Source organism: Staphylococcus equorum (genome assembly GCF_029531845.1).
GTDB classification, from domain to species: Bacteria; Bacillota; Bacilli; order Staphylococcales; family Staphylococcaceae; genus Staphylococcus; species Staphylococcus equorum_C.
On sequence record NZ_JAMBPV010000001.1, the window covers coordinates 1 to 57671 of the forward strand.

The window sequence follows — 57671 nt, forward strand, 5'->3', positions numbered from 1 at the left end:
GCATCTGTTACAGTAACTTTTGTTTCTGGCGATACATTGCCTGCTCCATCTGTTGATGTAACTACCAATTCTTCATTTCCTACTAAATCAACGTTTGTTGGAATATCGATTGCGTAGTTGCCTTGATCATCAGCTACACCCGTTACCACACTTCCATCTGGGAACTTAACCGTAATTGTTGAACCAGCTTCTCCTGTTCCTGTTACTTGTGTACCTTCACTTGTAACCTCATTCACCGTTGGTGCGTTTGGTGACGTCACATCTGTTACAGTTACTTTTGTTTCTGGCGATACATTGCCTGCACCATCTGTTGATGTAATAACCAACTCTTCATTTCCATTTAATTTCTTATCAACTGGTAAATCGATTGCGTAATTTCCTTGGCTATCTACTGTTCCCGTTACCACACTTCCATCTGGGAGTTTAACCGTAATTGTTGAACCTGCTTCGCCTGTTCCAATTACTTGTGCACCTTCACTTGTAACCTCATTCACCGTTGGTGCATCCGGAGCTGTTGTATCTTTAACAGTTAATCTTGTTTCGGGTGACACATTTCCTGAAACATCTGTTGATGTCACTACGATCTCTTCGTTCCCTACTAAATCTACATTTATTGGGATATCGATTGCGTAGTTGCCTTGGTCATCCACTGTACCAGTTACAACACTTCCATCTGGGAATTTAACCGTAATTGTTGAACCGGGCTCACTTGTACCTGTTACTTGTGAATCTTCACTCGTAACTTCATTCACCGTCGGTGCTACAGGTGCTGTCGCATCTTTAACAGTTGTTCTTGTTTCTGATGACACATTACCTGCTCTATCTGTTGATGTCACTACGAGTTCTTCATTACCTACTAAATCTACATTTGTTGGGATATCAATTTCATAGTTGCCTTGGTCATCTGCTGTACCCGTTACGACACTTCCATCTGGGAACTTAACCGTAATTTTTGAACCAGGTTCTCCTGTTACTTGTGTACCTTCACTTGTTACCTCATTCACCGTCGGTGCTACTGGCACTGTCACATCTTTAACTGTCACTTTTGTTTCTGGCGATACATTACCTGATGCATCTGTTGATGTTACTACAAGCTCTTCGTTTCCTACTAAATCTACATTTGTTGGGATGTCAATTACGTAGTTTCCTTGATTATCCGCTGTGCCTGTTACCACACTTCCATCTGGGAATTTCACTGTGATTGTTGAGCCTACTTCACCTGTTCCACTTACTTGTGCACCTTCACTTGTTACCTCATTCACTGTTGGCGCTACTGGCACTGTCACATCTTTAACAGTTACTTTTGTTTCTGGCGATACATTGCCTGATGCATCTGTTGACGTCACTACGAGCTCTTCGTTTCCATTTAATTTCTTATCTACTGGTAAATCGATCACGTAATTTCCTTGGTTATCTACTGTTCCCGTTACGACACTTCCATCTGGGAGTTTAACCGTAATTTTTGAACCGGGTTCACCTGTACCTGTTACTTGTGTACCTTCACTTGTTACCTCATTCACCGTCGGTGCTTCAGGAGCTGTCGTATCTTTAACAATTAATCCTGTTTCAGGTGACACGTTACCTGCTTCATCTGTTGATGTAACTACGATTTCTTCGTTTCCATTTAATTTCTTATCTACTGGTAAATCGATCACGTAGTTTCCTTGATTATCCGCTGTGCCTGTTATCACACTTCCATCTGGGAATTTCACTGTGATTGTTGAGCCGGCTTCACCTGTTCCACTTACTTGTGTACCTTCACTTGTTACCTCATTCACTGTTGGTGCTACCGGTGCTGTCGCATCTTTAACAGTTACTCTTGTTTCTGGCGATACATTGCCTGCTCCATCTGTTGATGTCACTACAAGTTCTTCATTCCCTAATAAATCTACATTTGTTGGGATATCAATCGCATAGTTGCCTTGGTCATCCACTGTACCCGTCACTGTACTTCCATCTGGGAATTTAACTGTAATTGTCGAACCGGCTTCGCCTATTCCTGTTACTTGAGTTTCTTCACTTGTAACCTCAGTCACCGATGGCGCTATGGGTGCTGTTGCATCTGTTACAGTTATTTTTGTTTCTGGCGACACATTGCCTGCTCCATCTGTTGATGTCACTACTAACTCTTCATTTCCTACTAAATCGATGTTTGTTGGAATATCAATTGCGTAGTTGCCTTGATCATCTACTGTTCCCGTTACTACATTTCCATCTGGGAATTTAACTGTAATCGTCGAACTGGCTTCTCCTGTTCCTGTTACTTGTGTGCCTTCACTTGTAACCTCATTCACCATCGGTGCTACAGGTGCTGTCACATCTTTAACAGTCAATCTTGTTTCTGGCGATACATTGCCTGCTCCATCTGTTGATGTCACTACAAGTTCTTCGTTACCATTTAATTTCTTATCAATTGGTAAATCGATTGCGTAATTTCCTTGCTTATCTACTGTTCCCGTTACTGTGCTTCCATCTGGGAATTTAACTGTAATCGTTGAACCGGGTTCGCCTGTGCCTGTTACTTGTGCACCTTCACTTGTCACTTCACTCACCGTTGGTGATACTGGTGCCGTCACATCTGTAACTGTCACTTTTGCTTCTGGTGATACATTACCTGCTCCATCTGTTGATGTCACTACGAACTCTTCATTTCCTACTAAATCGATGTTTGTTGGAATATCAATTGCGTAGTTGCCTTGATTATCTGCTGTACCCGTCACAACACTTCCATCTGGGAACTTAACTGTAATTGTTGAACCTGCTTCTCCTGTGCCTGTTACTTGTGCACCTTCACTTGTCACTTCACTCACCGTTGGTGATACTGGTGCCTTCACATCTGTAACTGTCACTTTTGCTTCTGGTGACACATTACCTGCTCTATCTGTTGATGTCACTACGAGTTCTTCATTACCTACTAAATCGATGTTTGTCGGAATATCAATTGCGTAGTTGCCTTGATTATCTGCTGTATCCGTTACTACACTTCCATCTGGGAACTTAACCGTAATTGTTGAACCAGCTTCGCCTGTACCTGTTACTTGAGTTTCTTCACTTGTAACCTCAGTCACCGATGGCGCTATGGGTGCTGTTGCATCTGTTACAGTTATTTTTGTTTCTAGCGACACATTACCTGCTCCATCTGTTGATGTCACTACGAGCTCTTCATTTCCTACTAAATCGATGTTTGTCGGAATATCAATTGCGTAGTTGCCTTGATCATCTGCTACACCCGTTACCACACTTCCATCCGGGAACTTAACTGTAATCGTTGAACCTGCTTCTCCTGTTCCTGTTACTTGTGTACCTTCACTTGTAACCTCATTAACTGTTGGTGCTACTGGTGCCGTCACATCTGTTACAGTTACTTTTGTTTTTGGCGATACGTTCCCTGCGCCATCTGTTGATGTCACTACCAATTCTTCATTTCCTACTAAATCCACAGTTGTCGGAATATCAATTGCGTAGTTGCCTTGATCATCTGCTACACCCGTTACCACACTTCCATCTGGGAGTTTAACTTTAATTGTTGAGCTTGGTTCTCCTGTTCCTGTTATTTGTGCACCTTCACTTGTGACTTCATTCACCGTTGGTGCTACTGGTGCTGTCGTATCTTTAACAGTTACTCTTGTTTCTGGCGATACATTGCTTGCACCATCTGTTGATGTCACTACGAGCTCTTCATTTCCTACTAAATCCACAGTTGTTGGAATATCGATTACGTAATTGCCTTGATCATCTGCTACACCCGTTACCACACTTCCGTCTGGGAGTTTAACCGTAATTGTTGAACCTGATTCGCCTGTTCCTGTTACTTGCGTGCCTTCACTCGTAACTTCATTAACCATCGGCGCTACTGGCGCTGTCACATCTGTTACAGTTACTGGGTCTGATGCATAGCTAGTTTTTCCATTCTTAGTAGCAGTGGCAGTCAAAACTGTTCCAGCTTTTAGTGGTTGATTTAACTGTAATGATTTTGTTGTCTCACCTTTTCCTAAAACAATTGTCCCAATAACATTGTTATTATTATCCTTAACCACAATAGTAGATCCTTCAACGCCGTTGACTTGAAGGCTTGTATTTTGATCGTTAACTGGTGCAATGGCAGGCTTTAATAATGCTTTCATATCAATTACATTAAATGTATTTATTTCAGCATTTCGATAATTCGGTGACTCAATAGCCACTTTATATTTTCCAGGTGGTAATTTTGACACGCTAAAACTAAACGTACCGTTTTTATTTAGAGTGCCTTGTCTTATGACCTTGCCATTTGGATTTAAAATTTTCACCTTTTGTCTTGCTGCTGATTTATCTAATGGTACATCACCTTTAATAATAGTATCCTCTGTTGTGATGTCATTTACGATGGGTTTCCCTACTAAAGGAGAAGTTTGATATCTTAAAACCTCGTCCCCATCATTTTTGCCATCTCTATCTGTATCACCATTAAATGGATCAGAATGAGAGTTGTGAATTTCATAATTATCCGTTAAACCATCTTTATCTATATCTTGTATATAGTACGTTGCAGATCCAAAGGTGTTATTAATTATTCCTCCATTTCTATCTGTAAAATACCCATAGAATGCAAAGTCTTCTTTTACTTGAGTTGTACTAGATATTAAATTACCGTTTTGATCATAGGAAGCATTTCTAGTCAATATATTATTAGGACTTTGATTATATTTAATTACTATTCTAATACCTACTGTTTCTGGTAAAGCATTATTAAATTCTATTAATTGATTTAAGTCACTATGTGTAATAGATCCTCTACCTTTCGAATCTACACGAAGCGTTGCTACTTTATTTGCTGCATAATATTTCTTGTCAAAACCATATATCCCTCGAAAATCTTGTTTATGTAACTCTATTGAACCGATATAAGGTAATAAAGCTGGGTCAATTTGGTAATGATATGTCCATTGTTTATATAGACCTGCATCCATTATTTTCCCACGATAGTTAAATATTCCATTTTTTAATATTTGCTGGTCTATAATTGCACCACCAAAGTTGCCGATTTTAGAATCATATTGTACTGTTCCACTACTTGCTTTAAAAGAATTATTAGCATTAGTGGATTGTGATGGTGGTATATTATTTATTTCCCTCTCTGCTGCTGTTAAAAAATATCCACTCGTTTCTGAAGTTTGGATTTTTTTATTTTCAGAATTATCTTTAACATAGATTAAATAATTTAACTTCTCATTTTTATTTTTCATACTGTTCAGGATATTTTTAACTGTAGTATCAAGATATATGACCCCATTAGAAGCTGTATATTGACTTAATATCTCACCACCACCAAATAAACCATTATTTGCTCTAATGAAATTAACTTGCCAAATGTTAGTTAACCTACCTTGTTTATTAGATAATCTAACAAATTGTACTGGTGATGTACGACCAGCTGGGTTAACAGTAATTCTTGTCACATGGTTAGCAATTATCGGATCAAGCTGTAAGTTTATTTTATATCTATCCCCTGAATTTGCTCCTGTCATATAACTATGGATTTCAAAAGGAATCGTTTTACTATTTAAAACTCGATTCTTTACTAATGATTCAGGATCAAAAATCAAAGTTTGAAATGTGTAATTATCTGAATACTCTAATGCTTCTACAGCACTATCTTCGGTCATTGCTTTGCTTGATGTTCTTCTATTTATAATTGAACGTTTATTTCTCACTTTAGCAACCGCATTATTTGATTCTTTTGTATTTAGTACGCTTTCAGTGTTATTTCTGTCTGGGACATTATTTTCACTCGCTGGCTTAATATTTTCGCTTTGAGTATTCACTTCATTTTTTGCTTCTAATTTAGTACTTGTATTATTTGCTACATGGCTAATATCTTCTCTGTTTTGTGCTTCGCTTTGGTTTATTGTAGTTTTCTCTGCTATGTCGTCTGTTTCTCTATTCTCGAATTTTTGAGATGAGTTATCAAAATTATGAGCAGCTTTTATTTTATTTTCCGTTTTTACAATTTCACTATTTTCTTCATTAGTTTTATTAGCTTTTGACTCTTCAATTTCTTTTTCAATTACATTCGACGTGTTGTTATTATTATCTTTATTGTCAGTGACTTTATTTTTATTAGTATTTACAGCTACTTCTCGTTCTTTATTGCTAGTGTCAATTTCAGCTGTGTTATTTACTATTGGTTTATTTTCACCAACACTTTGCTCTGAAGCACTATCACTAGTATTTAAATTATCGTTGTGAATATCATGGCTTTCTGAAAAGTCATTGACTGGATTTTGTTCGTTGCTATTTGCTTTTTCTGTATCAACTAAGTGGTTATCCTCTTCATTCACATTAATACTGAGTGCTTTGGAGTCTTTTGAAAGATCGTTTTCTGCTGCATTCGCATCGTTAGAGATTCCGAATACTAACACGCTTCCCACTAATAATGACGCTGTGCCAACTGAAAGTTTTCTAATAGCATATTTATTCATTCTATTGGGTGTTAAATCATGATTGTTTTTCATTGCTTTCCTCCATTAATCTTAGTCGTTTGATATAATATCACAATTGTATTATTTTTTTAAGAGTTTTATATGAATTTAAATTAAAAATTAAGTTAGAAAATTATTTATTAGGTTTATGAAAATATACAATTAGAAATATTTTTAGTAACAAAAAAACTATCACGCATTAGCGCAATAGTTTTAAATGCCTTATTATATTTATTTATTTTTCATTAAAATAGACCTGTTGGCTTTGTATCATAACTTACAAGTAGATTTTTAGTTTGTTGATAATGGTCTAACATCATTAAATGATTTTCTCGTCCGATGCCACTCATTTTGTACCCACCAAAAGCAGCATGCGCTGGATAAGTATGATAATTATTAACCCATACACGTCCTGCTTGAATTCCTCTACCAATACGATACGCAGTGTTCTGGTTTCTCGTCCAAATACCTGCTCCAAGACCATAGATAGTATCATTCGCCATTTCTAGAGCTTCTTCATTTGTTTTAAAAGTCGCAACAGATAATACCGGACCAAATATTTCTTCTTGGAAAATACGCATACTTTGGTCACCTTTGAATATCGTTGGTTCAATATAAAATCCATTTTCTAAATTCTCGTTTTCTTGTCTAACATTTCCACCTACAAGAATTTCAGCGCCTTCTTCTTTACCAATATCTAAGTATTTTTTGATTTTTTCTTGTTGTTCGTTTGAAGTTTGTGCACCAACCATTGTTGTTTCATCTAACGGATTTCCTAATTTTATTTTATTAACTTTTTCTATACATAAAGCTATGAATTTTTCATAGATGTCTTCATGAATAAGTGCTCTTGAAGGACATGTACATACTTCACCTTGGTTTAGTGCGAACATGACTAAGCCTTCTACAGCTTTTTCTAAAAATTCGTCATCTTCGTCCATGATATCTTTAAAAAATACATTCGGTGATTTTCCACCTAGTTCAAGTGTAACCGGTATAACATTGTCACTAGCATTCTTCATAATAATTTTTCCAGTTGTCGTTTCACCTGTAAACGCAACTTTATTTATGTTTTTATGCGTCGCTAACGCCTCACCAGTTTCATTTCCGAAACCATTTACTATATTGAGCACACCTTCTGGTAAAATATCTTCTATCACTTCAATAAAATGTAAAATCGATACTGGCGTTTGCTCTGCAGGCTTAAGTACCACTGTATTACCTGTTACAATCGCTGGAGCAATCTTCCAAGTTGCCATAAGTAAAGGGAAGTTCCAAGGGATAATTTGTCCAATTACGCCTAATGGTTCTTTATAATGATATGCAACCGTATCATTATCTATTTGTGAAATGCCGCCTTCTTCGGCGCGAATTACTCCTGCAAAATACCTAAAATGATCTACTACTAATGGTAAATCTGCTGTAAGTGTTTCTCTCACTGGCTTTCCATTATCAAACGTTTCTATCACTGCTAAATATTCTAAATTTTCTTCAATACGATCAGCTATATCTAATAATAACTGTGATCTTTCAGATAATGATTTTTTACCCCATTCTACTTGCGCTTTCTGGGCAGCTTCAACAGCTAAATCAACATCTTTTTGTGTAGACTTAGGTATCTTGGCATAACTTTCACCTGTGACTGGTGAAATATTATCAAAATAATTTCCTTCTTGTGGTTCAACCCATTTTCCACCTATAAAATTAGCATATTTCGATTTTACTTTATATTTTGCATCTTCTTGATTTGGATTTGTATATATCACTGTAAAACCTCCTTTATTGGGTCTAATACCCTCATAAAAATAAAGTAAGCGCTTTCTTGTATGATATTTTTCTTTTGTATGAGAAATAATAATAAAAAAGATTACACTTTGTATTAGTTTAACTTGTTAGTTGAAAATATATTAAAATTAGACAAAAAAATCCCTTGAAGCTTAACACTTCAAGGGATAGTTTATTACTTATTATTTATTGTTTAAATCAAGTTCAGCATTATTTGCTTGTCGTATTTCTTTTAATAATGCGTAATCTTCAATTAATGATTTACCGTAAGATGGAATGATTTCTTTCAACTTAGGTTCCCATTCAGCCATATAATCTGGGAAGTTTTTCTCGATTACTTCTAATGCAACTGAAACTGAAGTAGAAGCACCTGGAGATTCACCTAATAATGCAATTACAGAATGGTCTTTTGAATTTACAACTTCTGTACCGAATTGAATAAATCCTCTACCGTGTTCTTTCGTATCTTTGATAACTTGAACACGTTTACCAGCTTGCATAATATCCCAATCTTCGTCTTTAGCATCAGGAACAAATCGACGTAATTCTTTCATTCGATCTTCTTTTTTAGCTAATACTTCTTGAATAGAATATTTGATTAACGGGAAGTTTTTCGCCGCTGCAGCTAACATAGTGATTATATTGCTAGGGTTGATTGATTTAAATAAATCTAAATTAGAACCATTTTTCAAGAATTTAGGGCCAATCGCTGCGAATGGTCCAAATAATAATGAATTCTCATCTTGGATATAACGTCTATCTAAGTGAGGCACCGTCATTGGTGGCGTACCTTCAGGTTCTTTACCATAGGCTTTAACTTCATGCTTAGCTACAACTTCAGGATTATTACATACTAAGAATTCTCCTGTAATTGGGAAACCACCTAAATGTTTACTTTCTGGAATACCAGTTTTTTGTAGCATTGGAATTGCAGCACCACCTGCACCAATAAATAGATAATCAGTAATGTGATGTTCTACTTTATTAGTTTTAAGGTCTTTAATTTTAACTTCCCATTTACCATCTTTACGACGGTTAAAGTCTTGAACTTCATGTTTGTAGAAAAGTTCTGCATTTTCATGTTCGTTTAAGTTTTTAGCCATTTTTCTTGTAAGTTCACCGAAGTTAACATCTGTACCTTCGTCAATTTTACTAGCTGCAACTACTTCTTCTGGGTCGCGGCCTTCCATCATTAATGGCATCCACTCTTGTAGTTTTTTATGATCTTCTGTATATTCTATACCTTTAAACATTGATAAAGGCGCAAGTGCTTCATAACGTCTCTTCAAGAAATTCACATTTTTATCGCCTTGCACAAAACTAATGTGCGGTAATGGGCGTATAAATTCTTGTGGATCTTGAATTTGATTACTTTTTACTAAGTGAGACCAAAATTGTTTTGAAATCTCAAATTGTTCATTAATTTCTTTTGCTTTTTCGATATCAATTGAACCGTCTTTTTGTTCCACTGTGTAGTTCAATTCACATAATGCGGCATGTCCAGTACCGGCATTGTGGCGTTCGTTAGAACTTTCAATTGCAGGTTTTTCGAGTCTTTCAAAAAGTTTAATATTCCATTCTGGTGCAAGATCTTTTAACATCGTACCGAATGTTGTACTTAAAACACCAGCACCAATTAAAATGACATCTTTTGAGTTAGATTCACTCATTGTTTTACCACCTCTCGTAATCACTTTTTAATTAATAATATAAGATAAATCATAGTTATTTAATTTTTGAGATAACGCATACATCATTTTCACTACTGTATTTATACCCTTAAAACTATTTAATTATCATATAATCATTTTCTCGATAAATATCTCTCTCTGTATATGATAAATCAACACTAAGAAAATGTAAATTGTATATTGAGAGAATGTTGTATCTAATTGAATTGTTCACTAAACATGTAAATACATTAATACAAATTAATCTCCAATAATAATATTATCTATTAAACGTGCCTGACTAAATTTGACTGCCAGAGATATAAAAATTTTACCTGTAATTTCATGTTGTTCGACAAGTTGGGGATAGTTATAAATTGCCACTGTTTCTATCACTCCGCTCGTATGCTTTTGTATATAATCACGCGTAGTTTCAATGATTTTCAAACTGTTACGTTCGCCTTGGTTATATAATGACTGTGCTAACTGCAAACTTTTATAAAGATGAGGCGCTTCTGCTCTTTCCTCTGGTGTTAAATAAATATTACGTGAACTTTTAGCTAGGCCATCCGCTTCACGAACAATGTCTACACCTACAATATCAATTGAATGATTAAAGTCTTTGACCATTTTTTCCACTATAGCTAATTGCTGTGCATCTTTTTTTCCAAAATAAGCACGTTGTGGTTGTATAATATTGAACAATTTATTTACTACTGTTACTACGCCGTCGAAATGACCCGGACGTTGTGCACCTTCTAATACTGACGCTAGACGTCCAGCCTTCACTTCAATTGTAGGTTGTTCCGGATACATTGCTTTTTCACTTGGATAAAAAATATAGTCTACACCTACTGATGTTGCTTTTGCTGTGTCACTTTCAATGTCTCGAGGATAGGCATCTAAATCTTCATTAGGTCCAAATTGCAATGGATTTACAAAAACACTAATAACTGTCACGTCATTTTCCAAAATAGATTGTGACATCATTTTCAGATGTCCCTCATGTAAGGCACCCATGGTAGGTACAAGGCCTACTGATTTCTTTGATTTCGCCCATTGATGAGACATCTCAGTCATTTCTTCTATAGTAGTAATTAACTTACTCATTCAGACACCTCATTCATGACTTGCTTTTTGTAGGTGTATTTATTGCTTGGAAATTGTTGTGACTTAACTTCTTTATTATATTGAGATAATGCTTGAACACCTATTGAAAAATCACCATATTGCTTCACAAATTTTGCTTGATGACTTACTTCATAATTTAATAAATCATGATACACCAGTACTTGACCATCTGTGTCTTTACCAGCTCCAATTCCAATAACTGGTATATCTATATTCCCAGTGATTTTAGCAGCTAAATCGCTAGGAATAGCTTCTAGCACTAACATCACAGCACCTGCTTGTTGTACAGCATATGCATCATCTATAAGGTGTTGTGCTGCTTCTTTGGTATTTGCTTGCATTTTATACCCAGTAATACCAACACTTTGAGGTGTTAACCCTAGGTGTGAAACGACTGGGATGCCCATATTGGTACAACTTTTAATATATTGAGTTAAATGTCCACCTTCTGCCTTAATCGCATTCGCTTGAGTTTGCTGATATAATTTTACAGCTGTTTCTAAATCAGACGGCTCGTTTATTCCCACTGCTCCGAAAGGAACATCTACAATTATAAATGTATCTGGTGCACCTCGTCGTACTGCTTTTGCATGATGAATCATATCATCTATCGTCACTTGCACTGTGCTGTCATAACCTAAAACGGTCATCCCTAATGAATCACCAATTAAGATTGTATCTACCTGTGCTGATTCAGCTTGCTTCGCGCTTGGATAATCATAAGCTGTCACCATTGATATCTTATCGTTACTCTGTTTCATATCTATTAACTGATTTAATGTTTTCAATTAAAATCATCTCCGCAGTTTGTTATATTTGTATTGTTATCCATATACTAACCAATCTATTTAGAAAAGGAAATTAAAAACATGAACAAAATTGCAATAATTGGACCTGGCGCAGTAGGTAGCACGATTGCAATTTATTTGTTAGCAATGCATCCTGACTTACGCTTACTCGGTCGACAACATCAAACGCTCGCCTACTATGCCAATAATAATATTGAACACGCACATACTTTACAGGTAACGCCATTAACAGCTGATCAAAGCCAAGTTGATATTTTAATTATTGCTGTTAAAATACCTCAACTTGATACTGTACTAAGAGAAATGAAACATTTAATTCATGAACAAACCATTATTATACTTGCGCAAAACGGTCACGGTCAGTTGACCCGCTTTGAATACCCTCACGTATTTCAAGGTGTGATTTATATTAGTGGACAAAAATCTGGTTCTACTATAACGCATTACCGCGATCACAAAATCATTTTAGAAGATTGTCCAGAAACACGTGCATTCTGCGATATTGTAGCGGGGTCTTCTTTAGAAGTTGAACTCACAAATGATATTGATTATGTCATTTGGTATAAACTGCTTGTTAATTTAGCCATTAATAGTGTTACTGCATTAAGTCGTCGTCCTGCTGAAGTACTTCAAGTTTCAGGTATAAAACACCTTTGCAAGCAACTATTAGTTGAAGGTGTAGCCGTTGCACAAGCTGAAAATGTATATTTCAATGATGACATTATTGATGAGATTATGACGATTTACGATGGTTATCCCAATCAAATGGGCACAAGTATGTACTACGACATCGTTTCAGATAACGCATTAGAAATAGAGGGCATCCAAGGCTTTTTATTTAAAAAAGCGAGATTGCATCAATTGGTTACACCTGTACTCGATACCATTTATCCATTGTTATTGGCACAGCAAAAATATTAATATGTTTTTTTCCAAATTTGCTCTACTGCTATGCCTAATACTAAAATTTAGATTTCATTCGTTTCCGTATTCTTCTTTCATATTGTTATAAACTGTTTCTTTATTTTTATTCTGTTCATAAAGAGTTCATATAATTAATTTATATTACAGTTATTAACAAATTGGAGGAAAAAATAGATGAAAAAATTAATGTTCAGCTCTGCCTTTTATACTTTATTAGGATTACTTAGTGGTTTATTTTATAGAGAAATGTCAAAAGGAGAAAATTTTAGCGATTATTCACAATTAAATGTAACGCACACACATTTATTAGTCTTAGGTACAATTATGTTCTTGATATTCATGGTTATCGAAAATCAACTTAAATTGACTCGAAATAGTAAATTGTTTAATAGTTTCTTTTATATTTTCCACTTAGGTGTATTAGTAACTGTAGCGATGCAATTTGTGAATGGTATTGCTACTATCAAAGGTTTCAATGTAAGCCCTGCAATTGCGGGTATTGCTGGTTTAGGCCATATCTTCATTTCTATCGCATTCGTATTATTCTTTGTGTTATTAAATAAAAGAATTAACGCCACTGTAGAAAAAAGAAAATAGTATATCAAAAAAATCTGTTCATGTTTCTATTTTTTGAAACATGAACAGATTTTTTTGATATATTATACTTTTTAGCTTCCAAATGCCTTCGCAATATATTCTATATTAAATTTCATCCATTATTTTAAATCACTTCATACATAAAATTATTATAAATCAATTCTATATTTTAATTCATTAAAATGTTAACGAATTAATTGACACTCTTGCTCACAGATTTCAGACGTGTACAATTGCGAGCAAGCGCTTACATAAATCAGTAAAAAATCCATTTTATGTTAGGAGAGTTAATTTGATTACAGAGTTCATTGATTTCTTAGATAAAGTCATATGGAGTCCGCCGCTAGTTTTTGGCTTATTAATAACAGGACTGATATTTTCACTTATCACTCGTTTCGCACAAGTGAGACAATTTAAAGAAATGATACGTTTATTATTTAAAGGAGAAAAATCTCCTCAAGGTATTTCTAGTTTTCAAGCTATTTCATTATCATTAGCAGGAAGAGTTGGCACGGGAAATATCGTTGGCGTGTCAGCAGCAATATTTATTGGCGGCCCCGGTGCAGTCTTCTGGATGTGGGTAACAGCTTTACTAGGCGCAAGCACTGCATTTGTAGAATCTACATTAGGACAAATATATAAACAAAAAGAAAATGGAGAATATAGAGGCGGACCTGCTTATTACATTGAAAACGGTATTGGGGGCAAGTTTGGAAAAATATTTGCGCTGATATTTGCTATAGTGACTATCATTTCGATTGGTCTTTTAATGCCAGGGGTACAGTCCAATGCCATTGCGACTTCATTACATAGTGCTTTTAGTATTCCAAAATGGGCAATTACTATTTTCCTCGTAATATTACTATCACCTATCATTTTCGGTGGTATTAAACGCATTGCAAGTATGGCAACAGCAATTGTTCCTTTTATGGCTATAGCTTACATTTTATTAGCTGTTATTATTATTTTTTTAAATATTGAAAAAGTCCCTGAATTGTTCGCACTTATTTTTAAATCTGCATTAGGGTTGCAATCTACTTTTGGAGGAATTATTGGCGCAATGATTGAAATTGGTGTAAAACGAGGATTATATTCAAATGAAGCAGGTCAAGGGACAGGACCCCATGCGGCTTCAGCAGCAGAAGTATCTCACCCAGCTAAACAAGGACTTGTACAAGCTTTCTCAGCTTATATAGACACCATTTTTGTCTGTACAGCTACTGCATTAATTATTTTAATTTCAGGAACTTATAATACAACAGATGGCACGGAGAATTCACAAGGACATCCTAATTTAATAGAAGATAATGGTGTTTATGTATTGAATGCAGACGGCTCAAAAGATTTCTCTGGGACTGCTATGTATGTACAATCTGGTATCGATAAAGCATTTCAAGGCGATAGCTACCAATTTGATCCAAATTTCGCTGGTTTCGGCTCTTATTTTATAGCTATTGCATTGTTTTTCTTTGCATTTACAACCATATTGGCTTATTCGTACATTACTGAAACAAATATTGCATATCTTACTAGAAATATGAGTGCTAAAAAATCAAAATTTTATATTACATTGATCCGTTTCCTGCTTATTTTTGCCACTGCATATGGCACTATTAAAACTGCTGATGCTGCGTGGGCAATGGGAGATGTAGGTGTTGGCATGATGGCATGGCTTAATATTATAGCTATATGGATTTTATGTAAGCCAGCCTTTCGTGCTTTAAAAGATTTTGAAAATCAGAAAAAATCGAAAGGATCTGGCAGTTTGGCTGTTTATAAACCAACTCAGCAAGATGCTCCTAATGCATATTTTTGGTTTAATAGAGAAAAACATAAAGATGATCCGGATAAACAATAATAATAAATCTTTTAAACATAGTTTTGTAGTATAAATTATATAACAAAACCCATGCCCTCTAGTACGTCGAGGATATGGGTTTGAATTTATTGATAATCGATAACCATAGATATTAGAGTCATATTTGCTCCATTATTAACATAACTATGAGCGATGTCTGATTTGAATCTCAAAGCATCTCCTTCACCTAATTGTAGTGTTTCATTTTCTAAATGCATTTCTAATTGTCCATCAATTACAATAATCGATTCCTCTGAACCGGATAAATGGGGTTCTGCATCCAAAGTTGCTCCTGGATCGAGCTCTACATAAAAGAATTCAAAGGACTTACTCTTTTCAAATGGGAAGTATGGGTAAACACGATATTTCCCCTCATCTTCAGTAACAGGCACAACCTCTTCTTTTTTTAACTGTGTATAATCTGACTCTGCCTCATTCATTAAACTACTAAACGATAATTTTAAACCGTTACTAATTTTCCAAACAGTATTTATTGAAGGAATCGTATTACCTTTTTCAATTTCATTCAATGAGGATGTACTTACCCCTGTGAGCTTTGATAGTTTTTCCAGACTAATCTTATTTTTCTTTCTATATAAGTAAATATTCTTAGCTACTATTTTATGAAATTCCATTATTATACCCCTTTTATGTTGACTTTCCTTTTTAATGGATATAAAATCCTCTTTAAAGGAAATATCCTATTGAGCGGAAGTTTTATTATTATATTTCCATAATACAGGATAACGTAAGGAGAATGCAATTTGTTCATATCATTTATTTTTTATACGTTTTTTATGAGCTATACACCTGGCCCTAACAATTTATTAGCATTAGATGGTGCTTTAAAATTAGGTCTTAAAGGCACCGCGAAATTCTTAATTGGGATTGGATTAGGTTTTCTAACACTTTCCATGTTTTGCTTGTTATTTAGTGAATATATGGCTGCTTATTTTTCAAGTTTTATATTTGTAATAAAAATAGTAGGGTTTATTTACTTATTGTATCTTGCTTATTCTGTATTTAAACATGATAGTAAAGACGCTCAACAAAGCAATACGTATCGTTTGAGAGATGGTTTACTTCTTCAATATATGAATCCTAAAACAATCGTTTATGTACTTACTGCTATTGTGACTTATGTAACTACTCAAAATATAAGTTTTCTTGCTACACTGAGTTATACAATTATCATTGCACTTATCGGTGTTTCAGGCGCAGTCGCGTGGGCTGTTATGGGGCTTTGTTTTAAAAAAATCCTATTAAAATATGAAATTACCTATAAAGTTAGCATGTCTGCATGTCTTGTAGTTTTAGCATTCATGATGATTTTAGAATGATTATTATCAAATTGGACTTTATTAGTTTTTCTCAGAATTTACTTTTAAATTCTCACTATTAGGGAATAAGTATGTTGAGGTGATTCATATATGAATAATACTAATTTATCGAACAAGATTAATGAAATACTTAATACGTCACGTGTCGGCGTGCTATCTACCGCATATAATAATGTACCTAACAGTAGATATATGATTTTTTATAATGACGGCAACACGCTTTATACGAAAACGAATGTTAGCTCAATAAAAATTGACGAAATTGAGTCGAACCCACGTGCAAATATTTTAATTGGTTACGATGATACAAATAATCGTAGTTTTTTAGAAATTGATGCCACATTATCAATTAGTCAAGATCAAGAAACAATTGATTGGTTATGGCAAAGCCAAGATAAATCATTTTTCGATAACAAAAATGACCCAAAATTATGCGTAGTTAAAGCTCAGCCAAAATCTATTAAGATAATGAATGATAAAGCATTAGACGAACCAGAAACTATAAATTTTGAAGTATAAATTTTAAAAACACTTGTGTAAGCTTTTTGTTTATACAAGTGTTTTAATTTTATAATCTACTATTTAAGATATGCTGTCTTTTTTACATAGAAAATGAATACATTATATATTTAAATAGGTTATTATAGAAGCAAGCTTCATAAAATAAGTTGAACATGAATTTTTTAATTTATATAAATATAAAGAGCAATTACATATAGGAGGTAATTTATGTTTTTAGCATGGAATGAAATTAAGCGTAACAAGCTAAAATTCAGCTTGATTATCGGTGTCTTAATTATGATCAGTTATCTACTCTTCCTTTTATCCGGCTTAGCAAGCGGTCTGATGAATATGAATAGAGAAGGTATCGATAAATGGCAAGCCGATGCTATTGTGTTAAATAAAGATGCAAATGAAACTGTAGAACAGTCTTCTTTCAATAAAGATGATGTCGCAAATACATATGATAAACAAACGGCTTTAAAACAGACAGGTGTTATTGCTTCTAATGGTAAGACAGAAGAAAATGCTTTACTGTTTGGTGTCACTCCTGATTCTTTCCTTGTACCTGATATGATAGAAGGTAAACAGACTAAATCCGATAATGAAGTAGTGGGAGACGAAACTTTAAAAGATAAAGGATTTAAAATAGGAGATAAATTATCGTTATCACAATCAGATGAAAAATTGGAAATTGTAGGCTTTAGTGAAAGTGCTAAATACAACGCCTCTCCAGTACTGTTTTCTAATAATAATACAATACAAAAAATTAATCCTTCATTGGATAAAGATAAAACCAATGCGGTCGTGCTCAGAGATAAAAATTGGAATGAACAGGATTTAAATAGTGATTTAGAAGCTATAGAAATTGAAAGTTTCGTTGAAAACTTACCTGGTTATCAAGCACAAAACCTAACATTAAACTTTATGATTACATTTCTATTTATTATTTCTGCAACAGTGATTGGCATCTTTTTATATGTCATTACGTTACAAAAAACAAATTTATTCGGTGTGTTAAAAGCACAAGGTTTCACAAATGGGTATTTAGCAAAAGTTGTAGTATCACAAACATTCATCATTGCGATGATTGGTACAGTGATTGGTCTTGCGCTAACTTTACTTACTGGTGCTTTTCTACCAAGTGCAGTCCCAGTTAAATTTGATGTTACTACGTTATTAATATATGGCGTCGTCCTTATCATAGTTTCTCTATTAGGTAGCCTCTTCTCGATATTGACGATTAGAAAAGTAGATCCACTCAAGGCAATAGGATAAATAGGAGTGTATAATAAATGCTAGAATTTAAAAACGTTACTAAAAGCTTTAAAGATGGGAATCAAATAATTGAAGCTGTAAAACCTACATCTTTGAAATTTAATAAAAATGAACTGGTTGCCATTATTGGACCTTCTGGTTCTGGAAAAAGTACATTCCTAACAATGGCCGGCGCGTTACAAACGCCCACATCCGGTGAAATTATCATCAATGATAAACAAGTGTCTCAACTGTCACTGAAAGAATTAGCAAAAACGAGGATGCAAGAAATCGGTTTTATTCTTCAAGCTACAAATCTTGTGCCATTTTTAAATGTAAAACAACAATTTAAATTACTACAAAAACAGAAAAAAGATGTACTAGACGAAGCAAGTTATAACCAACTTGTTAAACAACTTGATATTGAGGTTCTTGAGAATAAACTTCCAAGTGAAATATCTGGCGGACAGAAGCAACGCGTTTCGATTGCTAAAGCACTTTATACAAAGCCATCAATTATCTTAGCTGATGAGCCAACCGCTTCATTAGACACGAATAATGCGATGGAAGTAATGAAAATTTTAAAAGAACAAACTTTGGAACAAAACAAAACTTGTATCGTTGTTACACATGATGAACGACTAACTGAGTATTGTGACAGTGTATACCATATGGAAGACGGTATTCTTACGCTGACTCAGGATAACAAAGCATAATAAAATCCCTTCATAGCAGTCACATGCAAGTGATTATTATGAAGGGGTTTTTATCTTTTGATTACTAATTAATATCATATAATTAAATTTGCAATTAATATTAAAATAAGACCTACCACAGATAATATAGACTCTAGTAGTGTCCATGTTAAAAATGTTTCTTTCATAGTTAATCCAAAGTATTCTTTGAACATCCAGAAACCTGCGTCATTAACATGAGAACAGAAAATGCTCCCTGCTCCAATTGCTAATACTACTAAGGAAATATTCACATCTGTTGTTTGCAATAATGGTAATACAATTCCTACAGAAGAAATCGCTGCTACTGTCGTTGATCCTAATGCTGTACGTAATAAAGCAGCGGCTAACCATGCAAGAATAATCGGTGACATTTCTGTGCCTTTAAATATTTCTGATATAGTGTCACCAACACCGCCATCAATTAATATTTGCTTAAACGTTCCTCCACCACCAATGATAAGTATTAACATAGCAATTGGTGTAATTGCGTTAGAAACAGTATCCATAATTTGTTTCATAGTTTGTTTACTTCTAATTCCCATTGTATATATTGCAAATAACACAGCGATAAGCATTGCAGTTACAGAAGTACCAATAAAGTAAATGAAACCTTCAAATCCTTTTGCATTACCATCATCATTACCAGTAATGAGTTGTACCACTGTCGCCAATAACATTAATATAACCGGAGCAAGTGCTGTTAGTAAACTAATACCAAAACTAGGTAATTGATCTTGATCGTATTCCTTCATTTCGCCAACTGCTGCTTGATTTCCTTCTCTTTTAAAAGCTTCTGGCGTCAGTTTATGCGCAATTATAGGGAATGTTCCACCAACAATAATCGCTAATGGAATGCCTATGATAATTCCATACATTAACACATAACCAATGTTTGCATTAACAGCTTCAGAAATCGCTACAGGACCTGGATGTGGTGGTAAAAATCCATGTGTTATAGCAATTGATGTTGCCATCGGTAACCCAACTTTTAGATTTGAGATTTCCATTCTTTTTGCTAATGTAAATACTAATGGAATTAATAATACAAATGCTACTTCTAAGAATAATGAAATACCAATAATAAATGAAGCAATAATCATAGCCCATGTCACATATTTTTCACCAAAAACGTTTATAAGTGTGTCTGCAATACGTGTTGCGCCACCACCGTCAGATAAAAGTTTACCTAAAATGGACCCTAAACCAAAGATGATGGCAATATGTCCTAGAGTATCACCCATACCTTTTTCAATAGTTGTGACAATCGTGTCTAAAGGCATACCTAACAAGATACCCGTTACCATTGAAGTAATGATTAATGCAATAAATGTATTTAATTTAAACCAAATAATTAGCATTAATAATATAAGTACCCCTATTACTACAGCAATTAATGGCCACATTTCTCCCATCATTTTATCTCCCTACCTTCTAATTCTCTTTTATACTACTGTTCATTTTGTATACATTTGTTAACGTATCTGTACTACCGATATTTCCTGGGAAAATAACATAAGGCATTTTAGAATATTTTGCTTCTTCACCAGTCAACCACACCGGAACACCTTGAGTTATCTGTCCAATTACCTGTGCTTTTTTAATTTTCAAACCTTTAGTTGCAACATCACTAGAAGTTATTCCGCCTTTTGCAATAATAAACCTTGGTTTTATACTTAATCCCCTTACAATTTCTACCAAAGCATTTGAAATATTAGTAGAAATCCCTAAATTATTTGTTAAATCTTCGGTCTTAATAACATCTCTAGAAGTATAGACCACCACATCTTTACTATTTTTAATTAATGCTTCTACTTCTTGAATTCTTTTATCTATATAAATGTTCAAATTTGTTTTAGTAACTGATTTAACATCAAATTCAATTGGTGTGATATGAGTGTTATTGAGTAAATGATGTAATTGTGATGATGTTTTCTTCACATGTGATCCAACGATAATCAAACCACCTTGGTTATTATTACTAAATTGATTTAGATTAATGATTTCACCTGGGGTCTGACACATCGATTTTACAAAGGACGCTGCTGTTCTAAATATAAACTTTTTATCATAACTAGCTAAAAATGCTGTTAAACAAGAGACAAAATAATCCATATCTTCATCGTTTAATGCATCTACGACTACTGCATCAAAATTTGATACAGCGTGAAATGTCTGTAATATACTTTCTTTATCTCTTTCTCTTATTTGAGATAGTGTAATATGGTGTACATGTTCAGCTTTAGTATCCCCAGAACTCTTCTCTTCTATAAAGTCTGCCATCAGTTGTGATTCAAAACCAAACGTAGTATCATTGGCAAATTCACTTTCAGAAACAGGTGTATATTTCCCATCTTCTTTAAGATAATGTATGCCCTTATATGTATACCTTTCACCTTCAAAAAACGCTGGTAAATAAAACACCGCATCAAATGCTTGTTCTGAAGCGTCACTCAAGACCTTAGGTTCTAAGTAAAAGTGACCTCTTAGAGTAGAATCGCCCCTACTAATTACAATATACGGAGAGTCTAAACGTCGAGAAACCAATTCTATATTCCGACTAATCTCATGATGCAATTTCGTTGTTTCTTGTTCATTCAACGCTCTCGAATTAGTTAATATATAGAACATATGATTCTCTTGCTTAAAGCCATCTTCAATTAAATCTTCCGACCAACCTGTATACACAGGTAAGTCTTTAACCGTCTGTGTACCAGTTGGGTCATCATCCAATACGATTATTTTATATTTAAAGTCATTTAATCGTTTATGAATATCATCATTGTTTTTTTGATTAATTAAATCTTCAGTTAGCATTTTCTCACCTCATCTATATATTATTAATTTTTTCAAAATATTTTATAATGCCAGAATGGTCATTTGCACCATTTCCTTGAGCTACTTCTGATTTATATATTTCTTTGACTTGGTTTGCTAAAGGTAATGTTAATCCAATTGTATCTGCGGTCGAACTTACATTCTTCATATCTTTTAGGTTTATATTAAGTGTTCCACCAGGTTGATAATCTTCTTCAATCATCTTAGGAAATTTTGCTTCCATAACATTTGAACCTGCAAGGCCACCTTTAATTGCCTCATACATACTTTCTAAGTCAATATCAAATTTTTTCGCAAGTACAACTGCTTCGGAAAGTGCTGCAATATTTGTATTTACTATAATTTGATTCGCAAGTTTAACAACACTACCTGCACCGACATCACCGACTCTTATCACAGATTTTGCAATAGGCTTTAGAACGCTCTGAACGATTTCTAAATCTGATTCATCACAACCAATCATGACTGAGAGTTCACCTGTAATTGCTAGTGGCTCCCCGCCACTTATAGGTGCATCTATATATTTAACTTGTTTTTCTTTCAAAATTTTACTTATCTCTAATGACTCGTTTGGCGTTAACGAACTTGTATCAATTACTGACTGAACACTAATATCTGACTGGTTTAAAATTGCATCTTTTCCGCTGTATAAAACTGCTTTTACAATTTCACCATTAGGTAATGAAGTAATAATGTGATCTACTTCTTGAGCCATTTTTTGTATGGATACTGCTTGTGCGCCCTCATTAATAACTTCTTGTTCTGCTTCTTTATTCAAATCATTAACGAAAACCGTCATATTCTCTTTTAAAAAATTCTTAACCATTGGTTTTCCCATTATACCGAGACCAATAAATCCTATTTTCATAAATTACACCCTTCCTGAAAACGTTTACAAAAATAAGTGTATACCAAAAGATATAAAATGTATACATTTTCTCAAAGGATTTTTTATAGTACACTTATCATAATGAGGTGAATAAATTGAACACTAATGAATTAACTATTTATCAAAAAATTAGAAATGATATTATTTCTGGTGAATTAAAAAAAGATGAAAAGATTACAGAAGCTAAACTTGCGAAGAAGTATGATGTGAGTAGAACACCTATACGCGAGGCTTTGAAACAACTAGAATTAGAATATTTCATTAAAAACTCTTATATTTTCATGCCAACAAGTGAAGAATATAGACAAATTTTTGAAATGCGTATTTTATTAGAAACATATGCATTAAGAAAAGCAGCAGTTGTATACACAAAAGCAGATTTAGAAGAACTAAATAAGTATGCTGAAATAAATATCGATAAAGAATCTGAAGATAAAATTATTGAAACGAATGACCAGTTCCATCAAAAAATTATTGCTGCAACAAATAATCAATTTATACTCGACACATATCAAAAATACAAAAGTTTTATCTATCTATTTAGCCAAACTGTCATTAATCAACGCCGCCCTGGGTTAATCGAAGAACACAAAGAAATTGTTTTGGCACTTTTTAACAGAGACATAGATTTAGCTGTTGAATTATTAGAAACACATCTAAAAAATGATTTAGAATTCAGTCTCTATTATTTAGATTTTAAAAAAACTGAATAACATCAAATAGGCATAGATACACAGTAATTCAATGTATCCATGCCTATTTTTATTTCGATCAATTATAGATTTGTAGAACTAATATAATTTAAATGGAAACTATAGATAACTTAAATAGTTCACAGTTATTGCTTTTTTTCCGCTTTCGACATATATTATAGATAACTAGTATACTTTTTATACTACATCAGTTTATTTTCTTTTAAATAGGTAATGAGTATTAAAACTAGAAATTATCATAATGCGGGGGTACACGTATGAATATTATCGGTCATCATCACATTTCAATGTATACAAAAGATGCTCAAATAAATAAAGACTTCTATACTCAAATATTAGGGTTACGCTTAGTAGAAAAATCCGTAAACCAAGATAATCCAACTATGTATCACTTATTTTTTGGGGATGAAATTGGCTCTGTTGGCACGTTATTAAGTTTTTTTGAAATTCCGAATGTAGGTAAGAATCGTCCTGGTACAAATTCTATCCATCGTTTATCATTACTTGTCCCAAATGAAGCTGCGCTATCTTATTTCAAATCACGCCTCACAGATGCCAACATTACAACAACTGATATGACGTATTTAAATCAGCCGGCACTGTTATTTAAAGATGTAGATAATCTAGAAATATTATTGCTTGTTAACGATAACTATAAAATCCCAACGACGTGGAGAAAAAATCCTTATACAGATGTTCCGGTACAACATCAAATACTAGGTATGGGACCCGTTGAACTTAGAGTACGTGAAGCTCAACCAACAATCGATTTTTTAAAAAACAAATTAAATTACGCGCCTCGTCAAGACACTGACGAAACGGTTATGACATTAGATCAAGAAGGTTTGTATACTGATTTCGTGGTTATTGAACAGCAAGGAGAGCGTGCGCGTCCTGGCCAAGGATATGTGCATCATATCGCTGTAAACACGCCAAAAGATTCAAATTTAGTGGCCGTATTAAATACCATAAACCATAACCCAGGAAATAATAGTGGCATTATAGACCGCTACTTTTTCAAGTCTCTTTATTATCGTCATAATAGTATTATGTATGAATTTGCAACCGACTCACCAGGATTTACGGTTGATACAGATATTGAAAACCTAGGTGAAGAACTCAACTTACCAGATTTCTTGGAAGACCAAAGATTAGAAATAGAATCTAAACTACATGATTTATAAAGGATGATACGATATGGCTAAATTAAAAATGAATGAAAACAGCCCATTAGAATTTGGTCTTTATTCACTTGGAGACCACTTACTTAATCCTCATAAAGGTAAAAAAGTAAGTTCTGAAAAACGTATACAAGAATTAATTGAAGCGAGTCAATTAGCCGAACAAGCAGGTATCAATATTTTCGGCGTTGGTGAAAGCCACCAAGAACATTTTACTACACAGGCACACACTGTTATTTTAGGTGCAATCGCACAAGCTACAAACTCAATTAAAATCTCTAGTTCATCCTCCATTATAAGTGCAGCTGATCCAGTTAGAGTTTTTGAAGACTTTGCAACACTAGACCTTATTTCTCACGGCCGTACAGAAATTGTAGCGGGAAGAGCATCGCGCACTGGTATATTTGATTTATTTGGTTTAGATTTAAATGACTACGACGAACTTTATGAAGAGAAATTAAATTTACTGTTAGAACTTAATAAAACAAATAAAATTACTTGGTCTGGTAAGTTCAGACCCGACTTAAACAACATGGAAATTTATCCAAGGCCCGTTGATAATGTATTACCAATTTGGAGAGCGGTAGGTGGACCTGCTGCTAGTGCAATCAAGGCTGGCCGTCAAGGTATTCCAATGATGATTACAACTTTAGGTGGTCCAGCAATGGCATTTAAAAATTCTATAGACGAATACCGTTTAACTGCCAAAGAATATGGCTTTGACAATTCCGCAGAAGCATTGCCTGTTTCTACAGCAAGTTTATTCTATACTGCTGATACAACACAAGCTGCTTTGCGAGAATTTTATCCTCATATTAACGTCGGTATGTCATTTATAAGAGGTACTGGTTATCCAAAACAACAATTTGCAAATACACCTGATTATAGAGATGCCCTAATGGTAGGAAGTCCACAGCAAATTATTGAAAAAATACTTTATCAACATGAGTTATATAATCACCAAAGATTTATGGCCCAAATTGATTTTGGTGGCGTCCCTTTCGATAAAATTATGAAAAATATCGACCTTATTGGTAATGAAATTATACCTGGAGTCAAAAAACATTTGAAAAAGTAGGTGACTTAACATGAAAACCGTAATTCTATCCGGTTCAACTGTCGGTTCTAAAACAAGTACAGCTATGACATATTTAAACGAAGCAATTTCTCATCAACAAGAAGAACATGAAATTCAATTTTTTGATCCAAAAAATTTAAATTTGTCATTTAGTGATGGTCGTAATTATTTAGATTATTCAGGAGATACTTTAGAATTCACTACTGCCTTAATGCAAGCTGATATTATTTTTATTGGTTTCCCAATATTCCAAGCTTCAATTCCTGGCACTTTAAAAAACGTATTTGACCTACTTCCTGTTAACGCCTTTAGAGATAAAGTTATCGGAATCATAGCTACGGCCGGTTCGCCTAAGCATTATTTAATTCCTGAAACACAATTAAAACCAATATTAGGTTATATGAAAGCTCACATTATTCAAACTTATGTATTTATAGAAGAACGTGATTTCTCTCAAGGTACGATTGTAAATGATGATATTTTATTTAGAATAGATGAATTAGCTACTTCAACATTACGCGTCTCCAAAGTATATTCACAAATAATAGAAGAAGAAAATGATCAATATGACTTTTAGTATATAAATTTCACGAATTAAACTTAAGTACACTAATCTTTAATTATAAAGTTGTTGTGTTTTTATAAAAAATACGGAAAAACGATACATATCATCGCCTCTCCGTATTTTTTAATCTTTCATCATTATTACTAATGTTTTATTAATTCAATTTATTGGTAACTAAACCTTCAGCAGTTTCAAAAACAGTAATGTCTTTTTTAGTGATGAGGTCTTCAGTTAATTGTAATTCAGTTATTTGATTTGTATCGTACCATTTAACATACATCGTGCGTGTCGTTAAATTGAACACAGTTTGGTAAAGGGTATAATGCAATTCTCCATTTTCATCACGCACAGCGCCTTTAGGAATACTAATACCGTCTAATAATTTAAAAGCATCCAATACATCATATTCAGGGTTGTCACTATTTATAAGATGATTTTTTAAAAATGCAGTTCGCACAAATCGCTCTGGTGCTGTATAGCCGCCTGGCAAACCATAAGTGCCACCTTCATTTCCTAAGGATTTTAGCGGTTGCCCCATAAATCTACTTTCCTGTGGTTTATGCGGCGTAACATTTGTATAGTTTCTTAAATTTTCATAGTGCCAGTTTAAATCTGGATTATTCGTTAATACGCCGATTGGATTTTCATTTATGACGATACGGCCATCTTGAAATGTAAGCTCGACAGATCTTCCTGTATCATCAGAAATGTGATAATGCAGTGGTGGGACTTCTGCAATTTCGTTTACTACATGTGCTACCACATTAACTGATTTAGCATTGTCGATTAAATCGTCAATATTTTTATTATAGCCAAGTATCCATGTAATAATTTCATTTTGGCTAATATTCATAAATCCTTCTCTTGCTGCTGAAGCATACGATGCATAGCCTCTAAAATACTGTACGGAAGCACCCACGCCGTGTTCATTTACGCCGTCTCCAAATACGAAACCAGCCATATCACTGCCTGCTCCGATAAAACCATATAAAGTCTCACCTTTATATCCAACACGTGATTCCCAATAAAAATGACCCGGTTGTACTGCTGGTTGACCATCTAAATGATAGACAAAATCCATTGTACGTCCTAAGATTGCCTGGTTACTCTTTGATAAGAATGAAAATCCTGTACACATTCATAATCTACTCCTTTACGCTATGCTTAATCTCTATCTATAGTGATTACATTCAGTTTCTTGTTACTCTCTATATTAGGAAACTTCTTACTATATTAATACTAATTCGCTTGCGTAACCGAGTTAAAATATTAAAAATTAAGTTCTTTTTTAATTCGTAATATATTCACATCGTTTACCTGTGCTCAATGAGGTTGGTACATCAATAATGCGTTGATTTAATGAACCTTTATAAGCTAAGTTCGGTTGATACAAATGATTGATAAAAGGCCCATCTACTAATACATCGATGAGCTCAAGTAATGCCCTTCTCTCAGCAGTATCTTGAACTAAATATTCATATAAAAATCCTGTCCATACCCATAACGATTTGGAATCACCAAAACGTTGTCTCAATACTTGAGCACATTTTAAAGTAATATCCACATTACAGAAAGGTTCGCCACCTAAAATGCTTAAACCTGAAATATAATCTGGTTCGCAATAATTCATAATTTCTTCTAAAATCGAGTCATTAAAACGTTCTCCGTATCTAAAATTTTGAGCAGCTTTGTTATAGCAATTTTCACAGGCAAAAGGACAGCCGGAAACATACATACTGCATCTCACCCCTTCGCCATCAACAAAACTCTGCGCTTCTATTTTGGCAATATAACCTTGCCCCTTAGTAATTTCTAAGGTTTTCATAATGTTGTATCTTTCAAGTGTTTAACGCGTGCACACATTTCTTTATGACGACCTTCAATTGTCGGGCGTTGTACAGGATTGCCTAAATAACCGCAAGTTCGTTTAACGACATCTACAGTTGTTGGGTCATCATTACCACATTCAGGACATTGATAACCTTTAGCTGTTGTTTTGAAATCTCCTTTAAAATCACATTTACGACAATGGTCGATAGGAATATTTGTCCCTAGATAACTCACCTTGTCATAGGAATAATCCCATACCGCTTCCAAAGCTTTCAAATTATGATTGAGCTTTGGATATTCGCAATAGTGAATATACCCACCGCTTGCATATACAGGATAATCTTTTTCAAAATCAATTTTCTTAAATGGTGTAATGTCTTTACGTACATCATAATGGAATGAATTTTGGTAGTAGCCTTTATCTGTAATATCAGCAACATTCCCAAATTTTTCTCGATCTAATCTGCAAAATCTATCTGTTAAAGATTCGCTCGGTGTACTATAGATGCTGAACCACACATCGTATTTTTCTGTCCAACGCAATTGATAAATTTTCATAGCTTTTAAAATAGCTAACGTAAATGCTTTACCTTTGGATTTACTTTCCCAATTCGGACCAAAGAATACTGTAGCCGCTTCATATAAACCGATATAACCCATGGATAATGTTGCACGTTGACCTTTAAATAGATCCATCACACTATCATTGTCTGCTAAGCGATGCTTAAATGCGCCATTTTTATATAAAATAGGAGCATTATCAGGTGTTGCTTCTGCTATTCGCTCTAAACGATACACTAACGCATCATGCATGATATTCATACGTTCATGGAATAATTTCCAAAATAATTCTATATCACCATCAGCTTCTAATGCAATGCGTGGTACATTGAGAGTTACTACCCCAAGATTACATCTACCATTATTTTCATATTCATCTGCTTCATTTTTCCATGCGGGTAAAAATGAACGACATCCCATCGGTGCTTTGAAATCACCTAGCAATTCCACAGTTTTATCATAATTTAAAATATCTGGGTACATACGCTTCGTAGAACATTCTAAAGCAAGTTGTTTAATATCATAATTAGGATCTGATTCACTGAAATTCACGCCTTTTTTAATGGAAAATACTAATTTAGGAAAAATTGCAGTAATGCGGTCTTTACCTAATCCTTTAATACGCGTTTGAAAAATTGCTTGCTGAATTTTACGGCTATATTTATCTAAACCGAGTCCAAAACCAAGTGTTACAAATGGCGTCTGTCCATTAGATGTATATAAAGTATTTATTTCATACTCTAAACTCTCAATAGCATCACCTATATCTTGTGTCACTTGATTATCCACATATGTATCAATATCCGCTGCATTCACAAATTTTTCTGCAACTTTGCGGTGTTTTTGCTCATTAAATTGAGCGTACTTACTTAACAATTCATCTACTCTATCAATCGTGCAACCTCCATACTGACTACTCGATACATTCGCAATAATCTGTACTAACTGCGCAGATGCTGTTTGAATCGATTTCGGTGAAGTCACTGTTGCGTTACCTATTTGAAAACCCTCTTCTAGCATACTTTTAGCATCAATTAAGCAACAATTCGTTAGCGGTTGAAAAGGATGATAATCTAGATCATGAAAATGAATATCTCCCTCTTTATGTGCTTCAGCCACATGCTTTGGAAGTAAATAGTCCAGTGCATATGATTTAGAAACTACCCCCGCTGTTAAATCTCTCATTGTTGAAAAAGTAGCACTATCTTTATTAGCATTTTCATTAACTACTGTAGGATCTTTAGTAATAAGATTTTTCAAATTCGTTTCAAGTTTATTCATATTATCCCTCTTTACTATATATTGTGTTTTATTTTAATTTATAACACTATATATAGTGTTTAAAATATGAACATCTACGTTAACGAATTTGTCATATATTTTTTAAACATTTCATGAACTTTAGTTTGTTTTTACAATAAATGCATTAACTCATTTATCACTTTAAGCATTTTAGAAATTCTTCATATAATGCTACTGCTTGGTCTTCATTTTCAATACCATACACGTTCATTCTGCCGTCTTTAAATAACGTTATTTGATAATCTCGATAAGATGTCATTTTAGCGAAATGATTACTTTTCATAACTTTCACCGGAAGTAAATCTGTATATTTAAATATTTGGGGAGTAAATCTCAGTAGAAACACATTACCACACTGTTTTTCAATAGAATTTTGTTGAGCCATGTTGAGATATTCATAATTTCCTTCGTTACAGATAGGGCAGTTACTATTTTTTAATGAATCTATATTAAGTGTTTTATATTGCATCGTAAAGCAATCCATCGTTGTTAATTTTTTAGAAAAACCTTTTCCAGACAGCCACCTTAATAACTCTGAGACTTCCATGCTTGCCACTTGATGAATCACTGGAGGAAGCACACCATTTATCGCACAACTTTCCCCTGTAGATGGCGTTGTACCAAGCATACATTTTAAGCATGGCCCCTGATAATCAATGGCATATACTGTACCCTTACTGCCTACAGCTGCTCCATAAATCCATGGCACACCTAATTTATGACAAACTTCATTAATCAAATATCTAATCACAAAATGATCCATTCCATCTAGTACAATATCAGGTTGATGTTGACAGAGTAATGCTTCAATATTTGTATTTGTAATCTCTTGATATAACGCCTGTACTTGAACTTCACTATTAATTTGTCTAAGATGCACTTTTAATGCTTCTACTTTAGGCAGCATTTGTGTGGCATCTGCTTCAACATAAGTAGCCTGTCTGTGTAAATTGGATTGTTCTACAATATCCATATCAATAATTGTAAGTTGACCGGCACCCATTCGAGTTAATATCTCAGCACATTGGCTTCCAAGTGCACCTGCACCCATAATCATGACGTGTGTGCGTTCCAATTGATCTTGTCCATATTTACCAAATGCTTCATAACGCGTTTGACGATCGTAACGTTGCGTCATAGGAAACCTATGCCTTCAGTAGGACTTGATGCTTGCGCTGTGTATTTCACTGGAATTCTTCCCGCTTCATAACTCAACCTACCTGCATCAATTCCTAATTTCATTGCTTCAGCCATTTTCACTGGATTTTGTGCGCTCGATATTGCCGTATTAAGTAGGATGCCGTCTGCTCCAAGCTCCATTGCATGACAGGCATCCTTAGGAGAGCCAATGCCCGCATCAACTATGACAGGAACATTTACTTTTTCGATAATATAACGTAAATTCAAGGGATTATTAATGCCTCTGCCCGTACCTATAGGTGATGCAAGTGGCATAATTGCATGTACTCCTAAATCTTCTAACCGTTTTGCTAATACCACATCATTAGAGATATAAGGACAAACTGTATAACCTTTATCTAACAAGATTTCACAAGCTTTATATGTTTCTAACGGGTCAGGTAATAATGTTTCATCATCTCCTATGACTTCTACTTTAATCATGTCACACACGCCTGCATGATTTGCGATTTCAGCTATACGAACTGCTTCTTCTGCTGATTTTGCACCTGCAGTATTAGGAAAAGTAATGAATTTAGCTAAGTTCACTTTCGCTAATGGATTGGGTAAATTTTTATCGTATAAATTCATTCGACGTACTGCAAAGGTCAAAACCCCTGTCTCGGACGCCTCGATTGCTTCAGTTTGTATTGCTTCACTATCAAATTTCCCTGTACCTAATAATAATCTTGATTTTAATTTAAATTCGCCTATATTAAACATATTACCCGCCTCCTACAAATTCTAGTAATTCTAAACGATCTTCATCCATGACCTTATGCTTTGCAAATTGTTCTTTCTGAATTAATTGTTCATTATGTTCTACAATAATGCGCGTTTCATCCAACTCAAGTTCTTGAATCACTTCTTGAATACTTAATGTCTTATCAAAAGTAAAGTTGTCACCGTTTATAATGCACTTCATTGGTCTTACCCCTTTCAATTATAAAATCTGCAAATTGCTCTGGCTTGCGATTGTGTTGAATCCAATCACTCATCCATTTTCCTACGTAAGGTGATAATAAAATACCATTGCGATAATGCCCTGAAATAATAAATAAGTTCTTTTCTACTTCATCCATAATGGGTTTCTCATCTGAGGTATAAGGTCTAACGCCTGACCATTGCTTGATTAACTTTCCTTCTCTTAGGTTAGGAATATGGCTTGTGGCTTGTTGTATCAACCAATTTTTCCCTAGCCGAGAGACACCCACTGAATAGTCATCAAAATAACTTGTCGCTCCGATTAAATAACGGTTTTTCATTTTCGGAACAACGTAACAACCATCCGTAGTAAATAACGTTGTTTCTAAAGACAAATTTGGGTGATTTACAAGTAATACTTCACCTTTAACTCCTCTAACACTACTGTTTGGTATATAACGATTCAATAGCTTTCCGCTCCAGGCTCCTCCAGCGACCACTACCTTTTCCGCAGTTAACACATCTGTATGGGTTACCACACGATAGCCAGGATTTAATGGTGTAATCTCACTAACTTCTGTATTGTAAATTCTCTGAATTCCCCGTTGTTCTAGCGATTTTAATAATGCTTTTGTGTATTTATTGGCATTGATTTGGTTATCATTCGGTATATACATCGCGGATAAATTGTCTGATATTACGTTGCCATTCGTTCTTTCTTTCAGTGACTTTGCAGGCAATAATTCCACAGCTGGATTGTATTGATGCAAAAATTTGTATTGCTTTTCAACACATGCATTATCATCAATACTGCTTGCTAGTTTAATTAAACCACTATGCAGATATTCAATATCTAAGCCTACTTCATCTAACAAACTATCCCTCAATGGCTCGAACATTTCTTGAGCCTGTCGCGCTATATGAAATAAATCACTGTCTTCAGTAAATTCATTTTGAGCGCCGAGCATGCCTCCAGCTTTAAATGAAGCATGTTCCCCTGGTATATCGCGATCTATCACAGCAACTTTGCTATCTGATTTACTTAATTCTCTTGCGACTGACATCCCCATTACACCGGAACCAATGATTATGACATCATACATACGTCTTCCAAGCCTCCTTCAGCTGCTTGATTTCGTTCATGTTTTGTTGCGCAAAAATGGATATCCCTGCTATACCTTTGAACCCTTTAGGTAGATTTTTTAAAGTTTGTGGATTGATACCGCCTAACGCGATAACTGGGATATTGAATTTTAACGCTTTATTTATTTCATTTTCTGTTCTTGGATGTTGACTAGGTTTAGAATTAGTTTTAAAAATATGACCATACAAGACAAAACTTAACTGTAATGCTTCTGCTTGCGCTATATGTTTTGTATCGTGCGTGGACATACTAACTTGGATGTCAGGATGATTATATTTAAATTGTGCTATGCGTTCATCTTTTTCTTTAAAATGAATCGCACATAAATTACATCGTGTTAATACAGTTATATTGTCATGAATAATTATTTTACTTGTAGGAAAGCCAGATTGACTAAGCAAATTAATCCAACTAATTAATTCCGCTGTCTCCATTGGTGTTCTGATAATTAAATAATCTATAAAATGCTCTATATTGATATACTGCTTAATTTCTGCTGGATTTAAATATTTATACTGTGTAATTGCTATAAACAATGTTTTCACCCCAAATAAAAAACGTCACTTTTCTGGTAAGAAAAATGACGTTGGATTAACGAATTCGCATGTTTATAACGCCACTTTCCTACGCCAGTACAAACTGGATCAGGTTCAAGGAATTCCTAAGTTACTACTTCGGTCTCAGCCTTATACAAGGCACTTCCAGTGGTTATTTAAGCTATTTAATTTTTATATTAATTATTAAATATGTGTTGAAGAATTATTACATACAACTTAACCTATTCCACTGATTATTTCAAGTGGTATTATAATTTAAGTTGCTTTCTAAGTGATAAAGTAGATACTATTACTTATTTTTAAATAATTCAACTCGTAACTATTTTATAGTTTTAGAAATTTTTAGTAAACCAGCTGTAAGACTTTGAGTTTGTTGATACACGCTTTGATACAAATCAAAATACTGCATATATTTTGTGTGTTTCTCACTATTTGGTTTAAAAGTTTTTTCATAACGTATAAATTGCTTTGTAGCCGCTTCGATACTTTCATACCATCCTAGACCATATACAGCCAGGATTGCTGCACCCATACAAGGCCCTTCTTCATACTTCAATTTATTAATTTCAGCATTAAATATATCTGCTTGTAATTGCAACCAAAAGTCGCTTTTTGCACCGCCACCGATAGACACGATATGTTGAATATCTTTACCACAATCGCGCAGATAGTTTATCGACTCAAATAAAGAAAAGGTTATACCTTCAATAACAGCACGCGCCATGTCTCCCCTACTGTGTAAAGCACTTAAACCTATGAAACTCCCTCTAATGTTTGAATCGCCATGTGGTGTACGTTCTCCCGATAGATATGGAGTGAATAATAATCCATTACTACCAACTTGCGATTGACTCGCCATAGTAATTATTTCATCATAGCTTAAATGCCCTAATATATTTCGACGTAACCACTGTAAACTATCTCCCGCAGCAAGTGTCACCCCCATAATATAAGACATATCTTCTAAAGCGTGATTAAAGTAATGCATATTACGGCGATATTCCGTATGTTTTTCATCTTCACATGATAACACCACGCCTGAAGTGCCAATACTACAAAGCGTTTCATTCGTTTTAATTATTCCCGCGCCAAGTGCACCACACGCATTATCTCCACCACCTGCAAAAACAGCCACTTGTTCATTTAGTCCTAATTCTTTTGTTATTTTTTCGTCCATATAACCTACTAATTTATGCGAAGCTACAAGTTCAGGGTAAATATTATGAATACCAAATTGTTTGCCCATACTTTTATCCCAAGCTTTGTGTTTATGATCAAATAGTAATGTACTCGATGCATCTGAATATTCCATGTTTAACTTGCCAGTTAATTTGAATCGAACATAATCTTTCGGTAATAAAAACACTTTAGTATTGCCCCAATGTTGCGGTTCATTTTCTTTTATCCACAATAATTTCGTAAGTGTAAAGCCTTCTAATACAGGATTATCTAAGACATAATCGCCTAGTTTTTCTTTAATAACTTCACATTGAGATGTAGTCCTTGTATCGTTCCAAAGTATTGCATTTCGTAGTGGTTCGTAATTATCGTCTAATATCACCAAACTATGCATTTGTCCTGAAAGTGATAGTCCGCTAATATGGATATTTTTAATTTCTTCAGTCATCATTAATCGCTTAATACATATTTTAGTTGCCTCAAACCACTCTTCTGAATGTTGTTCATTAAACCCGTTTTGTTGTTGTATGATGTTTAAAGGTTCACTTGCACTCTGTAAAACTTTACCATGTCTATTTACTGCTATTACTTTAACGGAGCTTGTTCCAATATCGATACCTAACACTGCATTAGCCAATTTAATCGGTCCTTTATAAATAGATTTTAAATTTTTATTTCAGAATATGTAATATACGACCCATTTATAACACGTCCAATAAAAAAATCAAAATTCTAAAAAAAGGAGCGGGATGGAAATCAAAATTTGATTTCGTATTCCCGCCCCCCAAAAGGTTGACTAGATATTTAAAATAAAATTCTAGAGAAATAGATAACAATTACTACTGTTACTGCACTTAGTAGTGTTGATAAGAAGACCAGTTGTGCAGCAAGTTCTGGGTGGTTGTCATATTCTTGAGCAATAACTGAGCTGTTTACAGATGTTGGCATAGCAGAAGCGATAAATAACGTTTGCGCAATCACGCCTTCTAAACCAAGTATTTTAATAATGACTAAAGCAATGAGCGGACCAATGACTAATCTTACAAATATATAAATATAAGAAATTGACCACTTAAAGCTAAATTTAATATTCGCAATTTGAGCACCTAATAATAATAAAGCAACAGCAATCATCGCATCCGCCACGTAATTTGCTGGCGTCCAAATAAATTCTGGAATTGGCACATTGTTATAATTTAAAATAATGGCTAACACCAAAGCGTATAAAACTGGCATTTTAAAATATCCAAGTAACGCCTTTAATTTTCCTATTTGCAGTGATTGAATCGCAAAAATACCATAAGAAAAAGTGAATATATTTTGTAAGGACAGCACAATCACTTGCACAGACATCGCTAGTGGATCACCTTTAAATACTAAATCATTAACTGGAACACCATAATTACCTGAATTGAAAAACAGAATACTATTCGTCAGTGTTGTTGCTTCTCCTTTATCTGTTTTTCGAATGGAAGACAACAGTTTGCCAATTATATATAGAACTATCATGTACAAAATAAAGAAAATAACTATGAAAAATAAAAGTTTTACGGCAAAGTCTGTTTTATAAAACTTCACAAATATAAAACCCGGAACAAATACATATATATTTAATTTGGCTAGTGTTTTTAAATCTAATGTGAATTTCTTTTGCAAAATAAATCCTAAAAAAATCATGATAAAAATAGGTAAAAGTACAGTTTGTAAGATGTACAACATTTCACTCATCATATGCCCCCCTTTGTTCAAAATCATACATATATGAATTAAACTTATATAAATTAATTATTATAGTTTATGATAGCAGAATATCAATTGATTTACTGTTTGTCTGACTAATAAAATATTTTTCATCTTTACATTTAAGTATAAAAAAACAAAACAACAGATTGTTTCACGTTAAACAATCCGTTGTTCTATCAATATTTTATGTATGCTGTTTTACTTTTAAGGTTCTGAAACCCATACTCTTTTCAATTTGGTGACTTGAAACTATTAATATCCAAAAGCACTAGAATCACCATATACTAACTCAAAAATTAGACTTCCACTAGTCTTCCTTCACCCAGAGGTAAGCCTAACCTTCGACTAAAATGCCGATTTCACGCTGAAATTAGCTCTATTTTGTAATTAAGTATTCTAAGATTACTGTTTCTTTCAATTACTTAATATATTATTTTTTGCGATTTCTTTTTTTCTCTTCTAACACTGACATCACTATAAATCCAACTACCAAAATAGGTAATAGCATTCCAATTACCATCATCATATTTTTCACCCCATTTTAATATCAGAAAATAGTCCTGATAACAATTAATTTAATAGTATAGCTCTTTATTAAAATATACCATATTTTTTACGATTTTATTAACATGAATATGACTATAATATGTCTATTGTATATGTATTTTTAAAATTTTAAAAACTAGGTTCCCAATCATCTGGGAACCTAGTTTAATTTATATTTATTTAATATTTATACGGGTCATTATGTTCTTGTTTCGTTTTTCCATCTAAATCATCAAAGTCTTTTAAATCTTGACCTTGATTAGAGTTAGATCTTTCATATGACTCATTCACTGTGTCTTGTTTATTGTCACTGTTCACCTCATCTTGACCATGAACCGGTTGTTTTGGTTTTCTTACTAATAACATAACACCTGCAACAATCCATAATACGGCATTTATCCAGTTTCCTAAGAATGAAATGACACCTACTAGAATAAGTAAGATGCCTGCTGCTTTAGCTTTTTTATTAATTAGAATAGCTCCGATGATTGCAATGATTAAAATTATAATAGATAAAACTAAACCTGCTGTTAATAAACTACTCAACATGCCGAAGATATTTGTACCATCCTCATATGAGAAGCTTGGATCATCTGCCATCATTTGTTGAATGACTGTTTCTTTCACCTCATTGTTACCTATCATTGGTATGAAAACTGCGATAAGTACTACACCAATTAACTGTAATGCAATACCTATCCATGTGAGTACGCGTTCAGTTGTTCTTTTTATCATAATCGTGCGCCTCCTATTTCTATTTATTCGCTTCAATTACAATGCTAATTATACTAATTGTTAATATTTAAGTCTATTCATTATAAACAAAATATGTTTGAAATAATAAATAATATAATAACAAAAAAGGCTCGCATTGTATGCGAGTCTTTTTTGTCAGTTTTTATGTGCTTTAAATGCGTCATTAAGACGCGACAATTGGTCTACAAACTCATGTACTTCATCAGTTGTAAATTTGTCACCTATACGTTCTTTAACAGCTTCAATCATAACTGAATTTGCCTTTTTTAAAAAAGTTTCCCCTTCTGTACTGAGTTTAACTAATTTAATACGTTTATTATCTGTATAGGCTCTTTCAACGTAGCCCATTTCTTCTAATTTAACGATACGTTTAGAAGCTGCTGTTTTAAATATGTTTTGCAGCATCGCTAGTTCATTAATCGTCACTTTGCCTTCAGTTTGTATTATTCTCATTGCTTCAATTTGTTCTCTTGATAGAAAATTACCTAAACCTGTTTCCTTTATCATTTCCACAATTTCTTTATTTAAATGCAACATAACAAACTGAAATTTAGTAATCGCTTCTTCTATCGTCTGATTTATGTTTTCATTTTCCATACTTTTCACCCCTATATTGCTTTAGCTTTACTTAAATTCCACTGAAAACGGAACTTTTTCTCTCTTGTTAAACCATAATAGCACTAAGAATTGTAATAAGATCATTCCAATAATAATAGCACTTAATAGTATAACAATGAAACTAAAGTTAAAGTGCCCAGCATTGGTAAAGATTGCTTCTCTATATCCTTGAATCGCATAAGACATTGGAGAAAATGGATGAATCCATCTAAAGAAACTTGCTGAAAGTTCAATTGGGAACATCCCCTCACTTGAACTCAACTGTAATATGAGTAATAGCATGGATAAGAATAGTCCAATTCTATCTAAGAATAGCGCTAAGAATGACGTAATCGTTATTGCAGCAATAGCCCATAAGAAGCTCACTAATAGGAACTGGCCTACGTTGTCAATCGACATGTTGAATGCAAATATAACCCAGCTACTCATAAACAATGCTGATAAACTACCTTGCAGAAGATAAAGTAATAGCTTACCAAGCGCTTGTTTAGTTGAGGAAACGCCTTTGTTTAATGTTTTTCTCAATGGATAAATCGCACTAAATGATACTGCTCCAACAAATAAACTTACACTCGCCATATAAGGTACAATTGTTTCGCCATAATTGTCAGCCTCAGTAGGATTATTTTCATTTATTTTCGTCACATTATTTAATGCTTTTTCATTGTCATCTTCAAGTGAAACATCTTGCTGACTCGTGATTGCTTCATTTAACTTAGCTTGTAATTGATCATTGTTTTCCTGTAATTGATTTAAACCATCAGTAACTTGGTCATTACCTGATAATAATTGCTGTGCAGGTTGTCCTACCGCTGGGACTAATTGTTGCAAGCCATCACTGACTTGCTGATTACCATCAATTAATTGTGACTCTGCATTAGACATTTCGCCTAGTGCGTCAGATGTATCTTGATAACCATCTTGTGATTTTTTCGTACTCGCAAATATTTCAGTTAAGTAATTTTCACGAATGTCATCTTTAATTGTGTCTGTAACTGTATCAATTGCTTTCTGAGCAGTTTGACTACCCGTGTAACTTGATCCTGGATTAACTTGCGTTTCCAAATTAATTTTTTCCGGATTTTCATCTAATAAAGTCGTTGCATTTTTAGATGCGTCTTTAGGTACAATAATTGTTCCCACGCTATTACCTTTTTCCAATTCATGTGCAGCTTTTTTCTCGGAAACTGCTTGGAATTTAAAATCCTCATTATCTTTTAATTCATCTACTAAATCATCGCCAATTGTTATTTTTTCACCATTTAATTTGGCTGATTCGTCTTGATTTACAATAGATATTTCCAATTGATCTGTCTTATCATAAGGGTCCCAAATTGAGCCTACAAATAGTGCCACATAAATTAGAGGGATAAGCGCTATGGCTATAAGAGATACAATCAACATTTTATTTCTGAATATAAATTTAAATTCATTAAACATTTACTATCTACCTTTCTTTTTTGAAATGTACACCCCATGTACTATTAGTTTGAAAATAATCCCAAACGCTATAAACATTACGTTATGGAGCGTGTTAATCCTTGAATTCGTCCATTTTTTCAATATGTGGCGTGTTTTTATTTATACAGTACACCCCATGTACATTTTTATATAATACGCTCTTGCAAATAACTTGTCAATCATAAAATTCAATTTCTAAAAATGCTATTTTGTTTTATATTTATACATTACAGATTTTAAAATATTTAAAAAATAATGAATTTAATATCATATAGCATACATAAAATGTTTATAATTTTCTAATTTTATTATATTGACCTATTTATGAAAGCGCATTATATTAATATAAAATAACAGAATGGAGGTTTTGCATATGAAATCTTTATTAGATTTATTTAGTCTAAATGAAGTGAATTTGTGGATTTTCAAGTTCGGTAGAAAAGGCAAAAAATGGCATTTTTAATCTTTGTTATTGAAGGTGTGTTATTACACACCTTCTTCTTAATATCTAAGAAAGGTCAATATCTATGAATAAAATAGAAGCAATTGTAATTGCAACATTACTTATAGTTGTCTCTGGTGTGAGTTTAAATATAATGCTTATGCTTTCAGTATCTATTCTAGATAATTCCTCCGCTCTTATATACTATATAATTTTTACTTTAATTTTTATCATTTCATTCATTGGATTACCCACTTTACTAGTAAATTATTTATTTAAAAAACGTTTACGTATTTGGTACTTACAGATTTTTAATTATAAACGTTTGATTTTTATGTTTATTATTATTTTGCCTTTTTCTTTATTTTTAATTGGAAAGGCAGCAACAACTGAGTATTTTATTGTAGCTATTTGTGAAGAATTTCTATTTAGACATATTTTACTAATACTCTTATTAAGCGTCTTTAACAAATCATTAAGTTTTATATTAGGTTCTTTTTTATTTTCCTTAATCTTACATATTAATGGCGATCTCATAGTTAATTTGTGTACAAAATTTCCAAGCAGCTTAATTATGTATTGGCTCGCAGATAAATATAAATTACAAGATGCCATCGCTTTCCATTGGTTGTATAATATTTTGATTTACAAATTTTCTTAAAAGGAGTTAGTTTTTATGAAAAGAGTATTCAACAAATCTAATATCATTCTTTCATTTATATTAAATCTTGTATTCTCTTTTATAATGTCTTTAATAAATGTCAATTTAGGATTAATATTTATGATTTTGGGATTACTTATTTTTCCGTTACTATCAAATATTCTTTCTATTATTTTTAGCAAGAATACGTATAACTTAGTATCTTTATTTATAATGTCTCTGTTCAATATTTTATATTATTATATTGTTTCAAATTCTATAATGTCTAATCCAAAATTCAAAGAAATTAGTGATGATTTTGCAACTAAGAAGAACGATTTTTATATAGAAATAAATCAAAATTTGCTTACCGTCCCTCAATTTATCTTTTCATTTTTAATATACTTCTGTTTAACTTATTTAATCTTAAAAATATTTTTTAAAGGAGGACATAATGTTAAAAATAGATAATCTTTATAAACGCTTTAAAGATCCTGAATTTAATGTGCTTGATGGTGTTTCTTTAACGATTAATAAAGGCGATATTATTGGATTAATCGGTAAAAATGGCGCTGGTAAGACTACATTAATGAAAATTATTGCTAAGTCTAAAAAACCAACTTCAGGATCTATCACTTTAAATGGTATAGATATTTTTAAAAATAATAACGTTATGAAAAACGTAGGTATTATGATTGATACAGTTTATTTCAAACACTTTTCCGCTAAAAAAAATTTGATTTACTACTTAAAAGTAAATAATAAGGAAAAATATCTTGATAATATCGATAATGTTCTAGAACTTGTTGGACTTGCACATACTAAAAATAAAAAAGTGAAAGACTTTTCCTTTGGTATGAAACAAAGGTTATCTTTGGCGATGTGTTTACTAGATGAACCTGAATTAGCAATTATGGATGAGCCATTTGTTGGTCTCGATCCTGACGGTGTTAAAACGCTCATTAGCGCTTTAAGAACATGGGTGGAAGAAAGAAACATTGCGCTTCTTATTTCAAGTCACCAGTTAAATGAATTATCCGAGGTTTGTGATAAATTCGTGATTATAAAAAATGGCAAACTTCATCATATTGATTACAACAAAGACCAAGCTTTAAAAATTGTAATTAAGGAACAAATTTATCCTGAGCATAGACAAGAATTATTAGACCTATTTACAACAATAAAAAATATTTCTATGAATGAAATTTCTATTGAAATCGATTCTGCGGAGTATAACGATATTATGAAATATGTAGTTAATCATTACACATTAATAAATACAGTCAGCGAACAAGATAATTTATATCACCATTATGATGAATTTGAAAGGCAGTGAGAAAATGCTTACTAAACATATATTTTGTAATATATCCACTCGCAATTCAGCTTTAATTTTTTACTTAATTGCACTTTATCCATTTTTATATTTAATTACACTCATCCTCCCTACTAACTTTATGCAAATTAATGGAGAAACAAATGGACTCACCGGACTAGATTTCTATTATGGCGTTTTAGCTGCTCAATCACAATTTGCTGTACCATTAATTTTAGTTACATATTTTATTAGTTTTCTTTTTTATGAAGAATATGAATCTGGTCGTTTAATTTTTTATAAAGATATTAGCCGTACATATCTTTATAACTCTAAAATAGCTGCTTTATTATCTATGTATGTTATTTATTTCATCCTATTGTTCATTGCTTCTCAAGTTTTATATTTTACATACATTATTAAATTCAATTATGCTTCGGGAGATTTTTTATCATCTTCTGCAAGTATTAACTACAGTGATATTTTAGGCATTATAGGTATCTATGGGATTACATTAATAGCTGTTTTCTTTGGAATCATGTTATCTATGAAACTCTCAACAGGTTTTAACATACTTGGCGTGGTGATATTATTAATGATAATGTCTGCTGCCCCGCTCATTCATGGATTTAAATACTTCTTTCCTAACAGTTATGAAGAAGCAAATAATATCAATGAATTCTTTACTAAACTCGTAATTATTATTTTAATAACACTCGTTTACTCTATCGTATGTTATCTCGCAGGTTTAAAACTGTTCAAACGCTTAGAATATTAACTTAAAACATCACAATGAATAATTGGTTATAATATATTTTTAAGGATGACAGTGATTTGGGCCGGCTCAAATCACTAGCTGGATACTACAGATTGTGCCCGTGGAAAGCGTGCATATAATAATTGCCAACAAAGTCGGAGATCTTGTCGACACTCTAAAATCATCTAAACATAAAAATGTTTAGATGATTTTTGTGTTTTATCTTATCTTCAATTACCATTTTTTAAATCTCTCTACTATAATATATAATATAAGACGTGTATCACTAATATTACTCACTAACATAACTTTATCTATAATCTATAACTTTGGAACAATGTGTTACACTGTTGTAATATTAGACAAAAATCGCATTTAAACCCTGTTTAAACTTATATGAGGTAATAAAAAATGGAAAATAATTTAAAAATCAGTATGAATGAAAGACGTGTATTAAAACAAATCTTCAACAACCATAATATTTCGCGCACTCAAATATCTAAGAATTTAGAAATCAATAAAGCTACTATTTCTAATATATTAAATGCTTTGAAAAAGAAATCCTTAGTCATTGAAGTGGGCGAAGGTAATAGTACAAAAAGCGGCGGACGCAAACCAATCCTCCTAAAAATCAACAAACATTATGGCTATTATATTTCTATGGATTTAACATATAGCTCTGTAGAGTTAATGTACAATTATTTTGATGGTACCGTGTTAAAACATGAATCATATAACTTACCTGACAAAAAAGTGAGTAGCATCTTAGCTATATTAAAAACAAATATACCTACTTCTGAAAGCTATGATACTTCCTATGGCTTGTTGGGTATGTCTGTCTCAATTCACGGTATTGTAGATCACAATCAAACTATAATTCACCTTCCCTTCCATGAAAGTGAAGGCATTTCCATTACAGATGAGTTAAGATCACTGACTCAAGTTCCAGTAATTATTGAAAATGAAGCAAACTTATCTGCAATTTATGAAAGAAGCATCCATAGTAATTCAGAAATGAGAAATTTAATTGCTCTAAGTATTCACAAAGGCATTGGTGCAGGTTTAATCATCGATAAAAAATTATATCGTGGCTCTAATGGCGAAGCTGGCGAAATCGGTAAAACGCTCGTACTTCAAAACGGTGAAACATACAACACAATTGAAAATATTTGCTCCCAAGAAGCATTAATTCAAAGTATTAGTAATCAATTTGAACGAAATATATCACTTCCAGAACTTATTGAACTTTACCATCAACATAATGATATTGTTATTCAAGAAATTGAATATTTTACAACCAAAATTGCAGTATTAGTTCACAATTTAAATACGCAGTTCAATCCGGATATGATTTATATTAACTGCACATTAATCAATGAATTACCTGTTATTTTAGATTCGATTAAAACACAGCTAGGTCAATATTCGACTCACTCCGTACAACTCAATCTTACTACGAATGTGAAACACGCAACCTTATTAGGTGGCTCAATCGCAATTATGCAGAAATTATTAAACATTGATGATATTCAATTAAAATCTAACTAAACAAGCACACCCTTTTACATTTTTGTAGAAGGGTTATTTTTGAAATATTTTAGAAAGCGTTTACAAAAATAATTTTCCGTGCTATATTATCTCTAAAGTTAGTTTGTTTAATAAACTAACCAACTAGTTATAGGAGGATTATCATGACATATTTCAATATTGATAAAGTAAATTACGAAGGACCTAAATCAAATAATGTTTTTAGTTTTAAATATTATAATCCCGAAGAAAAAGTAGGCGACAAAACAATGGCAGAACACCTTAGATTTGGTGTAGCTTATTGGCATACATTTACAGCTGACTTATCAGACCCATTCGGCGTTGGCACAGCTGAACGTGATTGGGATAGCTTAAACGACATGGATAAAGCTAAAGCACGAGTTGATGCAATTTTCGAATTTATGGAAAAAACACGTATTGATTATTTCTGTTTCCACGATATAGATATCGCTCCAGAAGGTGCAACATTAAAAGAATCTAATGAAAATTTAGATATCATTGTAGACCTTATTAAAGAAAAAATGGATCAAACTGGTAAAAAATTACTTTGGAATACGACAAACAACTTTACACACGAAAGTTTTGTACATGGTGCAGCAACTTCTTCTAACGCTGAAGTTTTCGCATATGCCGCTGCAAAAGTTAAGAAGTCATTAGAAATCGCTAAAAAATTAGGCGCTGAAAACTTTGTTTTCTGGGGCGGACGTGAAGGTTATGAAAGTTTACTAAACACAGATATGAAATTAGAGTTAGACAACTTAGCTAATTTCTTAAAATTGGCTAAAAGCTATGCAGAAGAAATTGGTTACACAGGACAATTCTTAATTGAACCTAAACCAAAAGAACCTACAACACACCAATACGATACTGATGTTGCGACTTCACATGCTTTCTTACAAAAATATGACTTAGATAAAACATTCAAATTCAATATTGAAGCAAACCATGCAACATTAGCTGGGCACACTTTCCAACATGAATTAAGATATGCTCGTGATAATGATTTATTAGGTTCAGTAGATGCAAACCAAGGTCATCCACTGTTAGGTTGGGACACAGACGAATTCCCTACTGACGTCTACGATACAACATTAGCAATGTACGAAATCTTAAAAAATGGTGGATTAAATCCAGGTGGTTTGAACTTCGATGCTAAGCCAAGAAGAACTTCATTCAAACAAGAAGATTTAATTTTAACGCATATCGCTGGTATGGATACATTTGCACTTGGCTTAAAAGTAGCACACAAAATGATTGAAGATAATTTCTTTGAAAATATTGTAGATGAAAAATATAAATCTTTTGCTGAAGGTATTGGTAAAAAGATAGTTGAAGGTAATACTTCATTTAAAGAATTAGAGGAATATGCTTTTAATATTAATGAGATTGATAATACTTCTGATCGTTTAGAAGTGATTAAAGCTCAAATGAATCAATATATTTTAAACATTAATAATGGAGACTGATAAAAATGACTTATGTAATCGGTATAGATATTGGTACAAGTTCCTTAAAGTCTATTGTTGTTAATAAAAATGGAGACGTTGTAGATTCATACAGCGTCTCTTATCATACGCTGCACCCTAAATCTGGATACAGCGAAATGAATCCAGATATCTGGTATGACGCAACAATTGAGAGTTTAAAGCATTTATTAAACAAATACGCACAAAAAGAAATCACTGGCATTAGTTTTTCAGGTCAAATGCATGGCCTAGTGGTTATTGATCAAGAAGGTGTAGTCATTAGACCTGCTATTTTATGGAATGATACACGTACTTCTGATGAAGTTGATGAAATCAAAAATAAATTAGGGCTCGATACACTACTAAAATTCACACAAAACACTGTGTTAGAAGGATTTACATTACCTAAACTAATGTGGTTAAAAAATAATGAAATTGATAATTATAATAAAATCCATAAATTCATGTTGCCTAAGGATTATATCGTTTATAAATTAACGGGCAACATTTTTACAGAACCTTCAGACGCTGCAGGTACAATTATGTTTAGCGTGAAAGAAGAAAATTGGTCTACTGAATTATTAAATAGCTTAGATATTAACGCATCTATTTGTCCAGACATCATTGCTTCTCATCACAAAAGTGGTCAATTAACTGAAGACGTAAAAAACGCTTTAAATATCGATTGGGATATCAGTGTCTATCAAGGAGGCGCAGATAACGCATGTGGCGCTTTAGGCTCTGGTATCACAGATGAACAAAAACAATTAGTAAGTATCGGTACTTCTGGCGTGGCATTATCCATCGAAAATAATGCTGACTATGAAAATGATGGCAATGTGCATTACTTTAACCACTGTGTGCCTAATCAAAAATACATTATGGGTGTCACTTTATCCGCTGGTTATAGCTTGGAATGGTTAAAACAACTACTAGATCCTGATGCAAATTTTTCTGCATTCTTAGAAACAATTTCAGATGCTGATATTGGATCAAACGGAGTAATGTACACGCCTTATTTACTAGGTGAACGTACACCACATAATGACGCAACAGTTAGAGGCAGCTTTATCGGTTTGGATGCAAATACTACGCAACTCGATATGAAACGTTCTGTTATCGAAGGTATCACTTATTCCATAAATGAAAGCATTCAAATCATGAAAAACAACGGCATTGACATCAAAGAAATAGTTTCTATCGGTGGTGGTGCAAAAAATCATGAGTGGCTCCAAATCCAAGCAGATGTTTTCAATGCAGCGATTACCACAAGAACTGAAGAACAAGGTCCAGCTTATGGTGCAGCGATGTTAGCCGCTATGGGTGAAGCGTGGTTTGATACTTTCAATAAAATGAGTCAATCATGGATTACATATAACCAAAAAGTATCTCCTATTGAAGAAAACAGTAAATCATACCACAACTTATTTGATATTTATAAAACAATCTATGACGCTACGCAACCAGTAACTCAAAAACTAAGCAAATTTAAGTGATTTATCAAGGGGATGGATATATGTCAACTTATAATAATAAGAAGTTTATTTTTAAAATAGCTTTAATCGCAACGCTTGGCGGATTGTTATTCGGCTATGATACAGCAGTTATTTCTGGTGCTGAACAATCTCTCCAGAAATATTTAACTAAAGATTACGGTAGTTTTGTCCATGGTATTACAGTTTCCAGCGCTTTAATCGGCTGTATTATTGGTGGCTTGTTATCTTCAATTTTCTCAAGTCGGCTCGGTCGTAAAAAATCATTACAAGTAGCAGCTGTTTTATTTGTAGTTTCTGCGCTTTTATCAGGCTATCCTGAGTTTTTATTTTTTGAACCAGGTGAATCCAGCCTTGGTTTGCTGATAACATTTAATCTCTATCGTGTCATCGGCGGGATTGGTGTAGGATTAGCCTCTGCAATATCTCCAATGTATATTAGTGAAATCGCACCTTCTTCTATAAGAGGGAGACTCGTTTCATGGAACCAATTTGCTATTATATTTGGTATGTTAGTCGTTTATTTTGTAAACTACGGTATTACTTTCGGTCAGTCTCAGAGTTGGATTGAACTAATCGGATGGCGTTACATGTTTATGACAGAAGCAATACCAGCAATTGCATTTTTCTTTTTATTATTTTTAGTACCTGAAACGCCAAGATATTTATCACTAAATAATAGAAATACTGAAGCACTCACAGTACTAAATAAAATATACTCTTCTAAGAATCATGCACAGAATGTTTTAAATGATATCTTATCAACTAAAAATAAACTAACAGATGTAAAAGCACCATTATTTAGTTTTGGTAAAACCGTGATTATTATCGGTATTTTATTATCTATTTTCCAACAATTCATCGGTATCAATGTAGCTTTATATTATGCACCTCGTATTTTCGAAAATTTAGGTGCAGGTGACAATACCTCCATGATACAAACTGTTGTGATGGGGTTAGTAAACGTCATCTTCACCGTTATTGCTATATTATATGTCGATAAATTTGGTCGTAAGCCTTTATTAATCATCGGCTCTACTGGTATGGCAATCGGAATGATTGGTATGAGTGCACTCGCTGCAAATGGTGCATTTGGCATTACAACTTTAATATTTTTAGTTATTTATACTGCCTCATTTATGATGAGTTGGGGACCAATTATCTGGGTGTTATTATCAGAAATATTCCCTAACAGAATTAGAAGTGGCGCGATGGCAATAGCTGTCGCAGTACAATGGTTAGCAAACTTTACAATCACTTCTACTTACCCGTCTATGATGGAAATTAGTGGTACAATGACTTACGGATTTTACGCACTCATGAGTATTTTATCTGGCTTGTTTGTATGGAAATTCATTCCAGAAACAAAAGGTAAAACACTAGAAGAATTAGAAAAAGTTTGGATTAAAGACAAAGATAAACAAGTCTCTAATAATGTGGAAGAAGTTCAAAGTAACTCTAAATCAGCACATTAAAATTCGAAGTTAGTACGAAGATATTTTCATCATAAACAGTTTTTAACAATAGTCTAGAACATAAATTATCTCGTTCTCAAATAAAAGCCCCAATCCATTAGAAAAAATGGATTGGGTCTTTCTACTTAAAATTGTTACTATTATATAATTCCATCTATGATGAAAGCAATTGCAAAAGCTACAAATGATAATAACGTTTCCATTACTGTCCACGTTTTAAATGTCTCTTTGACATTTAAACCTAAGTATTCTTTAACCAACCAGAATCCTGCGTCATTTACGTGAGATAACATTAAAGAGCCTGCACCAGTTGCAATAACTAGTAATTCTAGATTTACCCCAGACATATGTTGAATAATTGGTGATACGATACCAGCAGCTGTAGTTAAAGCAACCGTGGCTGATCCAGTAGCAACACGTATTAAACCTGCTACTAAAAATGCTAAGAGTAATGGCGATAGTGAAAGCTGTTCTGTCATCTGTGCAATTGTATTCCCGACACCTGTTTCAATAAGTATTTCTTTAAAGCCTCCACCAGCACCGATAATTAAAATAATGGAGCCAATCGGTAAAATACATTCTTCTACTAAATCTTTAATTACATTTTTCGTCATACCTTGCTTAAACCCTAATAGATAGAAAGCGGCAAAACAAGAAATTAATAATGCTATCACAGGACTTCCTATAAATATTAATGAGTTTTTTATTATGCTAGGAATCTCTCCTAAGTAAGGTGTAATTATAGATAGTAACATTAGTAATACTGGTAAAATGATAACTAAAAATGAAATACCTACACTTGGTAATCCCTTAGTTTTATTATTTACTTTAATAATATTAGGTGGATTTTCCGGTATAACTCGTTTACTAATATACTTACCAAAAATTGGGCCTGCAATAATTGCAGTTGGTAACGCAATGATTAGTGAATATAACAACACTTTTCCTAAATCAGCTTCATATATGCCGATTGCTGTCATTGCACCAGGATGTGGTGGCACAATACCATGTACAATTGATAAACCTGCTAATAACGGTATCGCTATTAGTAATATATTGGTTTTAGTTGTTTTATGAATTGAAATCACCAAAGGTAATAAAATCACAATCCCTACTTCAAAAAATACGGGTATACCAATAATAAATCCTGATAACATCATCGCCCATGGTAATTTTTTATAACCTAACGCTTTCACTAAGTAATCCGATATTTGCATACCAGCGCCAGAGTCAGACATTAATTTACCTAAAATTGTACCTAATGCTAAGATACCTACTAAATGTCCTAATACATCTCCAACTCCAGTTTCATATGCTGTGACAATTTTTTCAGGAGATAAACCTGCCATAATAGCTAAGAATAATCCTGCTACAGTTAAACTTATAAACGCATGCCATTTCCACCATGCAACACCTAATATGACAATAACGATTGAAAGTAGCGTAATAATTAATAAATATATATTAGAATCCATTTTGTTCCCCCATTTATGTTAGCGCTACCAACAAGTCACAAGAGTTTGTCTATTCTTTTAAACTGATGCTGTATTTCTCCAATTTACTATTATAATAACCGATGCTATATTCAACTATATTGTTTAGTGTTGAATAAGATATTCTTTCTCTTACAAGTAATGGCTCAGATGAATTAAGGTTCAAATAAGACGTAGCCTGTGCATCAAAACCAACAGAGAAGTTATCTTCAATATCTTTTATTTCTATTTTTTCATCTTCTAAAATTTTATAAATAGATAGGTCATTATTTTGTTTTAATTGACCATACTTATCCAAACTGTTTAATGGATATGGTAAATAATGATTGAACAGAATATACGGCGTATCATTTAATAAATAAACTCTCGTGATCTTATAGGATTTTTCACCAAACATTTGAAATAATTCACTATTTTTATCATGCTCTTCGACGACAATATCTTTTATAAGCTTTTGAATTTGATTCCCTTGTTCTACGAGTTTTTCTGTAAAGTTTTTATTATTAGTAACATTGCTTAATTGTTTGTGATTAATGACAGTTGTGCCTTTGCCACTTTTTTTCTCTAAGTAGCCAAGCGTAACTAATTCTTTAATAGCTGCTCTAACTGTCACTTTACTTACATTAAATTCCTTTTCAAATTCAATTTCGGTTGGTATATAATTACCAATAGTGTATATGCCGTGAATAATTCTATCTTCAATAATTTGTTTTATTTGTAAATATAATGGCCCTTTATCTGATGATAAATTTGTCATAAATCAATTACCTCTCAATATCATTTTTTTCTTCATTTATGACTTTTATTATATCATCAGTATCAAACAATGGTGTATCCCCAGATATTGTATGTGCTAATACACAAGATGCTGTTGAAAATGAAACTATTTCTTGAGGGTCCATATTTGATAATTCACCATGCATCACACCACAAGTGTACGCATCTCCTGTACCAATTCGGTCCAAAATATCAACTTCGAATGCTTTAGAGTAATACATTCTTTTATCTTTAAATAAATAACCTTTGATATTATTTTGATTACTGCCTTGAATCGTTCTTATAGTTCCAGCAATAATGTTTATATCAAATTTATTAGCGACAATCGGTAATAATTCTTCTAGTTGTTCTTCTTTTGTTTCTTTGCTTGTTGTTAAATTCAAAGTATTAATTGCATCTTTTTCACTCATGAGCACGATGTCTGCTTCTGTTAAAATACTTTCATAGTAAGGTTTAGCACGTTGATTACCATTATCTCCCCATAATGAAGGCCTAAAGTTACAATCAAAGACAATTTGAATGTTTTTCTCTTTTGCTATTTTAACTATAGTCAAAATATTATTTTGCGTTAAATCGTTCATGGCTAAAGATATACCACAAATATGCAAAACATCGATTCCTTCTAGTGACTGGGAAATATTATATTTTGATATATCTGTTGTATTAAAACTACTTTGCTGTCTGTTTGTATAAGTTACATTGCTTGGACGATTCCCAAATCCTTGCTCCAAAAAATACATCCCTAAATTATCATTATTTTTAATAACAAAATCACTATGAATACCTAATCTTCTTATTGCCCCAATAGCTGCTGTTCCAATAGCATTATCAGGTACTGCACTAATCAAGCTCGTATCATATCCAAATTGGGATAATAAACTTGTTACATTAACACCTGTGCCAGTAAAAGAGTATTTTAAGTTTTCAGCTTGTCTTAATAGTAGATTATCAGGTACCTCTAATCGCATCATTATTTCTCCATAAGCTGCAATGTGTTTACTCATAAGCATCAACCAATTGTTTTATTTTATATGTTAGCCATTCGACATCTTCTATATTTGTTAGTCCTGTATCTTTATCAATAATAGAAGAATATACATGTGGAATGATTTTAGGAACATTATATTCTAATGCGATTTTTACTATTTCTTCAAAATTTTCTTTTGTAATACCACCTGTTGGTTCTAAACCAAATTCAGCTTCTCCACATGCTTGAGCCACTGCTTTATACTCTTCAACCGTAGCTAAACCTTTCATAGGAAAGAATTTGATTGATGAACCTCCCATATCCTTAATTAAATTAATTGCTGCTTGAATTGGGATGTTCGCTTTCTCGACGCCATCACTACTTACAGGTCCCGTAGAAATATTAACGTACCCGGTTTGTCCTGTAGGAGACACTAAAGCATTAACCCAAGTATTTTCATCGCTGTTAGCTGTTGTTTGTCCAACGCTTGTAAACACTTGATTGATATGTGATCCTTGATAAAATTTGGCAATATCAGCTACCACTTTTGCTTGTCTATTATCACCAGCACCTAGCCCTATTGATATTGCATCATCTACCTCATTGCCAAATTGATTCATAGCTTTCACAGCAGAATTTACGCTATCATAATCTTTTGATAAGACCCCTATCACCACATTTTTATCTGCTGCATAAAATACTTCTTTTATATTTTCTTCACCTTTAGCTAATACATTCAAAGCTACTCTATCTTTATAAAATCTTTCTAGAATTTTCATTAAATAATTCCCTCCAGGATTTCAATAATTGTTTCATAAATAATTTCAATTTCTCCTTGCTTTAATGGTCTAGGATCAATATCGAAAAACCCTTGTTTAACACCATAATCTCGCGTATATATAGCAATATCAGCTGTTTTTAGTTTTTCAGAGAATAATTCTGCTGATAAATTTAGAATAGATGGATTCACATGTACCCGTGTTCTATATATTTCTCTGCCCGCTTCATCTTGAACAATCTCTAATTTTATACCTTCATAATTATTTAATGGTTCTAGTTTTTTTAGTTCATTTTTTTCTTTTTTGGAATTATCTACTTTATCAAAGTATTCATCTAAAGCTTGTAGTAATCCAAAAGTCGACTCTTTTCCTACTTTCATACTGCGTCCAATAAAATGTAATTGAACTTTAACCGATTCAATGAGCGCTTTTTTACCAGCAACAATACCAGTAGTTGGTCCTTGAATTGCTTTTGAACCACTAAATATGACCAAATCAGAACATTGGATGTATTTTTCTAAGTCTTCTTCAGCTGCTGCATCGACAATTAACGGGATATTATGACTTTGTGCTACTTCATATATTTCTTCGACTGATGCCATATTTTTTTGCACAGCGTGATGAGATTTAACATATAAAATAGCTGCTGTTTTTTCACTTATTGCTTCTTTAACATGTTTGTCTCTACCTTCATTTGCATAACCTACTTCAACAGTGCGCCCTCCTCCTAAATAAACCATAGTTTCGATAGGTGCACCATATTGGACATTATGTCCTTTAAATAAAATTACTTCATTTCTATCTATTTTTTCATTATGCAATCTTTGACTCTTACGCTCATTACCCTCAGTAACAATGCCTGCAATAGATAACGCAATGCCACTAGAAGCTGAGTTTACAACGACAGCAGCTTCAGCATTAATTTTATTTGCGATGTATTCACCAGATTTATCAACTAGCTCTGCAATTTCCACATAATTTTGTCCTCCAAATTTCATTGCGTCCATTACGGAATTTGTAGGTGAAGACACACCTAGAATACTCATTCTCCCACTTGCGTTTATGACTTGTTTCAAACCATACTTATAATTCAATGAATTTGCCATTTGCTACCACGCCTCTTTCTTTGATTACTTTATTTGTTGTAACTTTGTGCTCATGAGAATCTATTAGAATTTGTTCTGTATCAGTAACATCAAATATAGTTAAATTTGCTGTTATACCTTCTTTAAATTCCAATAACTCGGGTTTATTTATTATTTCAGCTGGTTTTTCTGTTACTGCCTTGATAATTTCATCTAATGTGTAACCAAGATACAAGAATTTAGTTAGTACATTAGATAAACTATATACCGGTCCTTCTAATCTGTTTTTTTTATAAATATCTGAACTTATACTATCGAAATGTATATTACTTTGTTGAGCTTGCTGAGCAACTTCAAATGAAAAACTGGCGTTACCATGACCAACATCTAATTTCACACCTCGTCTTATCGCATCTTTTAAGACTATTAACGCATTACCTTTTTCATCAAATAAATTATTAGATTTACCATTCAAAAAGTGAGTAATGACATCTCCTTTTCTAAGTAAAGGTATAACGTCCTGAATTTTAGGGGGTGCTGAACCAATATGCGTCATAATTGGTAATTTTAATTGTTCACTTATTTCTACTGCTCTTTCTAATGGAATTGTCCCATTCCCTTTAACCACGCTACTACTTATACGTGCCTTTAACCCGATTATCATATCTTTATATTCTTCAGCAGCTTCAATACACGTTCTCGTATCTATCCATTCTAAATTTGATAATTCATCTATTCTTTCTAGACCAATTTTAGAAATATTTAAAAATGAAAATACATTTGTTTGGCTGCTTTGTGCTCTCTCGTACAATTCACTAACTCTATCTGCGCCACAACTCCCTGCATCTACTATCGTAGTAACACCTTGCTTTACTCCAATCTCATCAATTTCATCTCCATAAGGACTGAAATCTGAAAAAGCATGTACATGTAAATCAATCCAACCAGTTGATACAAAAGAATTTGAACCATCAAAAAGAATATGACCTTTTAAACTATTTTCTTTTGAAATTTTTTCTATTACACCGTTATTGAGCAAAATATCAACTCGACAATTGTCTAAAGTAGCAATATTTTTAATAATTCCTGAACTTTTCACATTAGCTCACCTCTTGAAAAAGATTATAACATTATAACTTTTGTAAGCGCAATCATTATAATGTTATAATCTTTTTTCTCATTAAATAATATGCTACTTACTTTATTTAATTAATAACTTTAAAACGTTCAACTTACCAAAAGTAAAAACACTTTCGTAATATATATATTATTACGAAAGTGTTTTTGCTTTTGATATAATAAAAATTTAGTTTATATAGGATTAGCCGCTAGCTAAATCGCTGTCCAACCGCCGTCTATTTTGATGGTTTCGCCGGTAACAAAATTTGATAATTGTGAACTTAAATATAAGACTGCGCCTGAAATATCTGTTGGTTGGGGCATTTTATGAAATAAGATGCGATTCAATACGTCTTCTTTAAATGCTTCATTCTTAAACATCTTCTCTGTTAATTCTGTTTCTACAAATGTTGGAGCAATTGCGTTAATGTTGATATTGTATTGCGCCCACTCAACAGCGAGTGCTTTTGTTAATTGAATCACACCGCCTTTGCTTGAAGCATATGGCGCTCTATCAAAATAACCAACAAAACCAACTTGTGATGCCATATTTACAATTTTTCCACTCTGTTCTTGTGCCATGTATTTTCCAACAAACTTAGAAATAAAGAACAATGATTTTAAATTAATATCTAATACATTTTCCCAATCATCTTCTTCAATTTCAAATGCAGGTTTACTAATATTTATACCCGCATTATTCACGAGCACATCAATTTTTCCAAATTTTGAAACAATATCGTCTATTACCTTTGAAACTCGATTAATTTCGGTTATATCCAGCGCATAAACCGTATGTTGCCCCCTAGATTCATTCAGTATATCTAACGTTTTATCTAATGAATCTTTATCTCTAGCTATGACGATTACATTGGCACCTAACTGCGCGAAATCAATTGCAATTTCTTGACCAATACCTCGGTTGCCACCAGTTACAATAACAGTCTTACCTTCTAAATCATTAAAGTTTTTTTGCACTATAAATCATCCTATTTATTTTCTTGATCTTTCTTCAAAAAATACATCAATACTTCGTCACGCTTATCAATAATTTCTTGAGACTCACTTTCGCCCCAATCATAAAAACCTTTACCAGTTTTATATCCAAGATTGCCTTCATCAACATGTTTATTCAATGTTTTTCCAGATGCTTTTTCAGTACTTAAATCTTCAAATAAATAATCAGATATGGCACTAAAAACATCCAACCCACCTAAGTCTGCCGTCATTAGTGGACCAACGACAGGATATCTTCTACCTACACTATAGGTTACTGCGGCATCAATATCTTCCTTAGATGCTACACCTTGATCAAGTAATGATTGCGCTTCTCTAAATAGTGCATATTGTAATCTATTACCGATAAATCCTGATATTTCTTTTTGTATAAGAATTGGCTTTTTGCCTATAGCACCAATAACATTTTCAGTACGTGCAACAGTTTCAATATTTGTGTCATCATTTTTCACAATTTCTACCAACGGAACTAAATGTGCCGGATTCCAAAAATGTGTGATAATAAAATAATCAGGAAATTTATAATCTTTTGTTAGTTGTTGTAATGTGAAACCAGATGTATTGCTGGCTAATATGGTTTTTTCATCTAATAAATCATTTAACTTTTCATATAATTCACTTTTAATGCCTAAATCTTCTGGCACAGCTTCTATGATAAAAGTAACGTCTTTCACTACCGCTTCAATATCTGTGTCTAAGGTAATATTATTTTTGATATTTTGCATTTGAACGTCACTAATTAAATCATTTTTATATAATAACAGTACCTTTTTATCAATTTCTGTTTCAGCTCTTTTTAAATCTTCCAAGTTGATACTGTAAACTTTAACTTTATAATTCGCCCAAGCAACGGATAGAGCGATTGAATGCCCCATCGTTCCACTACCTAATACAGCAATATTCTCCATCGTTACACCCCTTTTGACTAAAGTATTTTAATTTATTTATACCAGTAACTTTCCAATTGTTTTATAGACCTAACATAAATAACCCGATTGCGATAATGACTGCTACGAGTGGTACAACGACTGTCATGGCTCCAAAGGCTCCATATGCATCTTTATGTGTTTCACCTGCAATAGAGCGAATCGTCGTCACGGTATATCCACCATGTGGCAGTGAATCTAACGTGCCTGAAGACATCGAAATTGTCCTATGCATCGCATC

50 protein-coding genes and 1 riboswitch (1 of these 51 running past the window's edge) are annotated in these 57671 nt (G+C 33.1%); of the genes, 19 read left to right on the forward strand and 31 right to left on the reverse strand.

Annotated elements, in window-relative coordinates; genetic code table 11:
• The 5 genes from M4L39_RS00005 to panB all read right to left on the reverse strand — a co-directional run.
• The coding region (locus tag M4L39_RS00005) for an Ig-like domain-containing protein (RefSeq protein ID WP_277580134.1) at window positions 1-6494 on the reverse strand (6494 nt) is incomplete at its 3' end.
• Window positions 6495-6706: 212 nt separating this feature from the next.
• Window positions 6707-8227 carry an acetaldehyde dehydrogenase ExaC gene (gene exaC, locus M4L39_RS00010; protein ID WP_277580135.1) on the reverse strand — a complete coding sequence of 507 codons (1521 nt, stop codon included), beginning with the start codon at window positions 8225-8227 and terminating at the stop codon, window positions 6707-6709.
• A 201-nt stretch (window positions 8228-8428) separates the two neighbouring features.
• The gene (gene mqo / locus M4L39_RS00015; protein WP_277580136.1) at window positions 8429-9916 is read right to left on the reverse strand and encodes a malate dehydrogenase (quinone); all 1488 of its coding nucleotides are present in this window, start codon (window positions 9914-9916) and stop codon (window positions 8429-8431) included.
• Between the two features lie 261 nt (window positions 9917-10177).
• Window positions 10178-11026 carry a pantoate--beta-alanine ligase gene (panC, locus tag M4L39_RS00020; RefSeq protein ID WP_277580137.1) on the reverse strand — a complete coding sequence of 283 codons (849 nt, stop codon included), beginning with the start codon at window positions 11024-11026 and terminating at the stop codon, window positions 10178-10180.
• Complete coding sequence (gene panB, locus M4L39_RS00025; protein ID WP_277580138.1) at window positions 11023-11835, reverse strand: 3-methyl-2-oxobutanoate hydroxymethyltransferase; 813 nt, start codon at window positions 11833-11835, stop codon at window positions 11023-11025. Before panB ends, panC begins: the two co-directional genes overlap by 4 nt.
• A gap of 81 nt (window positions 11836-11916) precedes the next feature.
• Between panB and M4L39_RS00030 the strand changes: the two genes are divergently transcribed.
• The 3 genes from M4L39_RS00030 to M4L39_RS00040 all read left to right on the forward strand — a co-directional run bounded on the left by M4L39_RS00030 (window position 11917) and on the right by M4L39_RS00040 (window position 15235).
• Window positions 11917-12777 (forward strand): oxidoreductase, encoded by an 861-nt coding sequence (locus M4L39_RS00030; protein ID WP_277580139.1) that lies wholly within the window; start codon window positions 11917-11919, stop codon window positions 12775-12777.
• A 177-nt stretch (window positions 12778-12954) separates the two neighbouring features.
• The gene (locus M4L39_RS00035; RefSeq protein ID WP_277580140.1) at window positions 12955-13377 is read left to right on the forward strand and encodes a DUF2871 domain-containing protein; all 423 of its coding nucleotides are present in this window, start codon (window positions 12955-12957) and stop codon (window positions 13375-13377) included.
• A 292-nt stretch (window positions 13378-13669) separates the two neighbouring features.
• On the forward strand, window positions 13670-15235 hold the full coding sequence (locus M4L39_RS00040) for an alanine/glycine:cation symporter family protein (protein WP_277580141.1): 1566 nt from the start codon (window positions 13670-13672) through the stop codon (window positions 15233-15235).
• Window positions 15236-15321: 86 nt separating this feature from the next.
• On the opposite strand, the gene M4L39_RS00045 is transcribed toward M4L39_RS00040, so the two are convergent.
• Window positions 15322-15870, reverse strand: a complete 549-nt coding sequence (locus M4L39_RS00045) for a helix-turn-helix domain-containing protein (protein WP_277580142.1) — start codon at window positions 15868-15870, stop codon at window positions 15322-15324.
• A gap of 129 nt (window positions 15871-15999) precedes the next feature.
• Between M4L39_RS00045 and M4L39_RS00050 the strand changes: the two genes are divergently transcribed.
• From M4L39_RS00050 to M4L39_RS00065, 4 genes are all read left to right on the forward strand, one after another.
• Complete coding sequence (locus M4L39_RS00050) at window positions 16000-16575, forward strand: LysE family transporter (protein ID WP_277580143.1); 576 nt, start codon at window positions 16000-16002, stop codon at window positions 16573-16575.
• A 90-nt stretch (window positions 16576-16665) separates the two neighbouring features.
• Entirely contained in the window at window positions 16666-17094 is a 429-nt protein-coding gene (locus M4L39_RS00055) for a pyridoxamine 5'-phosphate oxidase family protein (RefSeq protein ID WP_277580144.1), read from the forward strand.
• Between the two features lie 210 nt (window positions 17095-17304).
• Window positions 17305-18354 (forward strand): ABC transporter permease, encoded by a 1050-nt coding sequence (locus M4L39_RS00060; protein ID WP_277580145.1) that lies wholly within the window; start codon window positions 17305-17307, stop codon window positions 18352-18354.
• Between the two features lie 17 nt (window positions 18355-18371).
• Window positions 18372-19049, forward strand: coding sequence for an ABC transporter ATP-binding protein (locus tag M4L39_RS00065; protein WP_277580146.1), 678 nt, complete (start codon window positions 18372-18374; stop codon window positions 19047-19049).
• Between the two features lie 74 nt (window positions 19050-19123).
• On the opposite strand, the gene M4L39_RS00070 is transcribed toward M4L39_RS00065, so the two are convergent.
• The 3 genes from M4L39_RS00070 to M4L39_RS00080 are packed head-to-tail and all read right to left on the reverse strand — an operon-like array spanning window position 19124 to window position 22773.
• The gene (locus M4L39_RS00070; RefSeq protein WP_277580147.1) at window positions 19124-20485 is read right to left on the reverse strand and encodes a gluconate:H+ symporter; all 1362 of its coding nucleotides are present in this window, start codon (window positions 20483-20485) and stop codon (window positions 19124-19126) included.
• A gap of 16 nt (window positions 20486-20501) precedes the next feature.
• Window positions 20502-21884, reverse strand: a complete 1383-nt coding sequence (locus M4L39_RS00075) for a four-carbon acid sugar kinase family protein (RefSeq protein WP_277580148.1) — start codon at window positions 21882-21884, stop codon at window positions 20502-20504.
• Window positions 21885-21897: 13 nt separating this feature from the next.
• Complete coding sequence (locus tag M4L39_RS00080; protein ID WP_277580149.1) at window positions 21898-22773, reverse strand: NAD(P)-binding domain-containing protein; 876 nt, start codon at window positions 22771-22773, stop codon at window positions 21898-21900.
• A gap of 107 nt (window positions 22774-22880) precedes the next feature.
• Between M4L39_RS00080 and M4L39_RS00085 the strand changes: the two genes are divergently transcribed.
• From M4L39_RS00085 to M4L39_RS00100, 4 genes are all read left to right on the forward strand, one after another.
• Complete coding sequence (locus M4L39_RS00085; protein WP_277580150.1) at window positions 22881-23507, forward strand: GntR family transcriptional regulator; 627 nt, start codon at window positions 22881-22883, stop codon at window positions 23505-23507.
• Between the two features lie 257 nt (window positions 23508-23764).
• Complete coding sequence (locus M4L39_RS00090; RefSeq protein WP_277580151.1) at window positions 23765-24691, forward strand: VOC family protein; 927 nt, start codon at window positions 23765-23767, stop codon at window positions 24689-24691.
• 13 nt (window positions 24692-24704) lie between these two features.
• Window positions 24705-25766, forward strand: coding sequence for an LLM class flavin-dependent oxidoreductase (locus M4L39_RS00095; protein ID WP_277580152.1), 1062 nt, complete (start codon window positions 24705-24707; stop codon window positions 25764-25766).
• 10 nt (window positions 25767-25776) lie between these two features.
• Window positions 25777-26343, forward strand: coding sequence for an NADPH-dependent FMN reductase (locus tag M4L39_RS00100; protein WP_277580153.1), 567 nt, complete (start codon window positions 25777-25779; stop codon window positions 26341-26343).
• 142 nt (window positions 26344-26485) lie between these two features.
• On the opposite strand, the gene M4L39_RS00105 is transcribed toward M4L39_RS00100, so the two are convergent.
• The 13 genes from M4L39_RS00105 to M4L39_RS00165 all read right to left on the reverse strand — a co-directional run bounded on the left by M4L39_RS00105 (window position 26486) and on the right by M4L39_RS00165 (window position 40110).
• Window positions 26486-27469: a choloylglycine hydrolase family protein gene (locus M4L39_RS00105; protein WP_277580154.1), complete on the reverse strand. Its 984-nt coding sequence runs from the start codon at window positions 27467-27469 to the stop codon at window positions 26486-26488.
• A 150-nt stretch (window positions 27470-27619) separates the two neighbouring features.
• On the reverse strand, window positions 27620-28156 hold the full coding sequence (gene nrdG / locus M4L39_RS00110; RefSeq protein ID WP_277580155.1) for an anaerobic ribonucleoside-triphosphate reductase activating protein: 537 nt from the start codon (window positions 28154-28156) through the stop codon (window positions 27620-27622).
• Window positions 28153-30021, reverse strand: coding sequence for an anaerobic ribonucleoside-triphosphate reductase (gene nrdD, locus M4L39_RS00115; RefSeq protein WP_277580548.1), 1869 nt, complete (start codon window positions 30019-30021; stop codon window positions 28153-28155). The genes nrdG and nrdD overlap by 4 nt, the downstream gene beginning before the upstream one ends.
• 139 nt (window positions 30022-30160) lie before the next feature.
• Window positions 30161-31162, reverse strand: coding sequence for a ThiF family adenylyltransferase (locus M4L39_RS00120; protein ID WP_277580156.1), 1002 nt, complete (start codon window positions 31160-31162; stop codon window positions 30161-30163).
• Window positions 31159-31926 carry a thiazole synthase gene (locus M4L39_RS00125; protein WP_277580157.1) on the reverse strand — a complete coding sequence of 256 codons (768 nt, stop codon included), beginning with the start codon at window positions 31924-31926 and terminating at the stop codon, window positions 31159-31161. Before M4L39_RS00125 ends, M4L39_RS00120 begins: the two co-directional genes overlap by 4 nt.
• 1 nt (window position 31927) lies before the next feature.
• Window positions 31928-32128: a sulfur carrier protein ThiS gene (gene thiS / locus M4L39_RS00130; RefSeq protein ID WP_277580158.1), complete on the reverse strand. Its 201-nt coding sequence runs from the start codon at window positions 32126-32128 to the stop codon at window positions 31928-31930.
• Window positions 32106-33230 carry an NAD(P)/FAD-dependent oxidoreductase gene (locus M4L39_RS00135; RefSeq protein WP_277580159.1) on the reverse strand — a complete coding sequence of 375 codons (1125 nt, stop codon included), beginning with the start codon at window positions 33228-33230 and terminating at the stop codon, window positions 32106-32108. The genes thiS and M4L39_RS00135 overlap by 23 nt, the downstream gene beginning before the upstream one ends.
• A complete protein-coding gene (locus tag M4L39_RS00140) occupies window positions 33223-33807 on the reverse strand; it encodes a thiamine phosphate synthase (protein ID WP_277580160.1) in 585 nt (194 codons plus the stop codon). Before M4L39_RS00140 ends, M4L39_RS00135 begins: the two co-directional genes overlap by 8 nt.
• Window positions 33808-33875: 68 nt before the next feature.
• Window positions 33876-33984, reverse strand: a riboswitch (TPP riboswitch).
• A gap of 163 nt (window positions 33985-34147) precedes the next feature.
• Window positions 34148-35644 (reverse strand): xylulokinase, encoded by a 1497-nt coding sequence (gene xylB, locus M4L39_RS00145; RefSeq protein ID WP_277580161.1) that lies wholly within the window; start codon window positions 35642-35644, stop codon window positions 34148-34150.
• A gap of 167 nt (window positions 35645-35811) precedes the next feature.
• The gene (locus tag M4L39_RS00150; protein WP_277580162.1) at window positions 35812-36735 is read right to left on the reverse strand and encodes an AEC family transporter; all 924 of its coding nucleotides are present in this window, start codon (window positions 36733-36735) and stop codon (window positions 35812-35814) included.
• Window positions 36736-37476: 741 nt separating this feature from the next.
• Window positions 37477-38031, reverse strand: coding sequence for a DUF4064 domain-containing protein (locus M4L39_RS00155; protein ID WP_277580163.1), 555 nt, complete (start codon window positions 38029-38031; stop codon window positions 37477-37479).
• A 156-nt stretch (window positions 38032-38187) separates the two neighbouring features.
• On the reverse strand, window positions 38188-38649 hold the full coding sequence (locus M4L39_RS00160) for a MarR family winged helix-turn-helix transcriptional regulator (RefSeq protein WP_046465770.1): 462 nt from the start codon (window positions 38647-38649) through the stop codon (window positions 38188-38190).
• A gap of 27 nt (window positions 38650-38676) precedes the next feature.
• The gene (locus M4L39_RS00165) at window positions 38677-40110 is read right to left on the reverse strand and encodes a YhgE/Pip family protein (RefSeq protein WP_277580164.1); all 1434 of its coding nucleotides are present in this window, start codon (window positions 40108-40110) and stop codon (window positions 38677-38679) included.
• Between the two features lie 548 nt (window positions 40111-40658).
• Here M4L39_RS00165 and M4L39_RS00170 point away from each other — a divergent pair.
• From M4L39_RS00170 to xylE, 8 genes are all read left to right on the forward strand, one after another.
• A complete protein-coding gene (locus M4L39_RS00170; RefSeq protein WP_277580165.1) occupies window positions 40659-41234 on the forward strand; it encodes a CPBP family glutamic-type intramembrane protease in 576 nt (191 codons plus the stop codon).
• Between the two features lie 15 nt (window positions 41235-41249).
• Window positions 41250-41684: an Msa family membrane protein gene (locus M4L39_RS14570; RefSeq protein ID WP_431197612.1), complete on the forward strand. Its 435-nt coding sequence runs from the start codon at window positions 41250-41252 to the stop codon at window positions 41682-41684.
• Entirely contained in the window at window positions 41668-42549 is an 882-nt protein-coding gene (locus tag M4L39_RS00175; RefSeq protein WP_277580166.1) for an ABC transporter ATP-binding protein, read from the forward strand. The genes M4L39_RS14570 and M4L39_RS00175 overlap by 17 nt, the downstream gene beginning before the upstream one ends.
• Before the next feature lie 121 nt (window positions 42550-42670).
• Entirely contained in the window at window positions 42671-43306 is a 636-nt protein-coding gene (locus M4L39_RS00180; RefSeq protein ID WP_256093078.1) for an amino acid transporter, read from the forward strand.
• 390 nt (window positions 43307-43696) lie between these two features.
• A complete protein-coding gene (locus tag M4L39_RS00185; RefSeq protein ID WP_277580167.1) occupies window positions 43697-44833 on the forward strand; it encodes an ROK family transcriptional regulator in 1137 nt (378 codons plus the stop codon).
• Window positions 44834-44976: 143 nt separating this feature from the next.
• Window positions 44977-46299, forward strand: coding sequence for a xylose isomerase (xylA, locus tag M4L39_RS00190; RefSeq protein WP_277580168.1), 1323 nt, complete (start codon window positions 44977-44979; stop codon window positions 46297-46299).
• Window positions 46300-46304: 5 nt separating this feature from the next.
• Window positions 46305-47795 carry a xylulokinase gene (gene xylB / locus M4L39_RS00195; protein WP_277580169.1) on the forward strand — a complete coding sequence of 497 codons (1491 nt, stop codon included), beginning with the start codon at window positions 46305-46307 and terminating at the stop codon, window positions 47793-47795.
• A 20-nt stretch (window positions 47796-47815) separates the two neighbouring features.
• Window positions 47816-49267, forward strand: a complete 1452-nt coding sequence (gene xylE / locus M4L39_RS00200) for a D-xylose transporter XylE (RefSeq protein WP_277580170.1) — start codon at window positions 47816-47818, stop codon at window positions 49265-49267.
• Window positions 49268-49407: 140 nt separating this feature from the next.
• On the opposite strand, the gene M4L39_RS00205 is transcribed toward xylE, so the two are convergent.
• The 9 genes from M4L39_RS00205 to M4L39_RS00245 form a co-directional block, all read right to left on the reverse strand.
• Window positions 49408-50742, reverse strand: coding sequence for a gluconate:H+ symporter (locus tag M4L39_RS00205; protein ID WP_277580171.1), 1335 nt, complete (start codon window positions 50740-50742; stop codon window positions 49408-49410).
• Between the two features lie 49 nt (window positions 50743-50791).
• Window positions 50792-51517 carry a GntR family transcriptional regulator gene (locus tag M4L39_RS00210; protein WP_277580172.1) on the reverse strand — a complete coding sequence of 242 codons (726 nt, stop codon included), beginning with the start codon at window positions 51515-51517 and terminating at the stop codon, window positions 50792-50794.
• 7 nt (window positions 51518-51524) lie between these two features.
• Window positions 51525-52541 carry a sugar kinase gene (locus M4L39_RS00215; RefSeq protein ID WP_277580173.1) on the reverse strand — a complete coding sequence of 339 codons (1017 nt, stop codon included), beginning with the start codon at window positions 52539-52541 and terminating at the stop codon, window positions 51525-51527.
• The gene (gene dagF / locus M4L39_RS00220; RefSeq protein WP_277580174.1) at window positions 52534-53283 is read right to left on the reverse strand and encodes a 2-dehydro-3-deoxy-phosphogluconate aldolase; all 750 of its coding nucleotides are present in this window, start codon (window positions 53281-53283) and stop codon (window positions 52534-52536) included. Before dagF ends, M4L39_RS00215 begins: the two co-directional genes overlap by 8 nt.
• Entirely contained in the window at window positions 53283-54389 is a 1107-nt protein-coding gene (locus M4L39_RS00225) for a DgaE family pyridoxal phosphate-dependent ammonia lyase (RefSeq protein ID WP_277580175.1), read from the reverse strand. Before M4L39_RS00225 ends, dagF begins: the two co-directional genes overlap by 1 nt.
• Window positions 54367-55467 carry an amidohydrolase/deacetylase family metallohydrolase gene (locus M4L39_RS00230; protein ID WP_277580176.1) on the reverse strand — a complete coding sequence of 367 codons (1101 nt, stop codon included), beginning with the start codon at window positions 55465-55467 and terminating at the stop codon, window positions 54367-54369. The genes M4L39_RS00225 and M4L39_RS00230 overlap by 23 nt, the downstream gene beginning before the upstream one ends.
• A 233-nt stretch (window positions 55468-55700) precedes the next feature.
• Window positions 55701-56465: an SDR family NAD(P)-dependent oxidoreductase gene (locus tag M4L39_RS00235; RefSeq protein WP_277580177.1), complete on the reverse strand. Its 765-nt coding sequence runs from the start codon at window positions 56463-56465 to the stop codon at window positions 55701-55703.
• An 11-nt stretch (window positions 56466-56476) separates the two neighbouring features.
• Window positions 56477-57412 (reverse strand): 3-hydroxyacyl-CoA dehydrogenase family protein, encoded by a 936-nt coding sequence (locus M4L39_RS00240; RefSeq protein WP_277580178.1) that lies wholly within the window; start codon window positions 57410-57412, stop codon window positions 56477-56479.
• A 61-nt stretch (window positions 57413-57473) separates the two neighbouring features.
• Window positions 57474-57671 carry the 3' end of a GntP family permease gene (locus M4L39_RS00245; protein ID WP_277580179.1) on the reverse strand. 1116 nt of this gene lie beyond the right edge of the window, so 198 of the gene's 1314 nt are visible here — the last part of the coding sequence; the start codon falls outside the window, past its right edge — the gene reads right to left on this strand; the stop codon is at window positions 57474-57476.

Bases quoted from the DNA above. Each gene is read 5' to 3' on its own strand.
- M4L39_RS00030 (WP_277580139.1), top strand. From the start codon at position 11,917: ATGAACAAAATTGCAATAATTGGACCTGGCGCAGTAGGTAGCACGATT.
- M4L39_RS00090 (WP_277580151.1), top strand. From the start codon at position 23,765: ATGAATATTATCGGTCATCATCACATTTCAATGTATACAAAAGATGCT.
- M4L39_RS00125 (WP_277580157.1), bottom strand. From the start codon at position 31,926: ATGTTTAATATAGGCGAATTTAAATTAAAATCAAGATTATTATTAGGT.
- M4L39_RS00155 (WP_277580163.1), bottom strand. From the start codon at position 38,031: ATGATAAAAAGAACAACTGAACGCGTACTCACATGGATAGGTATTGCA.
- M4L39_RS14570 (WP_431197612.1), top strand. From the start codon at position 41,250: ATGAAAAGAGTATTCAACAAATCTAATATCATTCTTTCATTTATATTA.
- M4L39_RS00035 (WP_277580140.1), top strand. From the start codon at position 12,955: ATGAAAAAATTAATGTTCAGCTCTGCCTTTTATACTTTATTAGGATTA.
- M4L39_RS00075 (WP_277580148.1), bottom strand. From the start codon at position 21,884: ATGCTAACTGAAGATTTAATTAATCAAAAAAACAATGATGATATTCAT.
- M4L39_RS00180 (WP_256093078.1), top strand. From the start codon at position 42,671: ATGCAAATTAATGGAGAAACAAATGGACTCACCGGACTAGATTTCTAT.
- M4L39_RS00070 (WP_277580147.1), bottom strand. From the start codon at position 20,485: ATGATGGGAGAAATGTGGCCATTAATTGCTGTAGTAATAGGGGTACTT.
- M4L39_RS00165 (WP_277580164.1), bottom strand. From the start codon at position 40,110: ATGTTTAATGAATTTAAATTTATATTCAGAAATAAAATGTTGATTGTA.
- M4L39_RS00100 (WP_277580153.1), top strand. From the start codon at position 25,777: ATGAAAACCGTAATTCTATCCGGTTCAACTGTCGGTTCTAAAACAAGT.
- M4L39_RS00055 (WP_277580144.1), top strand. From the start codon at position 16,666: ATGAATAATACTAATTTATCGAACAAGATTAATGAAATACTTAATACG.
- M4L39_RS00080 (WP_277580149.1), bottom strand. From the start codon at position 22,773: ATGAAAATAGGATTTATTGGTCTCGGTATAATGGGAAAACCAATGGTT.
- M4L39_RS00105 (WP_277580154.1), bottom strand. From the start codon at position 27,469: ATGTGTACAGGATTTTCATTCTTATCAAAGAGTAACCAGGCAATCTTA.
- thiS (WP_277580158.1), bottom strand. From the start codon at position 32,128: ATGAAGTGCATTATAAACGGTGACAACTTTACTTTTGATAAGACATTA.
- M4L39_RS00170 (WP_277580165.1), top strand. From the start codon at position 40,659: ATGAATAAAATAGAAGCAATTGTAATTGCAACATTACTTATAGTTGTC.
- M4L39_RS00185 (WP_277580167.1), top strand. From the start codon at position 43,697: ATGGAAAATAATTTAAAAATCAGTATGAATGAAAGACGTGTATTAAAA.
- M4L39_RS00160 (WP_046465770.1), bottom strand. From the start codon at position 38,649: ATGGAAAATGAAAACATAAATCAGACGATAGAAGAAGCGATTACTAAA.
- mqo (WP_277580136.1), bottom strand. From the start codon at position 9,916: ATGAGTGAATCTAACTCAAAAGATGTCATTTTAATTGGTGCTGGTGTT.
- M4L39_RS00065 (WP_277580146.1), top strand. From the start codon at position 18,372: ATGCTAGAATTTAAAAACGTTACTAAAAGCTTTAAAGATGGGAATCAA.
- M4L39_RS00215 (WP_277580173.1), bottom strand. From the start codon at position 52,541: ATGAGTAAACACATTGCAGCTTATGGAGAAATAATGATGCGATTAGAG.
- M4L39_RS00205 (WP_277580171.1), bottom strand. From the start codon at position 50,742: ATGGATTCTAATATATATTTATTAATTATTACGCTACTTTCAATCGTT.
- xylE (WP_277580170.1), top strand. From the start codon at position 47,816: ATGTCAACTTATAATAATAAGAAGTTTATTTTTAAAATAGCTTTAATC.
- M4L39_RS00060 (WP_277580145.1), top strand. From the start codon at position 17,305: ATGTTTTTAGCATGGAATGAAATTAAGCGTAACAAGCTAAAATTCAGC.
- nrdG (WP_277580155.1), bottom strand. From the start codon at position 28,156: ATGAAAACCTTAGAAATTACTAAGGGGCAAGGTTATATTGCCAAAATA.
- panC (WP_277580137.1), bottom strand. From the start codon at position 11,026: ATGAGTAAGTTAATTACTACTATAGAAGAAATGACTGAGATGTCTCAT.
- dagF (WP_277580174.1), bottom strand. From the start codon at position 53,283: ATGAAAATTCTAGAAAGATTTTATAAAGATAGAGTAGCTTTGAATGTA.
- M4L39_RS00045 (WP_277580142.1), bottom strand. From the start codon at position 15,870: ATGGAATTTCATAAAATAGTAGCTAAGAATATTTACTTATATAGAAAG.
- xylB (WP_277580169.1), top strand. From the start codon at position 46,305: ATGACTTATGTAATCGGTATAGATATTGGTACAAGTTCCTTAAAGTCT.
- M4L39_RS00150 (WP_277580162.1), bottom strand. From the start codon at position 36,735: ATGAGTGAAATGTTGTACATCTTACAAACTGTACTTTTACCTATTTTT.
- M4L39_RS00120 (WP_277580156.1), bottom strand. From the start codon at position 31,162: ATGACGCAACGTTACGATCGTCAAACGCGTTATGAAGCATTTGGTAAA.
- M4L39_RS00210 (WP_277580172.1), bottom strand. From the start codon at position 51,517: ATGACAAATTTATCATCAGATAAAGGGCCATTATATTTACAAATAAAA.
- M4L39_RS00175 (WP_277580166.1), top strand. From the start codon at position 41,668: ATGTTAAAAATAGATAATCTTTATAAACGCTTTAAAGATCCTGAATTT.
- M4L39_RS00240 (WP_277580178.1), bottom strand. From the start codon at position 57,412: ATGGAGAATATTGCTGTATTAGGTAGTGGAACGATGGGGCATTCAATC.
- xylA (WP_277580168.1), top strand. From the start codon at position 44,977: ATGACATATTTCAATATTGATAAAGTAAATTACGAAGGACCTAAATCA.
- M4L39_RS00095 (WP_277580152.1), top strand. From the start codon at position 24,705: ATGGCTAAATTAAAAATGAATGAAAACAGCCCATTAGAATTTGGTCTT.
- M4L39_RS00135 (WP_277580159.1), bottom strand. From the start codon at position 33,230: ATGTATGATGTCATAATCATTGGTTCCGGTGTAATGGGGATGTCAGTC.
- M4L39_RS00225 (WP_277580175.1), bottom strand. From the start codon at position 54,389: ATGGCAAATTCATTGAATTATAAGTATGGTTTGAAACAAGTCATAAAC.